The sequence below is a fragment of the Ornithinibacillus sp. 4-3 genome, assembly GCF_040958695.1.
Taxonomy (GTDB): Bacteria; Bacillota; Bacilli; order Bacillales; family Amphibacillaceae; genus CALAMD01.
The window spans coordinates 3,402,612-3,460,282 of sequence record NZ_CP162599.1; the positions used below are offsets into that span (position 1 = coordinate 3,402,612).

44 protein-coding genes (1 of these 44 only partly in view) are annotated in these 57,671 nt (G+C 35.6%); 13 read left to right on the forward strand and 31 right to left on the reverse strand.

The window, feature by feature from the left end; genetic code table 11:
* Nucleotides 1-65: 65 nt before the first annotated feature.
* The 3 genes from AB4Y30_RS16385 to AB4Y30_RS16395 are packed head-to-tail and all read right to left on the reverse strand — an operon-like array spanning nt 66 to nt 3,956.
* A complete protein-coding gene (locus tag AB4Y30_RS16385; RefSeq protein ID WP_368653251.1) occupies nt 66-1,202 on the reverse strand; it encodes a 2-methylaconitate cis-trans isomerase PrpF family protein in 1,137 nt (378 codons plus the stop codon).
* A 47-nt stretch (nt 1,203-1,249) separates the two neighbouring features.
* Entirely contained in the window at nt 1,250-2,854 is a 1,605-nt protein-coding gene (locus tag AB4Y30_RS16390) for an ABC transporter substrate-binding protein (RefSeq protein ID WP_368653252.1), read from the reverse strand.
* 25 nt (nt 2,855-2,879) lie between these two features.
* Nucleotides 2,880-3,956 carry a serine hydrolase domain-containing protein gene (locus AB4Y30_RS16395; RefSeq protein ID WP_368653253.1) on the reverse strand — a complete coding sequence of 359 codons (1,077 nt, stop codon included), beginning with the start codon at nt 3,954-3,956 and terminating at the stop codon, nt 2,880-2,882.
* Nucleotides 3,957-4,715: 759 nt separating this feature from the next.
* Here AB4Y30_RS16395 and AB4Y30_RS16400 point away from each other — a divergent pair.
* Complete coding sequence (locus tag AB4Y30_RS16400) at nt 4,716-5,579, forward strand: LysR family transcriptional regulator (protein WP_368653254.1); 864 nt, start codon at nt 4,716-4,718, stop codon at nt 5,577-5,579.
* Between the two features lie 88 nt (nt 5,580-5,667).
* Here the strand turns inward: AB4Y30_RS16400 and tcuA are convergent, their stop codons facing one another.
* Entirely contained in the window at nt 5,668-7,149 is a 1,482-nt protein-coding gene (tcuA, locus tag AB4Y30_RS16405) for an FAD-dependent tricarballylate dehydrogenase TcuA (RefSeq protein ID WP_368653255.1), read from the reverse strand.
* Nucleotides 7,150-7,179: 30 nt separating this feature from the next.
* A complete protein-coding gene (locus tag AB4Y30_RS16410; RefSeq protein WP_368653256.1) occupies nt 7,180-8,367 on the reverse strand; it encodes a M20 family metallopeptidase in 1,188 nt (395 codons plus the stop codon).
* Nucleotides 8,368-8,834: 467 nt separating this feature from the next.
* On the opposite strand from AB4Y30_RS16410, the gene AB4Y30_RS16415 reads away from it, so the two are divergent.
* Both AB4Y30_RS16415 and AB4Y30_RS16420 read left to right on the forward strand, forming a co-directional pair.
* On the forward strand, nt 8,835-8,954 hold the full coding sequence (locus tag AB4Y30_RS16415; RefSeq protein WP_368653257.1) for a hypothetical protein: 120 nt from the start codon (nt 8,835-8,837) through the stop codon (nt 8,952-8,954).
* A 56-nt stretch (nt 8,955-9,010) separates the two neighbouring features.
* Nucleotides 9,011-9,889: a LysR family transcriptional regulator gene (locus tag AB4Y30_RS16420; RefSeq protein ID WP_368653258.1), complete on the forward strand. Its 879-nt coding sequence runs from the start codon at nt 9,011-9,013 to the stop codon at nt 9,887-9,889.
* 45 nt (nt 9,890-9,934) lie between these two features.
* On the opposite strand, the gene AB4Y30_RS16425 is transcribed toward AB4Y30_RS16420, so the two are convergent.
* On the reverse strand, nt 9,935-11,113 hold the full coding sequence (locus AB4Y30_RS16425) for a M20 family metallopeptidase (RefSeq protein ID WP_368653259.1): 1,179 nt from the start codon (nt 11,111-11,113) through the stop codon (nt 9,935-9,937).
* 185 nt (nt 11,114-11,298) lie between these two features.
* On the opposite strand from AB4Y30_RS16425, the gene AB4Y30_RS16430 reads away from it, so the two are divergent.
* Nucleotides 11,299-12,735: an amidohydrolase gene (locus AB4Y30_RS16430; RefSeq protein ID WP_368653260.1), complete on the forward strand. Its 1,437-nt coding sequence runs from the start codon at nt 11,299-11,301 to the stop codon at nt 12,733-12,735.
* Between the two features lie 277 nt (nt 12,736-13,012).
* On the forward strand, nt 13,013-13,861 hold the full coding sequence (locus AB4Y30_RS16435) for a VOC family protein (RefSeq protein WP_368653261.1): 849 nt from the start codon (nt 13,013-13,015) through the stop codon (nt 13,859-13,861).
* A gap of 417 nt (nt 13,862-14,278) precedes the next feature.
* On the opposite strand, the gene AB4Y30_RS16440 is transcribed toward AB4Y30_RS16435, so the two are convergent.
* From AB4Y30_RS16440 to hisD, 7 genes are all read right to left on the reverse strand, one after another.
* Nucleotides 14,279-15,445, reverse strand: a complete 1,167-nt coding sequence (locus tag AB4Y30_RS16440; RefSeq protein ID WP_368653262.1) for an aminotransferase class I/II-fold pyridoxal phosphate-dependent enzyme — start codon at nt 15,443-15,445, stop codon at nt 14,279-14,281.
* A gap of 39 nt (nt 15,446-15,484) precedes the next feature.
* A complete protein-coding gene (locus tag AB4Y30_RS16445) occupies nt 15,485-16,411 on the reverse strand; it encodes an ornithine cyclodeaminase family protein (protein WP_368653263.1) in 927 nt (308 codons plus the stop codon).
* Between the two features lie 111 nt (nt 16,412-16,522).
* Nucleotides 16,523-17,707 carry a M20 family metallopeptidase gene (locus AB4Y30_RS16450; RefSeq protein ID WP_368653264.1) on the reverse strand — a complete coding sequence of 395 codons (1,185 nt, stop codon included), beginning with the start codon at nt 17,705-17,707 and terminating at the stop codon, nt 16,523-16,525.
* Nucleotides 17,708-18,193: 486 nt separating this feature from the next.
* Nucleotides 18,194-19,771 carry an amidohydrolase family protein gene (locus AB4Y30_RS16455; protein ID WP_368653265.1) on the reverse strand — a complete coding sequence of 526 codons (1,578 nt, stop codon included), beginning with the start codon at nt 19,769-19,771 and terminating at the stop codon, nt 18,194-18,196.
* Between the two features lie 290 nt (nt 19,772-20,061).
* Entirely contained in the window at nt 20,062-21,528 is a 1,467-nt protein-coding gene (locus AB4Y30_RS16460; RefSeq protein WP_368653266.1) for a M81 family metallopeptidase, read from the reverse strand.
* A 52-nt stretch (nt 21,529-21,580) separates the two neighbouring features.
* Complete coding sequence (locus tag AB4Y30_RS16465) at nt 21,581-23,176, reverse strand: ABC transporter substrate-binding protein (RefSeq protein WP_368653267.1); 1,596 nt, start codon at nt 23,174-23,176, stop codon at nt 21,581-21,583.
* 108 nt (nt 23,177-23,284) lie between these two features.
* Nucleotides 23,285-24,592, reverse strand: coding sequence for a histidinol dehydrogenase (gene hisD / locus AB4Y30_RS16470; protein ID WP_368653268.1), 1,308 nt, complete (start codon nt 24,590-24,592; stop codon nt 23,285-23,287).
* 327 nt (nt 24,593-24,919) lie between these two features.
* Here hisD and AB4Y30_RS16475 point away from each other — a divergent pair, with 327 nt between their 5' ends.
* Entirely contained in the window at nt 24,920-26,350 is a 1,431-nt protein-coding gene (locus tag AB4Y30_RS16475) for a sigma-54 interaction domain-containing protein (protein ID WP_368653269.1), read from the forward strand.
* Between the two features lie 54 nt (nt 26,351-26,404).
* Here the strand turns inward: AB4Y30_RS16475 and solA are convergent, their stop codons facing one another.
* Nucleotides 26,405-27,538 carry an N-methyl-L-tryptophan oxidase gene (solA, locus tag AB4Y30_RS16480; RefSeq protein ID WP_368653270.1) on the reverse strand — a complete coding sequence of 378 codons (1,134 nt, stop codon included), beginning with the start codon at nt 27,536-27,538 and terminating at the stop codon, nt 26,405-26,407.
* Between the two features lie 196 nt (nt 27,539-27,734).
* Between solA and AB4Y30_RS16485 the strand changes: the two genes are divergently transcribed.
* From AB4Y30_RS16485 to AB4Y30_RS16505, 5 genes are all read left to right on the forward strand, one after another.
* The gene (locus tag AB4Y30_RS16485; protein ID WP_368653271.1) at nt 27,735-28,643 is read left to right on the forward strand and encodes an acetamidase/formamidase family protein; all 909 of its coding nucleotides are present in this window, start codon (nt 27,735-27,737) and stop codon (nt 28,641-28,643) included.
* A 157-nt stretch (nt 28,644-28,800) separates the two neighbouring features.
* On the forward strand, nt 28,801-29,562 hold the full coding sequence (locus tag AB4Y30_RS16490) for a hypothetical protein (RefSeq protein WP_368653272.1): 762 nt from the start codon (nt 28,801-28,803) through the stop codon (nt 29,560-29,562).
* A complete protein-coding gene (locus tag AB4Y30_RS16495) occupies nt 29,559-30,806 on the forward strand; it encodes a glycosyltransferase family 2 protein (RefSeq protein ID WP_368653273.1) in 1,248 nt (415 codons plus the stop codon). Before AB4Y30_RS16490 ends, AB4Y30_RS16495 begins: the two co-directional genes overlap by 4 nt.
* Nucleotides 30,793-31,782 (forward strand): hypothetical protein, encoded by a 990-nt coding sequence (locus tag AB4Y30_RS16500; protein ID WP_368653274.1) that lies wholly within the window; start codon nt 30,793-30,795, stop codon nt 31,780-31,782. Before AB4Y30_RS16495 ends, AB4Y30_RS16500 begins: the two co-directional genes overlap by 14 nt.
* Before the next feature lie 157 nt (nt 31,783-31,939).
* Complete coding sequence (locus tag AB4Y30_RS16505) at nt 31,940-32,656, forward strand: dihydropteridine reductase (RefSeq protein WP_368653275.1); 717 nt, start codon at nt 31,940-31,942, stop codon at nt 32,654-32,656.
* 85 nt (nt 32,657-32,741) lie between these two features.
* Here AB4Y30_RS16505 and AB4Y30_RS16510 read toward each other — a convergent pair whose 3' ends face one another.
* The 4 genes from AB4Y30_RS16510 to AB4Y30_RS16525 form a co-directional block, all read right to left on the reverse strand.
* Entirely contained in the window at nt 32,742-33,119 is a 378-nt protein-coding gene (locus AB4Y30_RS16510; RefSeq protein ID WP_368653276.1) for a DUF4362 domain-containing protein, read from the reverse strand.
* 105 nt (nt 33,120-33,224) lie between these two features.
* The gene (locus AB4Y30_RS16515) at nt 33,225-34,664 is read right to left on the reverse strand and encodes a M20 family metallopeptidase (protein WP_368653277.1); all 1,440 of its coding nucleotides are present in this window, start codon (nt 34,662-34,664) and stop codon (nt 33,225-33,227) included.
* Nucleotides 34,665-34,688: 24 nt separating this feature from the next.
* Complete coding sequence (locus AB4Y30_RS16520; RefSeq protein ID WP_368655246.1) at nt 34,689-36,086, reverse strand: M20 family metallopeptidase; 1,398 nt, start codon at nt 36,084-36,086, stop codon at nt 34,689-34,691.
* A 402-nt stretch (nt 36,087-36,488) separates the two neighbouring features.
* Nucleotides 36,489-37,298, reverse strand: a complete 810-nt coding sequence (locus AB4Y30_RS16525) for a hypothetical protein (protein ID WP_368653278.1) — start codon at nt 37,296-37,298, stop codon at nt 36,489-36,491.
* A gap of 406 nt (nt 37,299-37,704) precedes the next feature.
* Between AB4Y30_RS16525 and AB4Y30_RS16530 the strand changes: the two genes are divergently transcribed.
* Together AB4Y30_RS16530 and cls are read left to right on the forward strand one after the other, a co-directional pair.
* Complete coding sequence (locus AB4Y30_RS16530) at nt 37,705-38,595, forward strand: polysaccharide deacetylase family protein (protein ID WP_368653279.1); 891 nt, start codon at nt 37,705-37,707, stop codon at nt 38,593-38,595.
* A gap of 230 nt (nt 38,596-38,825) precedes the next feature.
* Complete coding sequence (gene cls, locus AB4Y30_RS16535) at nt 38,826-40,274, forward strand: cardiolipin synthase (protein WP_368653280.1); 1,449 nt, start codon at nt 38,826-38,828, stop codon at nt 40,272-40,274.
* A 159-nt stretch (nt 40,275-40,433) separates the two neighbouring features.
* Here the strand turns inward: cls and AB4Y30_RS16540 are convergent, their stop codons facing one another.
* The 13 genes from AB4Y30_RS16540 to AB4Y30_RS16600 form a co-directional block, all read right to left on the reverse strand.
* A complete protein-coding gene (locus tag AB4Y30_RS16540; protein WP_368653281.1) occupies nt 40,434-42,041 on the reverse strand; it encodes an ABC transporter substrate-binding protein in 1,608 nt (535 codons plus the stop codon).
* Nucleotides 42,042-42,431: 390 nt separating this feature from the next.
* Nucleotides 42,432-44,081, reverse strand: coding sequence for an ABC transporter substrate-binding protein (locus AB4Y30_RS16545; RefSeq protein WP_368653282.1), 1,650 nt, complete (start codon nt 44,079-44,081; stop codon nt 42,432-42,434).
* A gap of 364 nt (nt 44,082-44,445) precedes the next feature.
* Nucleotides 44,446-47,067: a YhgE/Pip family protein gene (locus AB4Y30_RS16550; RefSeq protein ID WP_368653283.1), complete on the reverse strand. Its 2,622-nt coding sequence runs from the start codon at nt 47,065-47,067 to the stop codon at nt 44,446-44,448.
* A gap of 212 nt (nt 47,068-47,279) precedes the next feature.
* Complete coding sequence (locus tag AB4Y30_RS16555; RefSeq protein ID WP_368655247.1) at nt 47,280-47,588, reverse strand: tyrosine-protein phosphatase; 309 nt, start codon at nt 47,586-47,588, stop codon at nt 47,280-47,282.
* Nucleotides 47,589-47,769: 181 nt separating this feature from the next.
* Complete coding sequence (locus tag AB4Y30_RS16560; RefSeq protein ID WP_368653284.1) at nt 47,770-49,245, reverse strand: PH domain-containing protein; 1,476 nt, start codon at nt 49,243-49,245, stop codon at nt 47,770-47,772.
* Nucleotides 49,242-49,742 (reverse strand): PH domain-containing protein, encoded by a 501-nt coding sequence (locus tag AB4Y30_RS16565; protein ID WP_368653285.1) that lies wholly within the window; start codon nt 49,740-49,742, stop codon nt 49,242-49,244. Before AB4Y30_RS16565 ends, AB4Y30_RS16560 begins: the two co-directional genes overlap by 4 nt.
* Before the next feature lie 145 nt (nt 49,743-49,887).
* Nucleotides 49,888-51,498 carry a gamma-glutamyltransferase family protein gene (locus tag AB4Y30_RS16570; protein WP_368653286.1) on the reverse strand — a complete coding sequence of 537 codons (1,611 nt, stop codon included), beginning with the start codon at nt 51,496-51,498 and terminating at the stop codon, nt 49,888-49,890.
* 30 nt (nt 51,499-51,528) lie between these two features.
* Nucleotides 51,529-53,115: an ABC transporter substrate-binding protein gene (locus tag AB4Y30_RS16575; protein WP_368653287.1), complete on the reverse strand. Its 1,587-nt coding sequence runs from the start codon at nt 53,113-53,115 to the stop codon at nt 51,529-51,531.
* A gap of 116 nt (nt 53,116-53,231) precedes the next feature.
* Nucleotides 53,232-53,816: an RraA family protein gene (locus AB4Y30_RS16580; RefSeq protein WP_368653288.1), complete on the reverse strand. Its 585-nt coding sequence runs from the start codon at nt 53,814-53,816 to the stop codon at nt 53,232-53,234.
* Between the two features lie 404 nt (nt 53,817-54,220).
* Nucleotides 54,221-55,804 (reverse strand): ABC transporter substrate-binding protein, encoded by a 1,584-nt coding sequence (locus AB4Y30_RS16585; protein WP_368653289.1) that lies wholly within the window; start codon nt 55,802-55,804, stop codon nt 54,221-54,223.
* Nucleotides 55,805-55,842: 38 nt separating this feature from the next.
* Nucleotides 55,843-56,625, reverse strand: a complete 783-nt coding sequence (locus AB4Y30_RS16590) for a creatininase family protein (RefSeq protein WP_368653290.1) — start codon at nt 56,623-56,625, stop codon at nt 55,843-55,845.
* 21 nt (nt 56,626-56,646) lie between these two features.
* The gene (locus AB4Y30_RS16595; protein ID WP_368653291.1) at nt 56,647-57,378 is read right to left on the reverse strand and encodes a GntR family transcriptional regulator; all 732 of its coding nucleotides are present in this window, start codon (nt 57,376-57,378) and stop codon (nt 56,647-56,649) included.
* A 55-nt stretch (nt 57,379-57,433) separates the two neighbouring features.
* Nucleotides 57,434-57,671 carry the end of an RraA family protein gene (locus AB4Y30_RS16600; RefSeq protein WP_368653292.1) on the reverse strand. It continues 470 nt past the right edge of the window, so the window shows 238 of its 708 coding nt (coding positions 471-708); the start codon falls outside the window, past its right edge; it ends in the stop codon at nt 57,434-57,436.

Here is a 57,671-nt window from a genome sequence, read left to right on the forward strand (position 1 = left end):
ATAAATAGGACTGTGGTGCTTCACATGCTAAAAAACATAGAAAATCATATCAATTCAAATTCGCTTTACATTAAAGAGCTTGGCACATGAACAAACCCTTCCATTATTCTTCTAGCTGTTCTAGCTATAGACACATTCTCAAGATGAAACTCTCCCTCTTTATTTTCCATCTTCACATTAAATTCCATTGTTCCAGAGGGATGTCCAATCCTCACATTTCCTGTAATTGTTTTACTATTCGCTAATTGATTTACTATGGTTCCTGGAATTATTGCTGCTGCTGACGTGCAGATACCACCAGTTACTGCAAAAGCTTTATGCATCTTTTGCATAGACATCGTTCTTGCAATAAAACTAATCTCCTCTGACATTATCTCCTCCCCGTTTACATCAACATAATTACTTGATGTTGCTAGGAAAACTATCTTCGGAATTGCTGGGCTTTTTTCTGTTATTTCTTCCTTATTTTCAATAAGCCCAATTTTCTCGCCTACAATTCCTCTTATTTCTTCTAATAGCTCTAGCAACTCAACATTTGAGTTAACTTGATCTGGTAATTCTTTCCCTGTTAATCCAAGATCAGAAGCTCTTACAAAAATAGCTGGTGTAGTAGCGTCTACTATAGAGACTTCGAGATTTTTTCCATTTTTTAATTCAATCCAGTCTGTTACATTTTCAGTAGGTAATAATTTTCCTGTTTTAGAACCAGCTGTATCTTTAAAATTTAAAACTATTTTTGCTCCAGTACCAGGAACGCCAGCAATAGAAAAGTCTCCTTCACTTTTGAATTTCCCATTTTCTACCGGAACCTCTGCCACAATTATTTTTTTCGTATTTGTATTATAAATCCTTACTTTAGTAATAGGTTCGACTGCTGGAACAAGCCCTTCATCTACCGCAAATGGTCCTACTCCTGCCAAAATATTCCCACAATTACTGTTATAATCTATAAACGGTTTATCAATACTTACCTGTCCAAATGTGTATTCTATATCAGCATCTATTCTTGTTGAACGTTTAATCAAAGCCACTTTACTTGATAAAGAATCTGCCCCACCAATACCATCTATCTGACGAATGTCAGGACTTCCATAGATAGACAAAATAACTTTATCTCTTTTTAGCTTATCTTTTGGCAATTCATTATCCAGAATGTATGCCCCTTTACTAGTTCCCCCACGCTGATAAACAATTTTCACCATACAAGATTTTCCCATCAACATCACCATACTTATGACTTTATATTATTTTAATCCTCTTTACTCACATTCCATAAAATAATTCCATCCGCATATTGAACATTTTTAATCGCAGTACGATTAGCATAAATACTATTCACGTCCCCTACTTTGATAATTGGAATATACTCATAGAACCATGTTTGAAAATCTTCATATAATGCTCTCGCTTCTTCCAAGGATGGTACCCCTCTAAATTCATCCACAATTTCATCGTATTTAGAATCATCGGTCCAACCTGGCCAATCTTTACGTAAAAACACATGAGCTGTAGGGTCTGGTTTATCCGTATTTGTTAAAAATAAAATATCGTAACTATTTTCATCTTCCCGTACTTCATTTAAGGTAGCCCAATCGTATACTTGTAGGGTTGCATTTAAGCCTAGTTCTTTTAATTCATGCTGTAATACAACTGCACCATTATATGAACTATCACTATCTCTTGAAGCAATGATGATAATTTCTTCACCATTATAATTTGTTTCACCTAATAACTGTTTTGCTCGTTCTGTATCAAAACTTTCATATAGTTCTTTACCACTTTCACTGAACCACATACCTTGTTGATATGTTGGCATCACGTTATGATTTAAATCATAAAACTCTGGTGACGAATAAGATGCTGTCATTATCGCTTCTTTATCAATTCCTATTAAAGCTGCCTCTCTTGCTTTTTGATCAGTAAATAAACCTTGTCTTTTATTGAATACTACATTGAGAATACCTGAAGGATATACAGCTGTTTCCACATTACCTGCTTTCTCCACAACTTCTACATTTTCAGTTGGAATGCCATAAAACACATCATATTCTCCAGTTGTTAACCCTGCTGTTGCTGTCATAGAATCTGCAATAAATAAGAAATATAGATCATCAACTAATGCTTCTTTTTTTCCGGCTAAACCATCAGCTTCCTCACTTCTAGGGGAGTAGTCATCAAATTTGGTAAAATGTAAATGCTGGTCTTGTCTCCATTCTTCAAACTTAAATGGACCTGTACCAATAAACTCCTTCACACCTTCTGTATCCGCACTTTCTCTTATTTCTTTTGGCATAATAGCAGGTAAATTACCACCACCATATGCTAAAATTAATAGAGCTGTTGATAATGGTTCTGGCATTACTAATTCCACTGTATACTCATCTATTTCTGAAAAAGATGCACCAGTAAAATACTCTTTTCCTAGCCCTGACATCTCAATCCAATCGTTCATAGAAGCGACAACATCTTCTGCTTTCAGCTCTTTACCATTATGAAACTTGACACCTTCTCTTAAGGTAAAAGTAATTATTTTTCCGTCATCACTTTGTTCCCAAGAATCTGCCAACATGGGCTGTACTTGATAATCAGAATCTGTTGTTACTAAAGTTTCAAAAATATGTTTTGCAATATCCGTTGTGGGCCTACTTGTATTTATATAAGTATCTAATGTTGGCGGCTGTTGTGGATATACTACATTCAATTGCCCGCCTGTTTCAGCTGCTTGATTCTCCTCATTTCCTTCTTGAGAACTCTTAGATTTCACTTGTGTTTCTTTTTCATTCGAGGAACAGGCCACTAAAAAAATTGTAATTAACATGACAAATAGAAACAAAATACCTCTTTTTGATTTCATTAAAATACCTCCATTCATATCATCACTACTTATTACGTTTTCCTTTGATGATGGAATCCGCTATCTCAATAACCGTCTCCATATAAACCTTAGATGGATTTGATTTATCTATCCCTAAATTTCTATTGATTGCAAACTCATCTGACACAGCCCTTCTATGAACAATAACCATATCTAGTGCTGGAATTCCTAAAATATATTGTCCATAATTACCAGCTGCTAAAAAAGCACCTTTCCATTCTGGTGATTTCTCTTCTGGTAACCACCAATAATAGCCATAATGAACCCTGTTTCCGCTTCTATCATTCATATCATCACTGTGCACAGAGATTTTTACGCTCTCTTCTATCCACTCTTTTGGAACAATTTGTTTATCATGCCACTTTCCTTTATTTACAACTAACCAGCCGATACGTGCCATATCTCTTCCAGATAAAAACATATGATATGCAAGATGCTTTGAAACTGCATTTGAATCATAACCTAACTTTCTTTGTCTTGATTGATCATAATCTTGGAACTCCAATGGTATTGCTAAATCCTTATTTAATGCTTCAAAAACCGTTTGATTTGTTTGTTGCTCAAAAATTGTACCTGCTACATTAAAATCCCAATTGCTGTACATATAGTATTCTCCAGGTTTTTTCGATCCTCTTTCTGGAACCTTAGCAGTGTCTCCTCCTGGGCTTCCTTGAGGATGGAAAACCCCAGAGCTTGAAATTAATATGTCTCGTACCTTTGCTTGTTTTTCAATTGGCAAAAGACCAGACACATCATCAATTCCTAATTCTTCTAAAGTACTATCCAGATTGATTACACCTGCTTTTACATAATTTCCATACAATAATGACATGATGCTTTTTCTAGAAGAAGCACAATAACTCACTTCAGAGATATCTCCATACGAATAAGCGATTTTTCCTTTTACAACGACCATAAATGAAGAAGTCGGCATTTCTTCTAATCTGTCATTTATTTCTTGAAAAACTTCTGAAGCATAACCAGCTTCTTCAGGTGAATCATAATACTCCCAATCTTCACCTGGAAAAATGCTGTCACCCTTCGATAAAACGTCTAAATTATTTTGTTTAGACATTTTCATTGTTCACCACTCCTTAGTTTCCTGATTTGTCTTTCAATTTCAAATTTAATTATAATTTTAGATATGACAATAAATCAAATTAAAAAATATTATAAAATCACATAAAGAACTTTTATATCCAAAATAAAACAAAAAGCGAAAATCGCGCCCTTACAGACTAAGAACGCAACTTCCTGTAGCAACGCGTAGGGGATACGGATTAAGTACGCCAAGTCACGAGAACAACATCCGTATAGTACATCCTGTACGTCGTAGCACGTCCTATGCGTCGAAAAACGTAGAGATTGCGCCCATTTTTTGGGGGGGGCTTCGATGTTAGTCGAACTTCCTTTACCCTCGAGATAAAGGAAACATGCCCCTTTAGGGGTATCCGACGTTAGGCTTTAGCCTGGTTTTAGCCGGGCTTCCTTATAAAACAAAGCCGATGTTGACTTTCACCCTCAAGGCACGACGGACACGACGAGCTAGTACGGACGTTGGTGCTCGTGACGTGACCGAACTTAGTCGATGAAGTGCGACTTTTCTTCTGTCTGCACCTGCCGGCTTGCCAATCAGTAAGACTTCTTTACCGTAGGAAGTGACGGGAAATCTCATGGTTTTTGGCGCTTGGAGCTAGAAAGTGCTAACTATGAATAAGCATTAATTTGCGTAATTTTTATGTTTTCTTATATATTAAAAGAGATTTAAACCCAATTTTCCGACAATATGTTACTCTTTATAAAGAGGGTTTAAATACTAGAAAAAATATAGGTGAATATGATGGATAAGAAAGATTTTGAATTGCTTTTAACTTTATATAACGAAGGTACAATCACAAAAACCGCACAAAAGCTGTATATGACTCAGCCTGCCGTGACCTACCGGATTATTCAACTTGAACAGAAATTTAACATCAAAATCATTATCCGAGGTAATAAAGGAGTAATATTTACTCCAGAAGGGGAATTTTTAGTTGAGCGTTCTCGAGTAATGTTAAAGGAATTAAATAATATACAGGATTCCTTACAGAACATGAGTGGCATGATTCAGGGAAAGATAAAGTTAGGTGTTTCAAATATCTTTGCATTTTACAAATTACCGCGCATGTTAGAAGGTTTTTTAACGAAGTATCCTAATGTGGAAATAGAATTAACTACTGGATGGAGCTCCGATAATTTAAAGCTGTTTCATAGCGAGGATATTCATATTGCCGTTGTAAGAGGAGAGCATAATTGGCAAGGAGAGAATATTGTTTTAGATAATGAATCTATTTGTATCGCATCTAAAAACGAAATCTCTTTAGATGATCTACCGCATCTAAATTTTATTAGCTATCAAACAGATTTGCAGCTGAAAAATACTTTTGAAAACTGGTGGAAGGATACATTCACTGTCCCACCTAAAATATCCATGCATGTTGACAGAATGGAAACAAGCAAGGAACTAGTCAAAAGAGGACTTGGCTTTTCGATTTTCCCAAGTATTTGTTTACAAGAAAGCGATGCACTAAAAACAATTGATTTAGAAACTAATGGAAAACCCCTTTCACGGACTACATCTTTATTATTTCGAAATGAACATAGAGAATTAAAGGTTTTGAATGCATTTATACAATTTGTTCGGGACTATTACAATATTTCATAGCAAAACATAAATAAAAATAGACTAAGATTTAGAGGAAGTATAAAATTCCATCTGAACCTTAGTCTTACTTATTTTAGAGCATTGGATATTATGCCAAAGTGTACTCTGCAGCCGAATTACCTGCAATTTTTCCAAATACTGCTCCTGACATTAACCCAGAACCTCCTGGGTAATTATCATAAAATATGCCTCCTACCATCTCGCCAGCAGCAAATAAACCTTCAATTGGCTCACCAGAAACATTTAACACTTGCGCCTTTTCATTTACATGTAAGCCACCAAAGGCAAATGTTATTCCACAAATTACTGGAAATGCATAGAATGGGCCTTGGTCTAGCTTTAATGCCCAATTTGATTTAGGCGGCTCTATTCCTTTCGTGCATTTTCCATCCTTTTCACTAGGATGGAACTCTCCTTCTTGCACGGCATCATTATAATTCATGATTGTTTCTAGGAACTGGCTTTTATTAATATCTATCTTCTCTGCAAGTTCTTCTAATGTAGGCGCACTAAATACTGTTGTCTCTTCTATTTTATATTCACTTCTCAAATAAGGATACACTTGAGAATCAAACACTTGATAAGCCATATAATCTGGTTGTTTTAATATCTCTCTTCCATATTTAGCATAAGTATAGTTTCTTAAATCTTCCCCTTCATCCACGAATCGCTTACCATCTTTATTTAAGATTAATCCTAGTGGATAAGAACTTTTCTTGAAAATATCTCCCGGTTTTGTAAAGTCCCCGACTTTAGGTGTATTAAAATCGGTTCCTATGGAATGACAGCCTGACCATTGTCCATATATATTTGCTCCAATATCAATTGCCATCTGCAATCCATCACCAGTATTGTATTCAGTTCCTCTAAGAATGGCATTTCCCCACTCTTCTCCCATATGTTTCATTCGGAGTTCTGTATTAGCCTCGAAGCTTCCGCATGCCAAAATAACACTTTTTGCGCCAATTGAGACGGTTTCTCCATCTTTTTCCACAACTACTCCAGTAACCTTTCCTTTTTCAGTTAATAATTTCTTTGCAGGAGACTCATACCAGACTGTAATCCCTTGTTCCTCAACTCTTTTATTTAGCATATCAATTAACCCTATACCTCGATTTGCTATTTTTACTGGCAGCCCTCCCCAAAAGTGAAATTTACCTTCTTTTTCAAATGACTGATTATCATATATTAAATCAAATTTAATGCCATTATTGCTCATCCATTCGATTGTTTCATAAGATTTGTACACTAATTGGCGAGCTAGGCTTGGTTCACTCTTATTATTTGTAACCCTCATTAAATCTTGATAATAATCTTCTGCATCATATTCCGGCATGACAATTTTACTCGCTTCATCATCCGAAATAGAAGGTATTATTCTTCTAATTGCATCTAAACCTTTATACGCAAAGCGAATAGCTCCATCTGTAAAATAAGAGTTTCCACCCCGCTTATTCGAAGGTCCTTTTTCTAACACTAATACATTTTCATTTTTTTCTCTTGCTGATATTGCTGCACATAATGCTGCATTCCCTGCTCCAACGACTATTACATCATAAAATTGTGACATCTTATTTCCCTCGTTTCTGAATATTTCTATCTAATTATTGGTTTTCCAAAGAGAAAATTCCTCTTTCATCTGTTCTAAAGCTTCTGTATCTGTACATAAGTCATAGGTGGTCATTGCCATAGCTTTTGCCGCTTGTGTCAATCCTTGCATTCCACCTTCTGATTTAGTTGCTTCCGTAAATTCCAATGTATGTGTACCTGCATCACCAATTCTAATATAAGGATGTATTGTTGGTACGATTTGTCCTACATTTCCAATATCTGACGAACCAACTCCTCCTTGCTTTGGTGGGTCATAAACGGTGATTCCTTGTAATTCCAAGTTTCTCTGATATAGATGTGCTAAAGTAACATTATTATTTCTTTCTGCATACAATAAGCCTTCTTCTATTTCACAGGTTGCCCCTACAGCTAAGCTCGATCCTTTCACTGCATTGTATACTTTTTCTTTTACCCCAATTAAATTCTTCCTAGTACTGGCTCTAATAATAAAGCTAGCTTCACTATAACCCGGCACTACATTCGGTGCCTCTCCTCCATTTGTAATAATCCCATGAACCCTAACATCATCGGTAAAATATTCCCTTAAGCCATTAATTGCAACAAAACTATTTATCATTGCATCTAATGCACTAATACCATTTTCTGGTGCTGATGCTGCATGTGATTCTTTACCATAAAATTTAAATACAGCACGAATACATGCAAGCCCACCCCTTAAAACCATTGTTCTATCTTTTGGATGTGTCATCATCGCTGCATCTAAATCATTAAATACGCCATCATCACACATATATATCTTTCCACCTCCCCCTTCCTCAGCAGGAGTACCAATTACTTTTATCTTACCTTTCAAATAAGGGTAAGCGTTTTTTAAAGCCACAGCTGCTCCAACAGCAGATGTACCAATAATGTTATGGCCACATGCATGACCAATTCCTGGTAATGCATCATATTCTGCAAGGATTCCAATTGTTGGACCACCAGGCTCCCCTTCCCAAGTGCCAATAAATGCCGTCTCTAGATTTGCTACATTCTTTTCAATAGTAAATCCCTGTTCCTTCAAGTAACCTGTTAGCCATTCAACCGCCTTATATTCTTCAAATCCCAACTCTGGATTTGCGTGGATTTTCATAGCTATATCTCGTAAATCTTTTTCTATAAGATCAACTGCTTCTTCTATTTTTCGCTTTTCATTTATTTTCACTTCATTGTCCATTCTATTTTCCATCTCCCATTTATTTATATCTGCAATCTATTAGTTAAGTTTCCACCGCTTCATATTTATCCTAGAAAGCTTGAAAACTATTTATTCCTCTATTCCTACATTCCAAAAATAAGGTTGACCATAATAGTTTAAATTTTGAACTTTATCGCTATAGGCTACAACATTATTAAAATCTCCAACTCTAATCATCGGTAATTCTTATAAATTTTAATTTATAATAAATTATAGATAATCCTTTTACTTAATTGAAATAACATTTTTTTATAAACTTGTATAAAAAATTTAAATGTGCAAAAAAATTTTCTTACTAACGGAACAATGTTTAATTGTATATGATCAAGGATTTAACAGACTTTTTATGAAAAGTAATGTTAAAATGGTTTTATACTTATCAGAAAAGGAAATAGCTTCAATACTATCACCAAAGTGAGCTATAAAAGAAATAAAGAATGTTTTATTTGAATAAAGAAATTACATTATTTAAGTCTAATGGGATTGCTATCGAAGATTTGGCAGTAGCCATTTATGTATATAAAACAGCTATGGAGCAAAATTACGGTGAAAAATTAAATATTTAAGCAGTTAAAACTGCCTTTTCGCTATGAATGTTTCTGCAAACATAAGGAGAATGCTAATGACAGAAAAAGATTGGGAATTGCTAATTGCGCTTTTTGAAGAAAAAACGATAACAAAAGCGGCAGAGAAAATGTATATTTCACAGCCTGCATTAACATATAGAATGAAACAAATAGAACAAAAATTTAATACTCAAATTATTCATAGAGGTAGTAAAGGAGTAATCTTTACTTCACAAGGTGAATATTTAGTTCAACATGCAAAGAAAACATTAAAAGAATTGGAATTAGCTAAAAATCATATAAATAACATGAAAAGCACTGTAGAAGGCGTACTAAAAATAGGAGTTTCCAGCACATTTGCCTTACACAAATTTCCTACTTTATTAAAAGGGTTTATCACAAAGTACCCAAATGCTGAAATTAAATTAATAACAGGATGGAGCACTGGAATTTTAAAATCCCTACAAAGTGAAGATATTCATGTTGCTATTATTAGAGGTAAGCATGGCTGGCACGATCACTCTGTATTATTAGATACGGAGGCGTTATCAATTGCATCAAAAACACCGATTAACCTTGAAGAATTACCATATATGAATTTTATTCACTACGACACAGACCCTTATCTTCAAAGTACTTATAGGGATTGGTGGAAGCAAACCTTTGCCACACCACCTAAAATTACAATGAATGTAGATGGAATTGAAACATGTATCAAATTAATTAAAATGGAATTAGGATTTTCTATCCTGCCAAGTATTTGTTTAACAAACAACGAAGAGCTACGACAAATGGATTTGGAAATCAATAACCAAAAACTGATTAGAGAAACGCATCTATTATATCGAAGTGAACTGGAAAATTTAAAAATAGTAGAAGCCTTCATCCAGTTTGTTAAAGATTATTATCATAGCGATTTGGAGGATCATAAATAAAGGGCTATTAGAAAGCACGTTTTTCTAATAGTCCCTTTTATTTAATTACTGACTTTTCTTCCACTCCACAAATTCGTTTTTCACACGTTTTAATGCGGATTCGTCTGTACATAAGTCATATGTAGTCATTGCCATGGACTTAGCCGCATTATTTAATCCAATCATACCTGCTTCAGATTTCGTTGCTTCTGTAAATTCTGGAGTATGTGTTCTAGCATCACCAACATGAATATATGGGTGGATTGCTGGCACAATTTGTCCTACATTTCCAAAGTCTGATGAACCTACTCCACCTTGTTTCTGTGCTTCAAATACTTCTACACCCATTGCCTCTAAATTCTCTGTATGAATTGCTGCAAGAGCTAAGTTATTATTACGTTCTGCATACAATAAACCTTCTTCGATTTCACAGGTAGCTCCAACAGCCATGCTTGATCCTTTGACTGCGTTATATACCTTTTCCTTCACTGCAACTAATGTCTTACTTGTTTTTGCACGTATAATAAATTCTGCTTCACAATAGGCAGGCACAACATTTGGCGCATCTCCACCATTTGTAATAATCCCATGAACTCTTACATCATCTGTAAAATATTCTCTTAAACTATTAATTGCCGCAAAACTATTAAGCATTGCATCTAATGCACTAATCCCATTTTCTGGAGCTGATGCTGCATGTGCAGCTTTTCCATGAAATTTAAATGTCGCGCCAATGCAGGCAAGACCACCACGCAATACAATTGTTTTCTCTTTAGGATGTGTCATCATTGCTGCATCAAGGTCATCAAATATACCTTTATCACACATTAAAATTTTCCCGCCACCATCTTCTTCTGCTGGTGTACCAATTACTTTAATCTTCCCTTTTAAGTTTGGAAAGGCATCTTTTAAAGCAATAGCTGCACCAACAGCTGATGTTCCAATAATATTATGTCCACAAGCATGTCCTAAGCCTGGTAATGCATCATATTCTGCTAAAATCCCGATTGTTGGCCCTCCTGGCTCCCCTTCCCAAGTCGCAATAAAAGCTGTTTCTAAATCAGCAACACCACGTTCAATTTCAAATCCTTCCTTCTCCAAATACGCTGTCAACCACTCTGCTGCCTTAAACTCTTTAAAAGCTAACTCCGGATTTGCATGGATTTTCAAAGCCAATTCTCTCAATTCTTTATCTCTGCTATCTACTGCTTGAATAATTTTCTCTTTTTCTACTGTTACAGCCATTTTTAATTTCTCATCCTTTCTGCTAAATATCCAAACTAATTAAGATCTACTCAATATTATAAAGTAAATAAGAAAGGAAATGAATAAATTGCTAGCTAGACATAAATTTATATTTAGAAAATTGACAATTAAAACATAATAACTTAAGGTGATAATAATGATGTAATACCAAAAGGAGGAACATAATGACGACGAACACAGCTGACTTAGTAAGGGATTATTTAAAAGAGAATTTTGATAAATTTGCACAAGTAAGTACTTATATTTTTAATCATCCAGAAATTCGTTTTACGGAAAACGCTTCTGCAGAGCATCTAGCTCAGGCGTGTGAGAAGGAAGGTTTTTCTGTAGAACGAGCAGTTGCAGGAGTTGACACAGCATTTGTAGCTACTGCTGGAAGTGGATCACCTGTTATTGGCTTTCTAGGAGAATATGATGCACTTTCTGGATTAGGGCAAGTGCCACATCAAACTACTATACAGCCAGATGGAAATGATTCAGGCCATGGCTGTGGACATAATTTACTTGGAACTGGCGCATTTGCAGCAGCATGTGCGATGAAGCAATATTTAGAAGAAAACAGTCTTCCTGGAACAGTAAAATTCTTTGGTTGTCCTGCTGAAGAAGGCGGATCTGGTAAAACTTTTATGGTAAGAGATGGTATCTTTGATGATGTAGATGTTGCTTTAACTTGGCATCCCGGTTCTACAAACTCTATTATGGACACTTCTTCTCTCGCTTGTCTTCAGGCTATCTTTAGATTTGAAGGCATTTCATCTCACGCAGCAGCGTCTCCGCATTTAGGGAGAAGCGCATTAGATGCAGTAGAGCTAATGAGCTCAGGTGTAAACTATCTTCGTGAGCATGTGATTCCAGAAGCAAGAATGCATTACGCAATTTTAAATGCTGGAGGGATTTCTCCAAATGTCGTGCAGCCTGTTGCAGAAGTAGTTCACTTAATTCGTGCGCCAATCATCAAACAAGCAGATGATATTTTCAAACGAGTAGTGAAAATTGCTGAAGGTGCTGCATTAATGACAGAAACAAAAATGGAAATGATTTTTGATGAGGGATGTTCTAACTATATTCCAAACCGTGCCCTTGAGAAAATTTTATACAATAGTTTGCTAGACTCTAGCGTTGAAGAGCCGACAGAGGAAGAAAATCAGTTTGCAAAACAAATTTGGGAATCCTTATCTGAAGTAGAACAAAACAGTTATCTAGAAAAAGCGAAATCTGCTGAAAATGCTAGTGATTATGAAGGAAAGTACTTAGCTGATTTTGTTTCTCCTTATCATCCTAAAGATGATGTTATGCCTGGATCTACAGATGTATCTGATGTAAGCTGGGTGGTTCCTACCGCACAATTACGCGCTGCCACTTCTGCACTAGGTACTCCTGGTCATTCTTGGCAGATGACTTCACAAGGGATCAGTAGCTTTGCGCATAAGGGAATGCTACGTGCCGCTGAAGCCATGGCGAAAACTGCTATCCATTTACTTCATCATGAAGATGACTTAGAAGCAGTGAAACGTGAATTCGAGGAATTTAAAGCGAAAAATCCTTATATCTGCCCAATTCCAAAAGATGCAAAACCATTGATGATTCATGAAAGAGCTTGATAATCTCATTTTAGATTAAGCAGTAAGAAAGGTCTGAACTCGTTATTACATCGAGATCAGGCCTTTTCCCTTTCCATAACTGTTTCTTCATGACATACTTTGATTGCTCTTCTTTTAATACTCGCGACACCTCATAAAAGAGCCTTAATCAGGTCGCGAAGATCAAGTAATTACATTTCTGAGCCTAGATACAGTATTATATGTTATAAGAGATTTAGTAAGTATTTAATGGGTATTATAGTAGATAGTAATTTTCGAAATAGAGAGGGAAATTCAAATGGAAAAATTTCACCAAAAACCGAATTTATATACAGATCAAGTGAGTTTAAATGTCTTTAATCTAGAAAAAGCCATTCAATTTTATACAGAGATTATCGGTTTTAAAGTACTGGAGCAAACAGATCAAAAGGCAAATTTAACAACAGATGGGGAAACTACATTATTGGCGTTAAAGCAGCCTAAAGATGTGATATCTAAAGCAGGAAGAACATCTGGTTTATATCATTTTGCGATATTATTACCAACACGAGCTGATTTGTCCGTCTTTTTACATCATATTATTAAAACTGGTTATCCATTAGGAGCTGCAGATCATCATGTGAGTGAAGCATTATACTTAACTGATCCGGATGGAAATGGAATTGAAGTTTATATTGATCGACCAGCAATAGAATGGAAATGGATTGATAATAAGGTACACATGGTTACAGACCCACTTGATGGAGATGGACTTTTAGCAGAAAGTAATGCAGAATGGGCAGGATTGCCAGCTAAAACTATTATAGGGCATATACATTTACATGTGTCTGACTTAAAGAAAGCAGAAGAATTTTATGTGAATGGATTAGGTTTCTCCATTGTTAGTCATTACCCGCAGGCTATCTTTATTTCTACTGGTCATTATCATCACCATATTGCATTAAATACTTGGCAAGGGGTAGGTGCACCAAAAGCCCCACAAAACATGGTTGGTCTTAACTGGTATACGATTGTATTTCCTGACGAGAATATAAGAGAACAAACAATGGAACGATTACAGAAAATAGGCGCTGCCGTTTCTGAAGAAGATGGATTATTTATTACCAAAGACCCGGCAGGAAATCATATTCATTTAGTTGTTAAGTAAGACAAGCAAAAATAAACCGAACTTATTCAGGAGATTTCTGAATGTAAGTTCGGTTTTTGTATGAATTCAATTAAGAACGAAAAGCGCAGAGCGCCCTTACAGGCTAAAAACGTGACGTCACGAGCACAACGTCCTGCACTAGCACGTCCTGTGCGTCGAAAAACGTAGAGATTGGAGTGGCACAACCGAGATAAAGGAAACATGCCCCTTTAGGGGTATCCGACGTTAGGCTTTAGCCTGGTTTTAGTTGGGCTTCCTTATAAAACAAAACCGATGTTGACTTATTGTAGGGCGTGACGCGAAATCTCTTAGTTTTTGGCGCTCGGAGCTGGACATGGCTATCTCTGAATAAGAATAAATTTGGTGCAAAATTTTTATGCTTTCTTATCTCCTGAAAAAACACGAAGCACTTATTAATTATGAAAGCTTCAATTCCTTCAGTTGCTCTATAGCTTGTTTTAATGTTGCTTGGTCCTGCACTAAAGCTATTCGCACATAACCTGCACCTTGAGAGCCAAACTCACTCCCTGGCACCATCACAACGCCAACTTGTTCAATAGCTTTATATGCGAAGGCATCAGCATCCATAGCATATGGATATTTTGCCCAAATAAACATTCCGCCCTTGGACGGTGTAGCACTCCAACCTAGTTCCCCAAGCCCTTCCATCAAGATACGATGGCGCTCTGAAAACTCTGCTCGAAGCTTTTCCGTTATTTCTTCTGCATGGTCTAGAGCCACTATTGCGGCTTCTTGAATCGGCGCAAAAGTACCATAATCTAAGTTCGTCTTTAATTCTCGTAAAATATCAATTGCTTTAGCATTTCCAACAATATAGGCAATTCTCGCACCTGCTAAGCTAAAGCTTTTTGATAAAGAATTAATTTCCATCCCTACTTCTTTTGCTCCTGGTGTTTCTAAAAAGCTATGTGGTGCATCTCCTTCAAAATAATATTCAGAATAAGCGGCATCATGTAATACCATAATATTATACTGTTTTGCAAAGGCAATAACCTTCTCGAAAAACTCTCTATTTGGCATTGCTGGCACTGGATTTCCAGGTAAGTTTAAAATCATTAATTTTGCAGCTTCAGCAATTTCTTCAGGTATCATATCTAAATCTGGCAGAAAATTATTTTCTTCCAACAATGGCATTCCAAACGGCACTGCACCCGCTAATTTAATCCCTGTATCATAAGCAATATAAGCTGGATTTGTTGTTAAAACAACATCTCCCTCATTACAAAATGCCATTGGTAGATGAACAAGGCCTTCCTGTGAACCCATAGTCTGCAAAACTTCTGTTTTCGAATCTAGTTTCACATTAGAACGGCGTTCATAATAGCGAGCTACAGCTTCATTAAAAGCTGCTGTGCCACCAAGCGTATAGCCATAATTTGTTGATAAAAAGCTTTGTTCCGCTAATTTTTTACGAATAATTTCTGCTGGTGGTAGATCTGGACTTCCTAAGCTTAGGTCAATTATATTTCCACCATTTGCTTCTTTCTTTTTTGCAGCTTCCTTTAATTTACCAAAGATGGCTGGTGAAAATATCGACATCTTTTTAGAAGGTATGATCTCCAAAATGAATCCCCCTTTAATAATATATCTCTATCTATTTCTTTAAATTTCATAGATTAGCTTTGCAGCAATAACATCAAAAATTCCCATTCCTACAGATTTAAAAACAGTCTTTCCTTCTTTAATTTTATCTTGTTCCCCATTTTTAATCATCTGTTCCATATCTAAGACTCGGTCTTCTGTAAAACCTAATTCTTTTGCTTGGATTAGCTCGCCACTTTCCTCAAATGCCATATGTGTATCAACATATAGATGGTCGGCTTGTCCAAGGATATAATTTGGAATTTCCTGCATAAACGGCTTAAACGCTCCTGAAGCAGCAAAATGTTTCCCGGATAAATCTATCTGTGTTATTTCTGGAATAACAGGCTCATGTGAAGTTGTTGTTGTAATCACAATATCCGCTTGTTCTAGAATCTCTTTAGGATCTGCCTTTTTAAATTCGATCTGAGGGAAATGTACTTTAGCTTTTTCTATATATTGCTGAAGTCTATCCTCACTCCGGTTATAAATCAATGCTGTTTCTATTGGTCTTACTGCACAAGCAGCCTGTAAATGACTCCAGCCCTGATCACCTGTTCCAATAACACCAACTATTTTGGCATCATCTTTCGCCATATATTTCATACCTAGGCCGCCTATTGCTCCGGTACGCAATGCTGTAATTGTACGTGCATCCATTACCGCTAATGGTTTTAGTGTCTTCCTATCACTCAGCACATAGGTACCATGCAAGGTTGCTTCTCCTATTGCAGCATTACCTGGAGCAACACCAACTAATTTCACACCGTAATAATTATCGTAATAAGCTGGCATTAGCAGCGATGTATTATCCCCATCGCCAATAATCATTCGTTCTGGTATAACGATATCTACTTCTGAATCCTGCAAATAAAAATTCTCTATGATACGAATGACGTCTTCCATTGAAATGATTTTCTCTATATCTTCCGCATTGTAAATTCGCATCTTGTTACCTCCCATTTCCTTCACAGAAAAGCGTCCGTGAAACTCCTGTCAGTTTAATGTAGACAGGAGAAAACGGGCGTTAACTGCCTCATTTACTTTAGCAATTATCAGCTAGTCCTGTTGTGCTCTTAAAATAATAGCACAAAAACCTTTTGCTACTACCGGCATAATGCGCTCATCAAAATCAAAGCGTTCATGGTGATGTGGATATACATCCGCTTCATTTGGCATTTTTGCTCCTGCAAAGAAGAAGGAACCTGGTACTTTCTGTGTATAATAAGAGAAGTCTTCCCCAGGCATTACTGGTGGTGTCTCAATTACTTCGTTTACACCTTCAACATTTACTAAGGTATCACGTACAATTTCTGTTTCTCTTGTATGGTTAAATAATGCGTCATAGCCTCTTTCATAATTAACATCGGCTTCTGCACCATGTGCTTCTGCCACAGATGTTGCAATACGTTTCATGCTTTCTTCTGCTAAATCACGAATCTCTGGATCATAAGTACGCACTGTACCGATTAATGTAGCTGTTTCCGGAATAACATTAAAGGCATCTCCTGATTTAAAAGAACCAATAGAAAGAACAATTTGCTTCAATGGATCTACTTGACGACTTGCAATAGATTGTAAGTTAATAGCAACATGAGAACCGATAATAATTGGATCTACTGTTTCTTGTGGAACTGCACCATGTCCACCTTTTCCTTTTATTGTAATGATAAATTTATCCGCTGCCGCTTGAATATATCCATCACGATAATAAAAATTACCAAGTGGTAAAGTGCTTTGTAAGTGGCATCCATAAATCTCATCTACTCCGTCTAAGCATCCATCTTCAATCATTGGTTTTGCCCCACCTGGCGCAACTTCCTCTGCAAATTGGTGAATAAATACAACTTTTCCTGGGATACGATCTCTATGCTTTGCTAGTACTTTTGCAGTTCCTAATAATGCAGTAGTGTGTCCATCATGTCCACAAGCATGCATTACTCCTGGTACGGTTGACTTATAAGGAACATCTTTTTTATCATCGATTGGTAACGCATCAAAATCGGCACGTAAAGCGATTGTCTTACCTGGCTTACCTCCAACTAATGTACCTACAACACCTCGTCCTCCAACATTACGGCGCACTTCTATTCCTAATTCTTCTAAAAATGCTGCAACTTTCTCTGGAGTTCTCTCTTCATGGAAGGAAAGCTCTGGATGCATATGAAAATCACGACGTAGCTCGACTAATTCATTGTCTAAACCATCTACTTCTACATATAAATCTTTTAATAAATCTCCCATTTTTTCACCTCATCTAGGGATGAAACAAAAGAATTTTAGATTAGATGTTTTCAAGCATAATTACTAAAAATAGCCGCTTCGGAAATATACTTCGCTTTCCATGGGCGGCTGGAGAGCCTCGACGGACAGGACGTCCTAATGCAGACGTTGCCACAGGATGTGGCGTACTCGTCTGCCTCGTGCTTACGCACTGTGGGGTCTCACCTAGGCCTTGCTCCCATAGGAGTCTACGTATATTTCCTACGCTTTTTTGTACTTTGCTTGGTTCTTTTAAACTTAAATTCTTTTTATTCCAATCTCCTTTCTATTTACTATCATTCTATCGAATTCTCGTAAGCGTTTCCAGCTAATTTTGCATAATGGAATTAGCTAAAGTCTCTCAGCTTGAAATAAGCTGAGAAATTACAGCTAGTAGTGCGTGTTCAAAGAAAAATAAGCAAGAATACTTTCACTAGATTTTTAAATATTCTCTAATAAATTACTTCACTATCTTACAATCACTTGACCATTTCCATCTAAATCACATTCGCCAGAAGCTACACAAATTTTCCCATTTACAATTACATAATCAATACCTTCTGGTTCGTTCAGAGGTTCTTCATATGTTGCTGTATCCGCTACTGCCGCTGGATCAAAAATAACAATATCTGCCCAGTAGTCTGGCTGTAGCACCCCGCGTTTTTCAAGACGCATCATTTGTGCAACAGCACCTGACATGCTATGGACTGCCTCTTCTAAACGCAATACCTTTTGCTCCCTTACATAACGCCCTAAAACTCTTGGCTGAGTTCCAGATAAACGTGGATGTGGTTTTCCACCAAAAACGCTGTCAGAGCCTACTGTAAAATATGGACTCTTCATTGCAAGTATCATATCTTCCTCATTTCCCCAATGAGCAACCATCGTTACATTTCCTTCTTCTTCAATTAGAATGTCAAAGCCTGCATCTGCTGGATCTACACCACGTAATGATGCAATTTCTGCAACGCTTTTCCCTTCAATTTGTTTATTCTTTTCACTTCCTACTGACGCAACAATGACATTATCCCAACCACTGTTATATACAAAATTCTCGTATTCTGTACTTTCTGCAATATCTTGCTTTGCTTTTTGACGAGATACTGGATCCTTAAGACGCTCCAACATCTGAACCGTTCCGCCTTCATGCATCCAAGGTGGTAACATCGCAGCTAACACAGTAGATCCCGCTGTATATGGATATTGATCAAAGGTAACTTCTATGCCTTCTGCACGAGCATCTTCCATCTTCTTAAGTGCTTCTGGATAGTATTCTCGATTACGTACGCCCATTACTTTAAAATGTGAAATATGCAAACGAACTCCTGACTCACGTGCTACATGTAGCATCTCATCAATTGCCTCTAAAATAGAAAAGCTTTCATTACGCATATGAACAACAAAACACCCATCATATTTTGCAACAACCTTACACATTTCTGTTAGCTCTTCTGTAGCCGAAAATAAATTCGGTGGATATACTAAACCAGAAGAAAATCCAATCGCTCCCTGCTCCATACCAATTTCAACAAGCTCACACATTTTAGCAATTTCCTCTGCCGTTGCTTCACGTTTTTCCCAGCCCATCACTAATGTACGCACATTTCCATGAGGCACCATATATGTAACATTTCCTAATAAATTTGCTTTACGGAGTACTTGTAAATATTCCTCGATGCTTGACCAGTTCCAATCACCTATATCTCCATTTAACCCTTTTAACTGTGATTGCCATAAAGGTTTTGTTTCATCACTCACAGGAGCAACAGATATGCCATCTTGTCCTAATAATTCTGTGGTTACTCCTTGTTTTAATTTTATTTGATGCACTTCTGATTTCATACATAATAAATCAGAATGTACATGTGGATCGATAAATCCAGGTGTCACAACACGGCCAGTCGCATCTATAACCTTTTTCGCCTCTGCCTGCATATTTCTTTCCATTTTGGCAATTTTTCCATCTTTAATTGCTACATCTAACTTTGTCCAAGGATTATTCATGCCATCAATGACATGGCCATTTTTTATTAAAATATCATACATTTCTCTATCTCCTTTTTCCAACTTTCTCTTGTTGATTATAACATAGTTCTGATAATTCAGTATTAACAGGCGCTTTTTCAATTTACCATTATAATATAAGGAATATACTTTTATAAGGAGGGCAAAGCGATTGAAGCAGGGAAAAGTAAGTATCTCATTTATATTTATCTTATTGTTAGCTCCGTGTGCGAGTAAGCTAGATAGAGCTAGCTCTGAATAAGCATTAATTTGCATAATTTTATCCATTGAAAAACACACTAGCCGATTTTAATACCAGCTAGTGTGTTGAATTATTCTAGACTATCTAATGGCCAACAAGGTCGAGTTAATTGTTCCCAAGTAAAATTACCGAAGTCACCATTACTCACTCCAAGAGTGTTTAATAAGATAATCTTTGAAGCTATATCACGATAAAAAGCACGGAAATGAAGTGTGGATTTAACCCCAATAATTTTTGCCTTTTGTGGTTCTAGTCCAAGAGCTGAATAGCTATTTGGGTCTAAATGTGAAAAGGATATTTCGCAAATAACGACATAAATATTACCAACTTTTATCACCGCAGTTCTTCCCATGTTTTCCATCACATTGGTTTGTTGTAATAAGAACTTCCCTTCACTTTTATGATGCAATAAACCCGTAATCTCTACTGGGTTTCCCCACCTTTTATCTAGTTTATGCCCAACAGACAATTTGACTTCTGTGCCTTCACTATAATCATAGACCTCTTCTACTGCTTCAGGATCTACAATCGTAACATATGCAGTATCTTGAAATTGATTTTCAAGTAGTGCTTTAAGTAAAAATGCACAATCTCCTGGGGCTCCGGCTAGGGTAGAATCAGAGGATTCTGAGATAACTACCGGTTTATTTAAGCTTGGATTATTTTTCACAAATTCAATTGCTTCTTTTGGTTCTAAACGTTTTGGTATAAATGTATCTCTGATAGACCATGCTTTCTCTAATACCTTATCTGCTGTGCTTTTCGCAATACTTTTATTAGCATTAGCAACAACTAAGGCTACGGTACCAGTATTTGGAATATCTAACCATGGCTGGACCGGAAAGAAGCTTACAACTTCTACATCCTGTGTTTCTTCTAACTCACGGCAATAATCGATAATCTCTTTAATAGGACCTTCCGAATCATCTTGAGCTTCCGGGCTAGTTAGCATAGATATCTTTTTCATTTCCATCACAGGATTCAATTGATTTGAAAGTGTCTGTAGCAGTAGTTCAGCTGCTTTAATTCCTGTTTCAAAATGATCAACATGTGGAAATGTCTTATATCCAACAATAACATCTGCATGCTTCAGCATCTGTTCTGTCATATGGGCATGAGGATCTAATGTAATAGCGATTGGAATTTCTGTTCCAACCACATTGCGAATAGCTGATAATAGATCACCTTCTGGATCATCACATTGCTCAGTAAGCATTGCTCCATGAAGTGCTAAAAGAACTCCTTCTATATCTTGCATCTTAGAAATTCTAGTTAAAAACTCACTTTTAAAATGCTGATATGCATCTTCTGTTACTTTTCCCCCAGCAATTGATTTCGTTGCTATCGTAGGTTGAACGATCTTTTCTGTTTGCTGTAATACATGTAAGAATCCACCAATCTCTGTTCGTGTACCAGTCAACATTGTAAGTACCTCATCTCCATAATAGAGATAATTATTAGAGAATACTTCTAATGTTGTTGGCACAGGAGAAAATGAATTCGTTTCTTGCATCATGGAACCAATTACAATAGTCATAGAATTAAGAACTCCTTCCTTCTATATACTTTCTTATTTCCAGAAAATATAATTATTCTTCTTTCGTCACATTCCAAAGGTGTATACCATAAAATCCATCAAAGCCTTTTATGTTGTCTCGCGAAGCATGGTAACGTAAGAATTCAGCATATTTTATAGTTGGCACATAATCATAAAATTCTGCCTGTAATTCACTAAATAATTCTAAAGCTTCTTCTTGTGATGGTGCTTCTTTAATTCCATCAATTAATGAATCCATTAATTCATTTTGAATCCAACCAGGATATTCATTTTTAGAATACAAAAAGACAAAATTAGATGGAATTGCTTCTGCAGGCCATGTGGTAATGGTTAAATCCCATACCGTAGGATCATTTCGAACTTCTAATAAGGTTGTCCAATCATAAACCTCTAGCTTCACATTAAAGCCAACTTCTTTTAATTGTTGTTCAATAGCAATAGCTGCATTGTAGTGTTCACTATATAGACGAGTAACTAACAGTACAACCTCTTCTCCATTATACCCAGACTCCTCTAATAGCTGCTTAGCCTTTTCTAAATCTGGAGCATTATACTTCTCTTGTCCTGCTTCATTATACCAATCTACTTGACTTTCTACCGCTAGACTATGGTTTACTTCATAAAACTCGTCTGAACCAAATGTCGCCTTCGAAATATCGTCAATATCTAAGCTAGCTAATACAGCTTGACGAGCAGCCTGATCTTGAAACACACCATCAGCCTGATTTAAAATCATCGTTCCAAATGTAGGATCTTTTGCGTAATGTTCAATTCCGTCTACATTTTGTAATGTCTCATAATTATCAATCGGTAATTTTACAGCAATATCATATTGACCTGTTTGAATACCAGCAACTCTTGTCGAAGGATCAGTAACAATTTCTACCTTAATCGTTTCAACAAGCGCCTCTTTCTTCCCACTAAGACCATCTGCTGGTTCTTCTAGAGGCTGATAATCAGCAAATTTCTTGTAAGTTAATGACTGACCATCAATATATTCTTCCAATTTATAAGGTCCTGTACCAATATATTCTTCAATCCCATCTGCTCCGGCATTTTCAATGGTTTCTTTTGGCATAATAACAGCACCTTGAGTTGGATTAGCCAAAATAACAACAGCAAGTGCATTTGGCTCTGTTAACGTAATAGATACTGTATGCGGATCTACTGCTTCAATAGTTGCATCTGAGAAATTCCCTTTCCCTAAAACAGATAATTCTATCCAACGCTCCAATGAAGCAACAACATCTTCTGCGTCAAGCGTTTCACCATTATGAAATTTTATATCTTCTCTTAATTGAAAAACAATTTCTTTTCCATCTTCACTAACTGTCCATGACTCAGCTAACATAGGTTGAGGGACATACTTTGTATCTAATGCAACTAATCCCTCATACACTGGCTTGATTAGCTCTAATGTAGCAAGTGCTGTTGTCATATGAGGATCCATTGTTGGTGGAGTAGCATCATAAGCAACAGTTAATTCTTGATTTCCTCCAGGAGTTCCTTCATTCTCCTCTGTTTCAGAGTTATCACCATTCTGATCTTGGGATTCTTCAGAACATCCAAGAAGTCCAATTAACATTAAAATCATTAAACCAAACAATGAAAATTTAATAAATTTCATTTCTGCACCTCTTCTGTTAGTTTTTCTTATGTCATTAATTACAGGTCACCCTCATTGTAATCCAGATTTTCCAATTATGTTTAGTGGATAAAATCAATGACATGTTTATTAAAACTTCTCAATCTTTTTTAATACATCTAATTTTGGCTCTAGCTGATCCTCTAGTCTAATATTTGCAGATCTTAAATGTCCCATTAATCCCTCCCGATAGGATTGACGTACACAATGCGGTGCTAACGCTTCTACTCCTGCTCTTTCTACTCTCTGGTATGTCACAACTTTTAGGAAAGTTCCAACCCAAACACCACCCGTATATTTAGCTGCATGATTGGTAGGTAAAATATGATTCGTTCCACAAACCTTATCTGCATATACAACTGATGAATTTTCTCCTAGAAATAAAGAGCCATAATTAGTAAGTTGGTCTAAATAGTTTGGAGCATCCTGCATATGCACATGTAAATGCTCTGATGCTAAATCATTTGTTACTGCAATAGCTTCTTCTATATTTTCAGCGATAATAATTTGTCCACGATTTTCCCAGGATTGTCTTGCCACTTCTGCTGTGACTAATGTTTTTAACTGTTTTTCAATTTCCTTTTCAACCTTTGATGCAGTTTCCCAGCTAGTAGTTACTAATATCCCCTGTGCATGAATATCATGCTCTGATTGTGCTAATAAATCTGCTGCAATATAGGATGGATTAGCAGTTTCGTCCGCTAATACTAAAACCTCACTTGGTCCTGCAAGTAAATCAATACCAACTACACCATTCACTTGTCTTTTTGCTTCTGTCACAAATCGATTACCTGGTCCGGTAATTTTATGTACAGCTTTAATTGATTCTGTTCCATAAGCTAATGCAGCAATTGCTTGAGCACCACCTACTGCAAAAATTTCATCTGCACCTGATAAATGTGCTGCATACAATACTGCTGGATGAATTTTCCCACCCTTTGTTGGAGGTGTACAAACTCGAATATTAGATACTCCTGCAACTTTAGCTGGGATGATAGCCATTTGTGCAGAGGATAATAAAGGGTATCTCCCTCCTGGTACATATGCCCCAACAGATTCAATTGGAATAACTTTTTGTCCTAGATGTAAACCAGGTATCATTTCCTTTTCAAATTCTGTTAAAGAACTCCTCTGCGCTTCTGCAAAGCTTTTAATTCTTTCAATAGAAAATGAAATATCCTCTACAATAGATAATGGCAAACTTTGCTTGGCTTTCTCAATTTCTTCTGCTGATACTTTAAGATCTGTTAATTCAACCTGATCAAATTTTTTTGAGTAATTTCTCAGTGCTTGATCCCCATCTTGTTTCACTGTTTCAATTATATTTGAAACAATATTTTGTAGTTCATCTCTTTCATGAGTTGTTGTTGCTTTCTCCTGTTTTAGATATTCAACCATATTTATCCCACCTTTTTATATTTTCTATATTAATAATGCAAGAATCATGCCAATATCGAAAAACTAAAGAAATGTTCATTTATTAAAGTTTTGTATGCTTGCCAAAGAGAGGTCTCTTCTCTCATGAATAGCAACTTGTAAAGGGATTCTGTACTAGATCTCACTAGCTTAAATAAAAATTAAACTGTGCAGAAAGTTTGTACCTTATTACTCCATAAAAGGTTAGAATACATCATTTTTGAATCAAAATTGAATCAAAACCTTTCCAAAATGATTCAGTAATGATACAATGATTCATATTCGAATCGACAAATAGGAGAAATAGAAATGGAAAATAATGTGCAAGAATTAAAAGAGTTAGAATTAATTTTTAATCAGTCCATTAATGAAATATTTGTTACGGATGGAGATGGCGTTTGTATCCAAGCTAATCCTGCGTGCGAGGTTAATTTCGGTATTCCTTTAAAAGACTTAATTGGCATGAATGTACATGAATTAGTTCAACGCGGGGCATTTTTCCCTTCTGCTACTTTAAAAGTTTTAAAGGATGAAAAACCAGTAACATTAATTCAATCAACGGTAACTGGAAAGCGACTATATGTTTCCTCTACTCCTGTTTTTGAAAATGGAAAAATCATCAGAGTCATTTCTACTACAATTGATATTACCGAAATTTTATCCCTAAAAAGAAAAATTAAAGAAATGGAAACTTTGATTGATACCTATAATCAGGAGCTTATCAAGCTGAAAAAGAATTCAACAGATAATAAAGAAGGAATTGTAGTAAATAGTCCTTCCATGAAAAAGATTTTTGAGTTACTACAATTAGTAGCAAGAGTAGATTCTACGGTGTTGCTTTTAGGAGAGTCAGGTGTTGGGAAAACACAAGTAGCTCATTGGATACACCAGGAAAGTCATCGTTCTAGTAAAGAGTTTGTAGAAGTAAACTGTGCTGCGATTCCCGCAACCTTATTCGAATCGGAGTTATTTGGTTATGAACCTGGATCCTTCTCTGGAGCATCTTCTTCCGGCCATAAAGGACTTATAGAATCAGCAAATGGAGGCACCCTTTTTCTAGATGAAATTGGTGAATTGCCTTTAGAATTACAAACGAAGATTCTTCAATTCATGCAAAATAAGACCTTTCGAAAAATAGGTGGACAAAAATTATTAACTTCCGATGTCAGAATAATTTCTGCTACGAATCGTAATCTGAACCAACTAGTGAAGGAGGGTAAATTTAGAGAGGATTTGTATTATCGATTATCTGTAATTCCTGTTGCTATTCCACCGTTAAGGGAGAGAAAAGAGGATTTAGTCGAATTAATCTATACTCTCTTAAATCAATACAATCAAAAATATGATTCGAATAAAATCATGTCTGCTCAAACCATGGAAGAATTGGTTACTTATCATTGGCCAGGTAATGTTCGTGAGCTAAAGAATACGATGGAACGCATATTTGTTACCACGAAAGGCATTCAAATTGATAAAAGTCTTAACTTTTCATTCCAGGATCATACCGTTGAAAGCACTCAAGAAGGCACAAATATGTTAATGCATTCTGATGAAGAAATCCTATCTACTGCTCTTTCTTTACAGGAAAATTATAGTCTATCTGAACGACTTGATATGGTAGAAAAAGAAATCCTTCAACGTTTCCATCATGAATATCAGTCAACTAGAAATATAGCACAACAGCTTGATTCAAGCCAAAGTACAATTAGTCGTAAACTAAGCAAATACGATATTTATTAGACAGTTTTTAAAGACAAAAATTCCGCCCTCTTACCGAGACGGAAATTTTGTCTTTTATAAGAATCTTTGTGGACTGAATTTTTCTAATGGAAATTTAATTTCCTCATCTGTTGCAATGTCCGATAGGATTTTCCCAATAGCAGATGCCATTTTGAATCCATGTCCTGAGAAACCACAGCCTACAATGATATTTTCTTTATCTGGTACTTTCCCTATGATTGGATGACCATCTGTTGTATATCCTTCCATGAAAGTTTGAAGGCGATTTGGTTCACTGTATAAACCTGAGAAGAAATTCTCTATAATATACTTTCCATCCTCAAGATCTTTAAGTGTAACATTCCGTTCTAACGTCTTAGTATTTTCTATTCTATATGCCGGAGTTGCTGAGAAAGACATTTTCACCATTGTTCCATCGATAGATGGGATTCCGTAATAACTATACCCTTCTGAAATTCTTGAAATAACAGGCATATTTTCTGGACTAAATTGCTCCATCTGTTTAGCTGGATACCATGTGCCTACTAAACGGCGAATTTCAATATTTTCTTTGAACAATGGAAAGACTTCATTAATCCATGGTCCTGCTGTTATAATTACTTTTCCAACTGTATATTCTTTGCCATTTGCGGTGATTTTTACGCCTTTTCCATCAGGCTGTTCCTCTAGCTTTTCAACGGTTGTATATGGCAATACTGACGCTCCTAATTCACGGGCACGATCTACTGCTGCTAAAATTGCTAATTGTGAACGGACAAAACCAGCCTGCCCATCCTCAATAATAACTTCATCTGCTCCAGCACGTATCTGGGGATACCTCTCCTGTAGCATCTCTTCAGACAGCACTTCATGTTCTAAACTATAATCCCTCACACTGCGCAAGACATTTTCCAGACCTTCTGAACCTTTTGTCTCTCCCATAAGACCTTTTGTAATTGTTAGTAGTGTTTTTCCAGTTTCTATCTCTAATGCTCTCCATTGCTGATAGGCCTCCAATAAAATTGGAACATAATCAGCTCCTTCTTTATAGGCAGTACGAAAAATTCTCGTGTCTCCACCAGCCGCTCCACGATCATGACCAATCCCAAATTGCTCAAAACCAATTACAGAAACACCTTTTCTTGCTAGCTGCCAAACTGCCATACTCCCCATAGAGCCTACTCCAATTACCCCAACTTCTGCATCCATCATTACCCTCCATTTTGAAATAAGAATTTTTTGAATTATTAATGAGTATAAATTTTTTCTTGCTCATCGTCAATGTATCTCCCTATTCTAATTCATGTATATTTTTTGAAAATTCATAAATATACTTGCAGTCCTAAGATGGGTCTATTACACTAGTAATGATGTACAAAATACACGAGAAGGGAATTGAGAAGTCATGGCAAAGGAAATTCATGTTATTGAAGAATATGTTTATAACTATTCGGCTGCAAACAAACCCTCGAAAAAGGTAAATCTAGGGGATACAGTGATTTTAAAAACAAAAGATTGTTTTACGAACCAAATTACTAGTGAGGAACAACTTGTTACAACAATTGACTTCAATCATGTGAATCCTGCAACTGGGCCTGTCTATGTTAATGGAGCTGAACCTGGTGACTTACTTGTTGTCGATATTGTCGATATTAAAATTGCAGACCAAGGTGTTACTTGTTCTTTACCAGGAGTAGGACCTCTCCATGACCAAGTAGAAACTCGTACAAGAATCCTTCCAATTAAAGATGGAATCGCAACCTTTAATGATATTACTTTCCCTGTTGATCCAATGATCGGAGTTATTGGTGTTGCACCAAAAGAAGGTGAGTTCCCAAGCGGACATCCTGGGGATCATGGAGGAAATTTAGATAATAAGAAGATTACTGCTGGAGCAAGATTATATTTTCCTGTTCATCACCCTGGAGCATTATTCCAATGCGGAGATTTACATGCAAACATGGGAGATGGAGAAATCATTGGAACAGGTATAGAAATCGCGGGCGAAGTAATAGTTACTTTCCAATTAATTAAACAAATACCAAAAGAACGACCTATTTTAGAAACAGATGATTACTGGTACACAATAGCTCCTGCACCAGACTATCCAACTGCTTTAAAAAGAGCATCCGAGGATATGCAGCAATTACTAGTTGATGCATATGGCTGGGATAAAACAGATGCTGGCTTATATATGTCATTACAAGGTGATGTAGAAATTTGTCAAGCATGCACCCCATGTGAACTCGATTTAATAGTTCGTTTCGGTGTTCCAAAAAGAGCAGATAAACCATTATTACCTAGAGTAGAATGATATAAGAATGAAAAGCAGGATGTCGTGATTATGATATCTTGCTTTTTTATATGTACATATACCTATGATTCCAACCAAATATTTAAAAAGAACCTATCCTAAACTTATCGTTTGTACTATAATAATGAATGAAATTTCACTTGAGGGATGGGATATTTTGCAAAAAAATGTTGTAATTGGAATCTTAACATTTTTACTTATCGTCATTGGCTGCGCTACCTTCATGATAAAATTCCCATTTTATTATGAATCTATGGTTGTTGGATTTATATCATTAATCGTTATCCCGCTATTAAGAAAAAGGACGATGTTCCTTTACACCATTACTATTATTATTCTATATGGTGTTTATTTAACTGTTCGCTCATTTATAGATTTAGAAACAACGGATATTCAATTACTATATACATATAATCATTTATTATTTACAGCCTTTCTATTAATGTATTGGATATTGTTAACCTATTTAAAAAGAATGGGTTATGAAAATGAACGTTTAGCTGCTGAGCTTAAGAAGCTTCAGCGATTCTATCCTTCAGGAATTTTATCAAATAATGAATTCTATATTCAATCAGACTGGTTATTAAGATCAATGAAAAGAGATAAGAAGCAGGCTTGGTTTATACGCTTAAACATTATCTATGAAAATAAAAGAGTACAACATAATCTACAATCTACCATAGAAGAAGTTGTGCTAAGATCCATTCGAGATAAATTTGATTTAGTAACATCAAAACCAAATGAAATATTCATTATGTTAAAAGATACAAATGAAGATGGAATAAAAATTGTGCTAGATCGGATTCGTTCTAATGCAAAAGAGAAATTAAATTTTATTGAACCACCATATGAAGTAAGCATTCATGAATTTACAAATATGGAATTATTAAATGACCTCAACAGGGATGAATCAACATGATGACATATCTACTTTATGTTATCATGGCTTTCTTTTGGAGTTTACTTCTATTTTATTCAGTAGTTACAATCGGTGGTGTTTGGTTTCGGGCCCGTTATAAAAATCCATCAAAACTAAAGCATTATCCAAGTGTCGCTGTTCTAATCCCAGCACATAATGAAGATGTTGTAATTGGTGACACCATGCGTGCAATGGCAAACTTAAAATATAAAGGGAAATTAGATATTTATTTATTGGATGATAATTCCTCTGATGATACAGGAAAGATTGTAAAGGAATTTTCTAAAATTTTTTCTAATATTCATTATATTCCCGTACCTCCAGGAGAACCAAAAGGAAAATCACGTGTTTTAAACTATGGTTTGAGTATTTCTGAATCTGAGTACTTTGTTGTATATGATGCCGATAATCAGCCAGAGCCTGACGCGCTAGAAAAATTGGTAGAAACTGCAGAAACAACTGAAAATGCGGCTGGCGCTGTTGGTTATGTGAAAACCAAAAATGCAAACACAAATTTCCTAACTGGAATGATTGCTTTGGAATTCCAGGTATTTCAGTTGCTCATGCAATGTGGCCGTTGGGCATTATTTAAACTCGGTTCATTAGCTGGCACAAATATGCTTTTGAAAAGAGCCGTTATTAATGAAATGGGTGGCTATGATGTATACGCGCTTGCTGAAGATGCGGAATTAACCGTTCGAATTACCGCATCAGGATATTTCCTTCCTGTTGTACCTAGTTCTCGCACTTGGGAGCAAGAACCTGAAAAATTAAAAACATTTATTAAACAAAGAACAAGATGGCTAACTGGTAATATTTATTTACTTGGGAAATCCTTACGTGAGTTTGCTCATTGGAAGGGACGTACATTCTTTCTAACTTTGCAACATGTACTGACCTATGTTGTATTTATTCTGCTATTACTTGTATCTCATACATTTTTTATTCTAAGTATATTTGGTTATGACTTACCAATTATACCAGCTCCATTATTCTTTCTTTGGTATATGAGCTATGTTGTCTATACAGCTCAATTAATTAGTTCTATCGTTGTCGATGAAACGATTACACTGAAAAATATCATCTACACATTGATTATGTACTTCACCTATGCTCAAATCTTCGTTATTCTGCTATTAAGAAGCCTGCCAATGTATATATGGAGCAGAATTACTGGAAAAGTTATTGGTTGGGATAAAACGAAACGATTTAAAGCAAAGGTTGGCGAAAATGAGGAAATTTAAATGGATAATTGGGATAATTTTAATTAGTGGAGGAATCTTTTTCATAGGTTCCCTTTTCCAAGAAAAGAAAGTGACAAATATGTCTATGAAAGAAATAATAGAGAAAAATTATATGAATAAAGAAGGATATATTCACGCACATCCTAACCAAATTGATTCTCAATATTTGTCGGAGAGTATTGGCTTGTATATGGAATATTTAGTACAGGCAAATGATGCGGAGGCATTTCAACAGGAAGTAAAGAAGCTTGAGAAGGAATTTCTGATAGAAACAGACAAACATACCTTTATTCAATGGGCTATCTTTGAAACAGCTCATGTAAATGCTTTAATTGATGATGTGCGAATCATTGCCGCACTCCAACATGCCAGTGAAAAATTTGAACAACCTACTTACGACAAGCTCGCTGCTGAACTTAAACAGGGACTTACTGGGAAAATGCAGCTCGATGGATATTATCCAGATTTCTATGATTGGTCATATGATACAACATCTGCAAGAGTGGTTTTAAGCTATCTAAGCCCTGAATTTTTTCATGTACTAACAAACACAAAACAATCACTTGAATTATTAAAAGAGCTCTCTCATTTAGAACAAGTGTTTTTTCCTGAAATATATGATTTAGAAATTGGAGATTTTCAGCTAGTAGAACATGTGCATATGATCGATCAGTTACTTATTGCTAGTAATCGAGAACATATTGAGGAGTCATCTCCTGCATTCCAAGAATGGCTTATTCAGGAATGGGATACTAAAGGAAAATTATTTGGTCAGTATCATCGAACTACATTAGAACCTGTAGTAAACTATGAATCATTATCTGTATATTATTATTTACATGCTTATTTTGAATTAGTTGGTGAAAATGAGCAAGCTGATAAAGTCATTGAAAGAGCTAAACAAATAGAACATTCAACAGAATTAAAAAATGTTCACTTTTTTGATTTTATACTTGGACAACAGTTAACACATTAGGTATCGGAAATCGGGCGACAATGCTCGATTTTTTTTTTGATACAGATAACACAACTAAGCTTTCTAAAATAATCGGTTCATTTAATTGAGAATTATTATCATTTGTTATAAGATAGATAGTAGTAATAAATATAAAGAAAGAAGGAGAATTAAAAATATGCAAATATACTGGACTAAAATAAATAAAATTATTGAAGAGACTCCTGAAGTTAAAACATATATGCTTGATTGCCCTGAAGGCTTTACATGGGAAGAAGGCGCCCATACTCATATGGCACTAGAAGGCTTTAATGCTGGAGATAAACCAAATCGCAGTCTAATTCGTCATATGTCTATTTCTACTTTACCACATGAAAATTCCATTGGGATCACAACACGTATTAAAGAGCTATGCTCTGAATTCAAGCAGATTTTAAGAACGCTTGAAGTAGGTACTGAAGTTGCATTATTTAAAACACATTCCAATGTACCACTTAAACGAGAAAAGAAAAATGTTTACTTATTATCATCTGGTGTTGGTTTAGCAACTTTCAGACCACTTATACTTGATTATTTCGAACGTGCTGATGATGTTAATCAAATGCATTCCTTAAATATTGATTCAACAAAGGATTTCTTATTCCCTAACCTTGTTGTACCTGCATCTGATCAGAATTTCACATCACAGTTTGTCGATAATCGTCAAGATTATTATAAAGAAGTGAAAAATCTTGCTGCAGACAAGGATGGACTTTTTTATGTTGTTGGTAGTGATGAATTCCTTATTCAAAACATTGAAGCATTACTTGAGGAAGGCATTAAGCCAGAACAGATTATGCTTGATAAGCATAAGTCACAATTACCTGAGTTCTTACCAATTGATGTAGAGGTTTAAGTAATTTTGTTCGAGGTGTAAACAAAGCGGGATAGTATTTTTTATATACTATCCTGTTTCTTAATATCGTGAGAAAATATATATGTTATTTCGGTACAGCTACTAATTCATAATCATGTGGAAGACCCATACATCCTTTCAGTGTATAAGTGGTTAAATCCTCATTTGATTCACTCAACAAATCTTCACAATCATACTCTTCAATAAAATCTCCATCTGAATGGTTGGTGACATTAATTTGGTTTCCATTGTAAGTCAGTGTATTACGCGCTTCCTGAACTTCTACCCCATATTGAATAAAAACTATCTCATCCTCTATACCATTCTTAATATTTTCTACAAATTGGTCCAAACGCTCAATATTCGTAAAATCATTATGTTCATTGATTACTTCATTTTCTTTATTGGACTGACATCCGGCTAATAGGATAATAAATACAATAGCTATAATTACGTAGCGCACTCATTTTCCCACCTTTTGAAATATTAAATATCAGTTAATAAAAACATGGTAGCTTTATCTATTCGTTGATAAAACTACCATGTCTTGTATTACCTATTTATCTATTTACTTTTTCAAAATTGTCGGTTGAACATCATCTGGGATTGGGCAGGTGTACGGATTCTTCGCTCGGAAAGCTGCGAATTCTGCTTGAACCTTTTCTAAAGAAGATTCATTTTCTAACACATGTATCGCTGCTTTTGCCATGGATTCTGCTGCACGAAGCATACCTTTATGTGCAAAGCTGCTTTTCCCTTGTGCTGTCATCTGCCATGAATGTCCAGGTGTGCCAAGTGCTCCTGTTGCTATTGCTACTTGTGCAGTTGGAACTACCCAACTCACATCTGATACGTCTGTTGATCCCGCCATCGCTTTTTCTGATGGATGATAATCAACAATTGAATCTGCTAAGTATTTCCCTTCGAATTCACTACCATCACCAACATATCCAGAGCTAGCCATAGATGAAATATATCCATCCTTCTCATTTGGTGTTAACGATTCCCAAATTTGTTTAGCATATGCTTTTTCTTCTTCTGTAGGTTCCTCCACTAAAGAATCTTGTAATGCTGCAAATAAGATTTCCTCAAGTGCACGGTTTGGAATATAATTAGAACACGCTTTATCGAATTTCATTGTCATTTTTGTTTCTGTCATTAACGCCGCACCTTCAGCGATTTTCACAACACGTTTGAAAATATCATCCACCTGTTGAACACGTGGTGCACGGATTAAATAAAGAACCTCAGCTACAGGCTGAACCACATTTGGCGAAATGCCTCCTGTATTGGTATATGCATAATGCATTCTTGCCTCTGGCACTACATGTTCACGTAAATAGTTTACTCCTGAGCTCATTAATTCAACAGCATCTAATGCACTGCGCCCTAGATGCGGAGAAGCTGCTGCATGGGAAGAAACACCTTCAAATTTAAAATAAACTTGGTAGTTCGCATTACTAGATAGACTCATAATGCTATTTACTTTATTTGGATGCCATGTTAATGCAAAATCAAGATCTTCAAATACTCCTTCGCGGACCATATATGTCTTACCTGATCCACCTTCTTCTGCTGGACAGCCGAAAAATTTCACTGTTCCTGGTAGATTATTTTTTTCCAAATAATCCTTTACCGCACAAGCAGCTGCAAATGCTCCTGTCCCTAGCAAATTATGTCCACAACCATGTCCTGCATCATTTCCATCTGGTTTTTGACATGATTCATTTGCTACTTGTCCTAAACCGGAAAGCGCGTCATACTCACCTAAAAAACCAATAACTGGTTTTCCACTTCCATAAGTTCCCACAAAGGCTGTTTCAATATTTGCAACACCACGTTCTACCTCAAATCCTACTTTTTCACATTCATGCGCTAAAAACTTTGCAGATTCATGTTCTAAAAAACGAATTTCTGGATGTTCAAAAATAAAATCACTAATTCTGATAAATTCATCTCTATTATCTATTAAATATTCTCTTACATGGTCTTCTAATCGAACGGTCATGGTTGAAAATTCCTCCTTGTTTTCTTATCCTTTTAATCTAGTTGGTTGGACATCTTTTGGAATAGGACACTCATACGTACGGTTTTTAAACTTCGCTTCGTGTTCTTGTTTAATTTCTTCCAATAATTCCTTGTTCTCTAATACCTCTATCGCAGTTAAAGCGAGAATTTTACCTGTCTGAAGCATAGCTTTCTTTGCAATAGACGTTGTACCTTGGGAAACAACTTGCCACGAATGACCAGGTGTTCCAATTGCCCAAGTAGCTGTTGTGCATTGTGCTGTCGGTACAACCCAGCTTACATCACCAACGTCGGTAGAAACAGGTTTCACTTTCTCCCCTGGCTGATAAGGTGTAATGAAATCGGCAACATACGTATCTGATACTTCACCAACTTCAGCAATACCATCAAAAGCCTGAATCGCAGCATCCTTCTGTTCCTCTGTTAATGTATTCCAAATATCCTTTGCAAATGCTTTTTCTTCATCTGTATATGTTGATGGACCTACCTCTACCATCTTTTCATATACGACTTTTTCTAATGAGCGATTTGGAATATAGTTTGAGCATGCTTTATCAAATCTCATTGTCATTTTTGTTTCTGTCATCAATGCTGCACCTTCTGCAATTTTCACTACTCGTTCAAATATACTTTTCACTTGTTCTAATTGAGGTGCACGAACAAGATATAATACTTCTGCAACAGGTTGAACAACATTTGGCGAAATTCCTCCCGCATTTGTCACTGCATAATGCATACGTGCATCTTGAATCACATGCTCGCGTAAGTAGTTTACTCCTTTATTCATTAGTTCCACAGCATCTAATGCACTGCGTCCCAAATGAGGAGAACCTGCCGCATGAGAAGAAATTCCTTCAAATTTAAAATAAACTTGATAGTTTGCTAGTGAGCTTTCTACTGTCACTGCATTAGCAAAGCCTGGGTGCCAAGTTAACGCCAGATCAACATCTTTAAAGACACCTTCTCTTACCATATATGTCTTACCTGATCCGCCCTCTTCTCCAGGACAACCAAAGTATTTTACAGTTCCACTTACATTATTTTTCTCTAAATAATCTTTTAAAGCAAAGGCCGCTGCTAAAGATGCAGTTCCTAATAGGTTATGTCCACATCCATGACCATTTGCATTTGGCTCAATTGCTTCCTTTTCTGTAATGCCGCTTTTCTGACTCAAGCCAGCAAGCGCATCATACTCACCTAAGAATCCAATAACAGGACCCCCATTGCCATAAGTACCAACAAAAGCAGTCTCAATTCCTCCAACATTTTTTTCTACAGCAAAACCTTCTTGCTCTAATGCTTCACAAATTTTTTCCATGGATTCATATTCTTCAAATCTTGTTTCTGGGTGAGCCCATACGTAATCGCTTACATCACATAGTAATTTATTCGTACGATTCACCGTTTCTTTGACTTGCTGTAAATGACTTGTTGTTCCCACGTTTTTCCCACCTTTTTATTTTTTAAAAGAGTACTTGCTTAACCATGTCCTAGTAAAAGCTGAATTACTTAGAAGCACTTTCACCTACTAAGCATACTAGAAATATTGCTTGTCATATGCAAACTGCATTGACATCATTTCTTCATTAAAATTTTATATTTTCCTATAGTGTGAAAAATTATTCTATTTCAATTATAAAGCATTGATTAAAAATGGGCAAAAAAATATTCGTTCTCCGAAATAACTAAATATCAAGTTTTTTTACAAGACTTTCCACCAAAAACAAGGCGACAAATAGATGCATTAGCAATGATTACTTCTAATCATCATTTACACATACTATCTTGTCGCCTTGTTTTATATCTATTTCATACTAATTTTCTCAATAACTAGCTGGGTACCATTATCTTTATATTCATATATGACTTCTTCGCCAACAACTAGCTGCTCTACATTATCTCGAGCTTCCATTGTCAATTGAAAAGCAGTTGGTCCTTCCGCTGTTTCAATTTCAATCGTATGGGGATCCTGCTGACCATTATAAATACCTGTTTCCGTAATCAGCTCACCTTCCTGTTCTTCCGTATGTTTAATTGATTCAATAATTAACTGCTCCCCTTCTTGCTTATACGTATAGGTTACTTCCTGACCTTCCTCTAATTGGTCAGCCTGATCGCGTGCTTCCATAGTAAGTTGATAAGCGACTGGACCTGTTTCAGTTTCAATTTCTACTGTGTGAGAATCAGCTCTGCCATTATAAATTCCACTAGCAGTCATCTTCTCGTCCTCTTTCTCATTTGATTCGTTGTCTGTTGTTTCCTCTTCTGGTTCTTCTGTTTCTGTAATCCCTTTTCCAGTAATTTCCTCGATGATAAGCTGAGCTCCATCTTGATAATAGGTGTAGCTTACCTCTTCACCAACCTCCAATTTTTCAACCGTTTCCCGGAGGTTCATTACGATTTGATACGCCACAGTTCCATCTTCCGTTTCGATTTCAATCGTATGCGGATCTTGCTGGCCATTATAAATGCCTGAATTTGTTATTCTTTCCATCTCTTCCTCATCATTCACTTCTTCCTCTGTAGATTGATTCTCTTCCACAGGCTCTTTACCACAAGCAATAAGGAGAAAGACCGGGAGTAACAATACTAACAGAATAAATGTTCGCTTCATTATTAGTCACCTCTTTTGTTTTTTGGAACCATTTTACTGACAATTGTATATTCTAATTTAGCCGATCTACAGTAATAAATTTATTCGTTTGTCTAATTAGACGGAAAGCCATTTACTTCGTTACATATTATTACAAGTTATTTAAGAAACTATTTCATATATCGACACAAATAGAGAATCTTTTTAAAAATGAAGAAATTCTCCTTTCTATTTCTACTATTCTAGTCAATTATCCTGAAAAATAGATTTGTTTTAGTTCTTTTATTAAAATTGCATTACAAAACTATTACAAATATGTTATGCTTTATTAAGATTCCTATCGAAATATGACGAACGATCTGTATACAAAATATGGAAATTTGCGTATGATGTACATAATATTTATATAAGGAGATAGTTAGCTCTTATGAAAGTTGAAAACATAATTAAAAGCGCCCTGTTAGTAATTTTATTATCTTTTTTAGTCTATCAATCTTTTATTGCAAGTGCGGAAAGAAAAGTCGATACTACATCAGAAGACCAAGAAGCAAGTCCCGAAGAAAACAAAGAGGAAACAGAACAAGAAGAACAAAATAATCAACATGATAACAATCAAAGCAGTGAAAACAACCAAGATAATAGTGCAAACGAGAATAATAATGAAGAAAATAATAGCAATAATGAAACAAACACCAATGAATCTAGTAATGAAAAAAAATATGTTGCCTTAACGTTTGATGATGGTCCATTGCCTGAAACAACTCCTAGAGTACTAGAGGAGCTTGCAAAATTCAATGCAAAAGCAACATTCTTTATGCTTGGCAGTCAAGTAGAATATTACCCACAGCTAGCTCAACAAGTAGCTGCTGCAGGGCATGAGGTGGCGAACCACTCACAAACACATCCGGATTTAACAAAACTATCTTTGGAAAAATTAGAATATCAAATGGAGACTCCAAGAAATAATATTGAAAAGGCAACAGGGATTCGCCCACATCTAATGCGTCCTCCTTATGGGGCAGTGAACGATCAGGTGATAGCATATGCTGAAAAGAATAATGATTCCGTTATTCAGTGGTCAGTAGATACACTAGATTGGCAGAGTAAAGATCCAAGAGCAATTAATGATGTTATCAAACGCGATGTTATCTCAGGTTCTATTGTACTGATGCATGATATTCATCCAACAACCGTTGACGCACTTCCTGAAGCGCTACAATACTTATCAGATGAAGGTTATGAATTCTTAACAGTATCTGAATTAATGGAAATAACCAATCAATCTGGTGTTGGTCCAATATATGGTAAAGTAAAATAATCTTAGGTCAATGAAGTGGAATCGGTAATATAATTACTGATTCCATTTTTTTCTAGCATCAAATGATTTTATAACTTAATATGAATAAGTATACATATGACTAAAGTCACAATTAATATCTGCTCTGCTAAATAATGATAAATTCATCATGTAAACACTCTTAAATAGCAACTCATAACACTCAATAAATCAACTATTATTACATATTCTAAAAGGAGGGCGAATCTTAGATGACATTTACTAGTATCTTTACAATCTCTATTTTCGTTATCAATATTTTCTTAGCAATAATCATTGTATTCATTGGCCGAAAAAGCTCTTCTTCCACTTGGGCATGGCTATTTGTACTATTATTCTTACCTGTTGTTGGATTCATATTGTATATGCTATTAGGCAGGAATTTACGTAAGAAAAATTTTGTGCGTTGGCGCATGCTACATGAGGAAGAAGCTTTAGATGTTTTTCTTAAACAAAAGAAGAAAATGCAAGAAGATTCCTTTCGTTTTCCAAATAAGATAACTAATAATCATCAACAGCTTGTTCAAATGAATGTTGATTATAATCATGCTATTTTAACTACACATAATCATGTTGATATGATCATAGATGGAAAAGAGAAATTCCGTCAGGTTATTGCCGATATTGAAAAGGCACAAAACCACATTCATATGCAATATTACATTTTTAAAATGGATGAAACAGGTAAAAGTATTTATGATGCACTTGTGAAGAAGGCTAATGAGGGTGTAGAAGTCAAAGTCATTTATGATGATTTAGGATCTAGAAAATTAAAAAAGAAGCATTTTCAAACGTTAATAAATGCTGGTGGAGAGGTAGAGGCATTTTTTTCAACCCGTTTTGCTTTATTTAATCCTCGTATTAATTTCCGTAATCATAGAAAATTAATTATTATTGATGGGAAATTAGGCTATATTGGTGGTTTCAATATTGGAAATGAATATGCTGGCCTAGATAAGCGCTTTGGATATTGGCGCGATACTCATCTAAGAATTACAGGTCATTCTGTTTATAGTATGCAAACACACTTTTTATTCGATTGGCATCAGGCGGGAAATATTCCCTTCAATAGTAATCGACCCGAATATTTCCCTAAATTTGTAGAATCTTCTGCTATACCAATTCAAATTGTATCTAGTGGCCCAGACACAGCTATAGAATCCATTAAGGACAGTTATATTCGGATGATTTTAACTGCGAAAAAATATGTTTATATTGAATCGCCTTATTTTATTCCAGACCAAGCTTTTCTAAATGCTATTCGAATTGCTGCCGCATCTGGAGTCGATGTTCGAGTGATCACTCCAGCCAAGACAGATCATCCTTTTGTATATGGTGGAAATTCTGCATATGGTGGCGATTTATTACAGTATGGCGGAAGATTATATCGCTATGATAAAGGTTTTTTACATGCAAAAATGATGGTAGTGGATGATGAGATTTGTACAATTGGAACAACAAATATCGATGTAAGAAGCTTTAGCTTAAATTTTGAAATCAATGCAATTATCTATGATGGAGATATCGCAAAAAAATGCCGAGAATTATTTGAGCAAGATTTATCAAATAGCTTTGAGGTTACTAGAGAAATGTATGCACAACGCAGTCTTTGGACGAGAATACGCGAATCTGTTTCAAGGTTACTAGCTCCAATCTTATAAAGTTGAACTTCATAATAAATAGTATAAACCAAAAATAAAATCACCCTTGAGTTCGTGACCGTGACTCAAGGGTGGATTACTCTTAATAGCTTAGCTCCCTACAGGAGGCTAAGCTATTATAAGACTGAAGGTGTTAGTGCACCTTCAGTTCTTTTTAATTTAGTCTAATTTTTTTACATTCCAGAAGATTGGTTGTCCATTATCTGTAATATATCCTTCTACTTTATCGTTTGTTCCAGTTACTTGGTTATAGAACCCTAAAAGAACTACAGGAACATATTCTCCCCAAGCATAAGCTTGTAATTCATCCCAAGCTGCTTGTGCCTCTTCAAGGCTAGCTGTTTGGATAACTTCTTTTAGTTCTTCAATTTTATCATCTTCTGTCCAACCAGCGTATTCTTTATCAAGTGGCAGTAATCCAACCGGCTGAGGTTTCACACTGAAACCAGAAATAAATAGCTCCCATTGTGCTGGGTCACTACGTCTATCTAATAAAGTAGCCCAGTCTACTACTTCAAGCTCTACTTCTACATCAATGTTTTTTAACTGCTCTTGAATTACTACTGCAGCATTATAATATTCTTCATAATCTCTCGTTGTTAAAAAGCGAATTGTTTCACCATTATATCCAGCCTTTTCCAGCCATTCTTTTGCTTTTTCTGGATCATTTTGATTATAAAACTCTTGCCCTGCTTCACTATACCAATCAGGATAGTTCTCATGGATATAGCTATGACTTAATGCATATAAATCCTCTTCTGAATAAGCCGCTTGCATGATTTCTCCAATATCCAATGCCGCACTTACTGCTTGGCGCATGTTTACATCTGCAAATACTCCATCTTTTTTATTAAAATATAATGTAAGATTTCCTGCAGGCTCAATGTACTCTTGTAAGTTTTCAGCATTCTGTATTTGCGCTAAATTTTGATTCGCTATCGATGCATCGATATCATATTCTCCTGTTTGTAAACCAGCCATACGAGTTGAGGTATCTGATACAAAGTATAGATAAATATCATCTACAAGCGCTTCTCTCTTACCTGCTAAACCATCAATTGGTTCATCAAATGGTACATAATCTTCATTTTTCGTTAAATGAATATATTGATCTTGTAACCAATTCTCAAACTTGAATGGACCTGTTCCAATAATTTCACTTACTGGATTTTCTCCAGCCTCTTCAACTAATTCCTTTGGCATAATTGCTGCTAGACGTTCTGTAGCAATTAAAGAAGGTACTAATGAAGATGGCTTTGATAATGTTAACTCAACCGTATAATCATCTACTACAGTAAATTCATCATCACCAATAACTACTTTTGCCCCTGTAGCATTGACTCTCCAACGGTTCATGGAGGCAGCTACATCCTCTGCAGTCATCTCTTGTCCATTATGGAATTTAATACCTTGTCTTAAATGGAATGTGTATGTTTTATTATCATCTGTTACATCAATCTTCTCTGCCAAATAAGGAACTGGTTGTCTGTCTTCATTTGTAACTACTAACGTTTCAAAAACAGGTTTTGTAGATGTTGATGTTACTGTCTCTGTTGTTACGTGCGGATCAATAATCGAAGGCTGTGCCGGTAATGCTACCTTCAATTCTCCTCCAGCACTGTTTTCATCATTTTCATTCGTTTCGTTGTCTGTAGAATCTGAATCTGTGTCATTGTCCTGCTCCGTTGACGAGTTTGAGCTACACCCTACAACAACAAGCATCAAAATAGCGAACAAAGCAAATAGAAAGCGTTTACTAAACTTCATTTCCTCTCTCCTCCTGAATTTAAAATGCGATTTCTAATTTTCTATTCAAAATCGACTCACTATCAACCATTTTAGAGACTAAAAAGGTCTCCGTCAAACTTTTTCACTTTATCAGAGAAAAGAAATTTTGCTTTCTGATTATGTGAGAATTATATTAAAATTTAAGCACAAGTGCCTTTTTACCACATCACAAAACCTTTGCTAGGTGCCGGCTACTGATCACCTCCGACCATGACCCTGTCTACGCCTTACAGCTTGCCAATCGCCAACTCTTCTTTATGGTAGGGCGTAACGTGAAATCTCTTAATTTCGGGCGCAGGGAGCTAGACATCGTTAGCTCAAAATAAAAAGCCAGGTATCTTAAAACGATACCTGACTCCATTATATTGTTTATTCTGTGAACTTCGCATTCCATAATACCAAACCAGTGAATGCAGTGATTCCTTCTAATTTATTTGAAAGACCAAAGAGTGAGTTTACTCCACCTAGATTAACTACAGGAACAACTTCTGTTACTGCATATTCTTGTAATTCATCCCAAATTTGCTGACCTTCTTCTATGGAAGCAGATGTTTCAAGTGCTTTCATCATTTCAGCAACTTTCTCATCCTCTAAACCTCCACCAAAAGTTGGACTTAAATATAATAATTGTGGTGGTGTACTTACTGTAGAAGAACCAATTACAAGTGCATCCCATTCATCTAGTTTACTTTGCATCTTATCATTAAATGTTGGCCAATCTACTACATCAACTACTGCATTTATACCGACATTCTTTAATTGTTCTTGAATTACAATTCCTGCTGTATAATAGTTTGCATAATCACGTGTTAACATGATTTTAAATTCTTCTCCATTATAACCTGCTTCTTCCAAATATTCTTTTGCTTTTTCTGGATCTTTTAAGTTAAAGTTTTCATCACAGCCAGCTGAGCTTGCCCAATTTTTAATATTAATATCCATATAACCACAATCTACCCAGAATAAATCATCATTTGGATGCGCCGCATACATAATTTCATCTACATCCAGTGCTGTATTAACGGCCTGTCTAAAGCTCTGATTTGAGGCAATATCTCCACTCTTATTAAAGTGTAAGAATGCATTCGAAGATGGTGTTAAAAACGCTTCAATGTTTGGATCATTCTGCACTTGATCATATACATCATATGGTAATCCATATGCTAAATCATACTCTCCTGTTTGTAATCCCGCTAAACGTGTAGAGCTATCTGGTACAACATAGTAGAAAATTTCATCAAAGTGAGCAATTCTTTTACCACTTAGACCGCTCGGCTCTTCTTCTACAGGTTGGTAGTCCTCATAACGAGTAAAATGAATATATTGATCTTGTCTCCATTCTGTAAATACATATGGTCCTGTACCAATGTATTCATCAGTAATAAATTCATCTCCTGCACCATCAATAATCTCTTTAGGCATAATTGCTGCACCCATTTTAGCTGATGCCATTGTATCTAAAGTTAAAGAAGACGGCTCTTGAAGCTCTAAAACAACTGTGTAATCATCTGTCGCTGTCCAAGTTGCATCAATGAAAATTGTACCTGTGATTGTTGATTTTTCTAACCAACGCTCCATCGAAGCTACAACATCCTCAGATGTCATTTCTTTTCCATTATGGAATTTAACACCTTCTCTTAATTTAAAGGTATATGTTTTACCATCTTCACTAATGTCAATATTCTCTGCTAACATTGGAACTGCCTTGTATTCCTCATCTGTTGTAACAAGCGTTTCAAAAACCAATCTTGCCCCATCTCTTGCAGATGTTGCTGGAGTAGTCGGCCAATCTAAGTTAGGTGGCTGAGCATCTAGAGCAATTCTTAATGTTCCACCAGCAAATTCACCATCAGATGTGGCTTCCTCCTCCTCACCATCATCAGTATCTGTTGAATCATCTGTTTCCGTATCATTATTGCTACCTTCATTACTTGTTGTATCATCATTGCTACTACAAGCAACAAGAGCAAATACTAACATAAGAATAAAAAATAATAGTCCTAATCTCTTTTGCTTCATTTTCTTTCCTACCTCAATTCTATATTTTTTTAAAGCGGAGCCAAAAGATGGATAATTATAAAGATAAAGTGCTAGAATATCCCCTTTTCCTATTCCTTCACTTATTTGTTAACTCTTTATAACCAACAAACCTTCTATGAATTTGAAAATTCCGACAATTCATATGCAAGAAAGCCTAACTATATATATTGTCTTAATCCATTTGACACCTTTTGAATCTGTCAATTGATTATATTAGCCAATGTGTGAATTGTCAATAAAATTTTCAAGGTAATTTTCTGAAACCGACAAAATTCAAAAAATTACCTTAAATAATTAAAAAATGTATTGGCACAGCTTTATCGTTCTTAGCTGTGCCAATACATTAAATTACAATTTTACTCTTCTTCGCTTTTTCCATAAATTTATCACTAGAACGATTAAAGAATTGCTTCAACAAAAGACCTAGTAACAAAAATATAATCATGTAAATAACTAAGTAAAGGATATGCAGCCAAACAACTCCCCATACTACTCCACCAACAGCTTCTCTGAGCAATGTGATTGCATGTGTAAAGGGTAAAAATCCGTGGATTTTTTGGAAAAAGGCTGGTGCCATTTGGATTGGGAATGTTCCTCCAGATCCACCTAATTGCATCACCATCAAGATAATTGCAATAACCTTCCCAGTATTACCAAATACAGAAACCAATGTGTAGATGATTGTCACAAAGGCTAGGCTAATAAATATTCCTAACAAGATAAATATGATAGGATTAGCGACATATGTTTTCATAATCAATAAATCACCAATTGTCACAATAAATGCCTGGACAAAGGCTATACCACCAAATGTAAATAATCTACCTAAATATGCTTCATGACTACGGAATCTTTGTTTATTCTCAATATCTGCTTTTAAGGAGGAAACTAAAATCAATCCCCCTACCCATAATGCAAGTGTAGTGTAAAATGGATTCATTGCAGATCCATAATTAGGAATAGCATATAAGCGATGTTCATCTAGAACAATGGGATCTGCCAGAAATTCACTTACTTCTGTTGGATCTGTTTTTAATATCTTGATTAATTCATCAAGATCGCCTTTTTCTTCTAGCTCTCTAATTTTATCAGCTAATTGTCTAATGACTTCGCTCGCTTCAGGGAAATGCTCATTTACTAGAGCTAGTTTTTCTTGTCCATCATGTGTCATTTCTTTCCCTTTTTCTAAAGCTTCTCGTACAACAGGGATTTTCTCACTTATGTCATTAAACACAGTTGCTGTTTGTTCAAGGATATTTTTTGCTTGACCTGCTACATCTTTAAACTTTGTACGTAAATCTTGATCAACAAAGTCAATAATTTCATTCAATCCTTGTTCCATCTCCACTGCTTTTTCATTTATTTGAGTAAGCGCATCACCACTTCGATTTTTAGCCGTTTCTATACCTGTAATTACCTCGTCAATCTTTTGATTCGTCTGATCTAATTTCTCCTGGATTTCCGTCATTCTTTTTGCTTCATCTTGAATGACATCTGATTGGATAGCTTCTTGTAATTGATCCATAACAGTTTGGATATCCTGTAATACAGTTATATTTGTTTCTAAGCGCTCAATGATTGTTTTCCATTGTTCCACTGCTTGTTCAGGATTTGCTGCTTGGTTTGCAAAGTTATCAATCGCCTCCTGTACTTGAGTATCTAATTCCTTCTGCGCATTATTAATAGTATCTTGTATCATCTGAAGCTCTTGGGCGGTTTGGTCACTTATTTCTTGATTATTTTCTGCTTGGGTAATCGTATTTTGTATTGCATCACTCGTTTGTTTCATTGCTCCATTTATATCTTGTTGGAGCTTATTTGCTTGATCTTGTAATTCTTTTGCAGCTGTTTGCCCTGGTGATTCTTCTCCTTGGATATTCTCTAACATTTGTTCTAAATCTGTTTTTAATTTATTTAAATCATCTATATTCTGTTGAACAGAATCTTGTATTTCTTTTATTTTAGATGACTCTTTTAAGTTCTGATCCTGCTCTAAAAGGAAATCTTGTATTTCACCGAGACGTATAGAAACATTATCAATACCTTGCTTGCGTTCTTCTAATGTTAGTACAAGCTGGTCAAAGGTTTCTCCTTTATCAGCAATTTCTTGCGTTATCTCAGGTACTTGCTTAAAGAGTTCTTGTGCTCCTTGTAAATAACCAATAATTACATCTAATGTTTCATCAATCTTTTCTTCCTGTGTATTTAGTTTCGTAAGCAATTCCTGATTTACTTCTATTGCTCTTTGATCTATTTCATCTACTTTCTCAAGTGTATCAGTAACTTTTGTAATAGATTCATCTACAAATCCTAATGATTCATCTGCCTTCTTCAACTGTGAAAATATATTTGGTAGCTCATCCTCTAATAGAAAGACTGTCTCTCTAACCTTTTCGATATTCACATAATTCGCTTCTAGTTCTAAGCCAAATTCATTGAATACTTCCAAAACGGATTTATTTACTTCCTCCACAAAATGATTATGGATATTTTCTACAATAGCAGTTGCACCAGAATTAGTTACCTTTGGTGAAATTGCATTTATTTTTTCATTAATGTAATAGTCTAGATTTGGTTTCTCTATTGTATCTGTTGTTACACTAAGTAATTTCTCCGTGAAATTCTCTGGAATAATAATCGCAGCGTAGTAATCTCCATGTTCTACGCCTTTCATTGCCTCTTCTTTTGACACAAACCTCCATCCGAGATTATCATTTTTCTTCAAAGAATTAATTACTTCATCCCCGACATCCATAAATTCCCCTTGTACTTCCGCACCTTTATCCTCACTAACAATTGCTACAGTTACTCCCTCTGTATTTGCATAAGGATCCCATGAGGCAGCAATATTCAGCCATGCATACAAGGATGGCAAAAAGCAAACTGCAGCAATAACAATAATTGCAGCAGGATTTTTAATAATATTTAATATATCGGTTTTTAAAATTTTAAAAGCATTCTTCAATGGTATGACCCCTTCATTTTTTTCAAGAAACTTACTATCCTTTAGTGTAAATCAAAAAGGGTAAAACCACTAGTACAAAGCCTTTCTTTAATTATTTCGAAAATATTTACAAAGGTTTCAATTATAATTTTTTAGTAAAAAACAAAAAACATTCAATCGATAACATGTAATCGAATTGAATGTTTTTAGCGGAATGAAATTTCATTTTATGCTTACTCTAAGCAAAAGTCTTGAATTTCTTTTCTAACTTCTTCCGTAATTTCGTATTCTTTTGCCAAGAATGTCTCGATATCTTCATAATTAGTAAGGATATTTTGTAAAGCCATGTTTAAATAACGTTCTTGTAATAAAAACTGTACCTTAAATGCTTCAAGATATTCCGCAGATACCTTATCTGCTATTTTATCGAAAATATCATTATGGTATTTTTCCAATGTAACATTAGAGTATAGATAATCTTCCAGAACCACTTCCCATTCCACACCAAGCGTTAATAAAAACGGTTTAACACCGGCGTAAATAAAATATTAATTCTTTAAAACTGGAGAAACAGCTTTAGATCAAGGTTTTTAATGGAGATTGTATAAAAATTGTGTATAAACAGGTGATTTATATCTTTATTACGCTTTTTTTATAAAGGAATTGTAAAAACAAAAAAGCTACTAGATGAGTTTAGAATCATCTAATAGCTTTTCACTTTCATTATTCTTCAACCAGTTGTACTTCCCGTTGCTCATACCAATGTAGTACATCCTGTGCAAAAGTAATTGGGACATGTTCTATAGAAATTATTTCTGCTGGCTTAGCACGCATCGATATTTGAATAGTTGCTAAGGAGAATAGACGTTGAAATATATTTTGTGTAACTGATACTTCCATCACATTATTTCTCCGTGTTACATATGCCTCCACTGACCATACTCCCGTTTTATACACAATGAATTCTCCCTCTAATGCATAGCGTGTGAATAAATATTGTAGTATTCGAGCTATCATAGTATAAACAAGTACTGCAATCGCCCACCAAAAACTAAATGACCAAATGAAATACGCGATAACAGCTAGGATAAACAAATATGGCACTTGAATTAAATGAGTATAAAATGCCGCTTTCGGCAGTTTTTGTAAGGAAGGCTCGACAAAATAGCGTGGTAAGATTTGCTTGATTAATCGTTTTCCTTCCTTATTCTCAAGAAATGGATAAAGTGAATTCGTTGCTTCTGATGCTTCCTCTTCATCCTGTTGTGCTATATTTACTAATCGAATTTCGGAAAGCTTTAATAACCGTTTTAGTATATTTTGTTTTATTTTTAATCCTTGTACTTTTTTCTTCTGAATGGTAAAAGATTTCTCTGATAATATACCGCGATGAATATAAATACGTTCTTCATCACTAGAAATAATGAATCGACCGTATTGTAAATAAGTAGTAAGCATTCCGATCACTACACTTAAAAGCAATAAAATTATAATAACGATTGCTAGTAAAATATAACTCGCGATAATCAATTCAAACCATTCTTCAAATACATCCTCCATTTGAAATAATTCCGAGCCTTGATTAATAATAAAGGCTAGAATAGGAAAAATAATAAATATTCTTAAAGAAGTAAAGGATGCTTTAATCATTTGCTTTTTCGTTGCTTCAAAATATATCTTCTGAGTGGGCTTTTGTTTCACAGCATTTTCCTCTAATTCAGACTCCGCTAATTCTTCGGACTGTAAATCACCAATTAAGTCTTTAACAAAGTCCTCTAATTCATCGGCTTCTTGCCTCGAAATTGCTTCAATATCAATCACAGAGGAAGCACTTGATGCAGCTGCCGTACTGAACTGTAGAGAAGTGATTCCAAGTAATTTATGAAAAGCCGATGTTGACCTTTGAATATTTTGAATTCGTCTATAGGTGATAGTCGTTCTAGTTTTTGAAAATATCCCTTTCTTTAATATGAAAGCATCTTCTTCTAAACGATAGGTGGTTGTCCGCCAAATCAGGAATATGCGGATAAGTGAAAATACAATATACGCAACAAAAACATATCGCCCTGCTACCCAGATAAATGATTGATTTCCTAACTGGATAATGAACAAAAGAATAAAGGGAATGAAAGCACCTTTCAGTAGATTTATCATGCTGACTACCATATATAATGGGTGGAAACGGATATCTAGCTTCATGATTCCACTTCCTTCACTTTCGCATATACACTAATTTCCTCACGTAGTTTAAAGGCTACTTCTTCAGATAACCCAGGGATAGTATGATCCGATCCCATTGTACCAATGGATAAATTATATAATCGATACTTCCTTAATATTGGACCTTGATTCGTCTCAACAAATTGAATCTTCGTCATCGGAATTAGCTGGTATGTTCTATTTAGTTTTCCAAATTTTAAACGCACATATTCTTCATCTATATAATATCTCCAATACTGCACTCGAAATTTAGACCCAAAATATACAGTCCAAAGAAAGGAAATGATAAACACACCTATTAAGCCATAAATAATCCATGGAATCCAATGATACCAATTAAAATAATAGCTTAAAGCAAGAACTACACCAAGAATAATTAATTCGATAGCAAGCTCTATGACACTGCCTATTTGTAATACCTTTCGATATTCTCCTGCAATTTTGTTTTCCATTTCTGAACCATCAAACACTTCCATATGATCAAGCCTCTCTTAAAGAATTCTATTGTATACAGGAATAATACCTGAAAAGCCTTAAGAAAAAAAGCAAGAATGATAAAAAAGGAAGTTCGTATTAAAATGCAATACGAACTCCCTCTTATATTTACTCATGGGTTTGAGGTTAGGCAATTACTGCTTCTCCTTTACCCCCTCTTGGGTCTGCTCCTGCAGTAAATGCACCTGAGCTTGGATCTTTCCAAACAGCTTGTACCCTAGACATATAGCTAGAGCGGATTACTTTATAAGTTTTTGATAGTTCCTTTTCAATTTCTTCTGATAATGATGGTTCTAAATAAATAATATCCTTCTCCTCTGAATGAAAACGAGGAGCTTCTACAGCTTCTTTTAGTGACATATCAAAATCAATCACATTTATTAGCACTTGCATAATTGCCGTAAAAATCCTACTTCCTCCTGGTGCTCCAATTGCCATAACTAGTTCCCCATCTTTATAAATCAATAAAGGAGAACCTCCGCCACCTCGTTTTCCAGGAATAATAGAATCCCAATATCCTTGAAGAGGATTAAAATGTCCAACAAAGTTATTATATAAAAATCCTAATTCTTCCGTAATTACCCCTGAACCTGCTAATGACCCCAATGTATGAGTCCAGCTTACTGCATTACCTAACTCATCAATTACAGAGACATGTGTCGTATCAGAGCCTAACCCTGTTGGGTACGAAGTTCCTGAAATAGGATCTTTTTTGATTTTCTCTTGCCAGAACTCTGCTCTTTCCTTAGATGTATATTTTGGTAGTAAATTCATAGCAATTGATAAAGGCGGGTCACCTTTAAGCTTTACATGATCAACGAAGCTAGCTCTCATTGCTCGAGATAATAAATCGATATATGCCGGACTATTATGTTCATATTTATTCAAATCAAACCCTTCCATAATTTGCAGCATAGAAACAATTTGCGGACTACTAGAACAACCACTTACCGCAGCTCTTATTTCATACCCTCGGTAGGTTCCAAGCAATGGCTCTGTTTCAAAGACATCATAATTTGCCAAATCATCTTTTGATATAAACGCTTCATGTAATTCTAAATCCTTTGCTATCTTCTCACCAATTTCTCCTGTGTAAAAATCATTGCCACCATGTTTAGCAAGTTTTTCTAAGGTATTTCCATATTTCCCTTGCACAAACCATTCCCCTGTTTTTCTAGGCGTGCCGTATAGGGAGCTCGCTGCCTTACTTTGGTCCATTTTAAAATCTAAACTTGGATATCCTGGACTTGCAGCGCTACGCCCAGACCAAAATTCGGCAATATAAGGATACACTTTAAACCCATCTTTTGCATATGTGACAGCTGGGTATAATAATTCCTTCCATGTTACTTGCCCACTTCCATATTTCTGAAATGCTTCCCAAGCACCCATTACTACTCCTGGAATCATAATTGATTTATAGCCAATTTGATTTTCTTCATCTTTCAATATATAGCGACCATATGCTTCAGATCTTCCTATATAATTCGCTTCCCATTCCTTAGGGACTTTGCCAGATCCCATTGTACAGGAGCAATCAATTAGCACTGTTTTATTTAATTCTTCTATATGAACAAACATTAGTCCTGTCCCACCAATACCACATAGCATTGGGTTAACAACACCTTGCACAAACATTGCCGCGATAGAAGCATCTATCGCATTTCCACCTTTTTTAAAGATACTTGCACCTGCTTCTGCTGCTAGTGGTTCGGGAGCTACAACCATGCCTTTCATCTATATCGCCTCCAAAGTTTAAATAAATAACTAATCTTGTTTTATTACTTTTACATTCCAATAGATTGGGTGATCAAAAGTTTCTACACCTTCAACATTATTATTTACTGCTGCCACTTTCATACGATGCCCAATTGTTGTTACTGGCAAGTAATCCTCCCAAAGGTATGCTTGTAATTCTTCCCATATTTGCTTCGCTTTTTCCTTATCCATTTCTTGCCTTATTTTATTTTTCAATTCATCGATTTTCTCATCATTTGTCCACCCGGCAAAGGATGGATTAATTGGCAATAACTGTGATGGCACTTCTACAAATCCAGTCCCACCAATATAAATATCAAAATTAGCAGGGTCATTAAATCTTTCATTCACAGTCGGCCAATCAAAAAATTCCGGTGTAACATTCATTCCTATTTCTTGAAGTTGTTGTTGTAAAATAATTGCAGTATCACCACTCCAAGGATAGTCATGAGATGCTAAAATAGTAATTTCCTCGCCATCATAGCTAGATTCTTGTAATAATGCTTTCGCTTTTTCTATATCCTTCTGATTATATGCGCCTTTCCCAGCATCTGTATACCAATCTTCATTTTCTTTATGCATGTAACCATTATCTACCCTATATAATTCTTCACTTGGGTAGAGTCCCATTAACACCTCTTCTGCATCAATTGCTGCATTAACAGCTTGTCTTACCTTTTTATCCGCAAAAGGTCCTTCTGCCTTGTTATAATACAAATCTATTTTTCCATCTAATGTGATTAATAGATTTATATCTTCATTTTGTTTAATCTTCTCAAAATCCTCTACAGGTAATGCATTAACAATATCGTATAAGCCTGTCTGTAATCCCGTTTGTCGGGTATTTGAATCTGGTACAAAATGAAAGTATAAATCTTCAATGAAAACTTCCTTTTTTCCGGAAATTCCGTTAGAAGGCTTATCTAACATTTTATAATCCTCATATTTTTTCAAGTGAAGATAACTATCTGTTTTATATTCTTCAAACATAAACGGGCCTGTTCCAATATATTCTGTAACACCTGTTGTATCCGCTGCCTCCACAATTTCTTTTGGCATAATTGCTGGAAATTGTCCTTGCCCTGCTAAAATATAAAGAACATCAGAGGCTATTTCCGGTAATTCCAATGCCACTGTATATGGCTCTACTTCTTCAAAAGTTGCATCTGTTAATAAAGTCTTTGCCCTTGAAGAATTCCCTAACCAACGATTCATAGATGCAACTACATCCTCTGCTGTCATTTCCTCACCATTATGGAATGTAACACCTTCACGTAGTTTAAAAATATATCTTTTCCCGTCATCTTCTACTTCCACAGAGTCTGCCAACATTAAAACAGGCTCATAATTTGTATCTAAAGTAACAAGTGCTTCATAAATATTGCGTGTCGTAACCACAGTTGAACCTGAAGGACTCATTAATGGATCAAGAGATACAGGCTGTGACTCCATTGCTACATTTAATTCTGTATCTAACTCTACTTCTTCATTACTCTCTTCCTTATTATCTCCTTGTTGTTTTTCCGCACATGCTGCTAAAAAGAAAGGGATCGATAAAACAAAAATGCAAATTGCTAGGTAATTTTTCAATCGCATATCTTATCACTCCCATATATCGAGGATTATTACTCCAGACCACTTTAGAAATGATGTTAAGCAATCTCATATGGAAATTTAGTATCATCCCTATTAGTTATCAGAATAAAGTCCTTCTAAAATAAATTTAAAAGCTCACCAATACTAGAACCTTCTCTTACTTTTTTCGCAATTTCTTCCTCTTTTTTATCAATCGCATCTGCTAATTGAAATATTTCCTCAATTTTATGCTTAGGAATGACTACTACGCCGTCATCATCTCCAATAATCAAGTCACCTTTACAGACTTTTACCCCACCACAAACAGTAGAGTCTCCCATATCTCCCATTATTTTCACCTTTCCAACTCTAGGAGTGACATGTCTTGAAAACACAGGAAAATCTAATGACTTTATCGTAGCTACATCTCTAACTGCTCCATCAACTACTACACCTTTCACACCTTTTTCAATTGCTTCTATACTCATTAAACCTCCCCATACAGCTCCATGAGCATCGCCAAAACCATTAATAACTAAAATGGAGCCTTCTGGCACTTCTTGTAAAGCTTTATGACAGGTAATAATTCCACCAGGATGGCATGTTACAGGATAAGCAGGACCAATTAATTGAATCCCTTCAAATACTGGCTTTATTCCAGCATCCATTGTAGTAGTTTGTTGTAAAGCATCATTTACGGTTGTTGAGGAACGAAATTTCATTACTTATCATCCTTTGCGATTATTGAAATTTTAAGAATGAAGCTGGGACAAAAGAATTTATTACTTGGCTAATTCCAAACATAAATTGTGCAAATAACCACTTCGAGGGATACAGGATGTATGTCAGTTCGGTGTTGCTCTCGTGACGTGGCGTACTCGTCTGCCTCGCGCTACGCACTCCGGGTTCTCACCTAGGCCTTCCTACCACGACGGACACGATGTCCTAGTGTCGGCGTTGGTGCTCGTGACGTGACCGACTTTAGCCGACGAGGAGTCTACGTATATTTCCTACGCTTCATTTGAATATTGTTCGGATTTCAAGTTTAATTTTTGCTTTTGTCCAAGCCTCATATTTTGTACTATTCAGTCTTTTTACTTTAAATTTTGTATCGTTTCATTGTTATTTATTCTTCTGCTAACCTTATGTCCCACCATGTTGGGCCAACAGGATTAGGATATAAATTAAATTCCTGAACTCTATCCGTGCTTGCAAAAATGGAACTAAATCCTCCAACTGGCGTACCTGGAACATATTCTAGCCATAAAAATTCTTGTAGTTCATCCCATAATAGTTTTGCTTCATCTTGATTATCTGATTTTCGGATATTAGATAATAGCTCTGTTATTTTAGGGTCATCTGTCCAACCTGCCCAGCTAGATTGCAGAACTAGTAACTGTGAAGGTGTTGTTTGGTAGCTAGCACCTGAAATGGCAATATCCCAAATATTATCTTCCTCTAGTTTCTCTAAATAGGTTGCCCAATCATAGTTTTCTAAATTAACCTCGATGCCAATTTCTTTTAATTGTTCTTGTAATACTACTGCTGAATCATAATAATACTGATAATCTCTTGATGTAATTACTGTAATTGGATCACCATTATACCCAGCTTCTTCTAGTAGTTGCTTCGCCTTCTCAACATCTCCTTGATTATAGGCTTCAAAACCAGCATCACTTGCCCAATTTTCTATATCTGCACTCATATAACCTGGATCTAAGTTATATAAATCTTCAATATTAAAAGCAGCTTCCATAATTTCTTCATTATCAATAACCGTATTGACTGCTTGTCTCATTTTCGGATCCGATAATAATCCATTTCTCTTGTTATACCAGAACATTAAATCTCCTGTAAGACTCACATATGTGTTTAAAGCTGAATCTGAGTTCAATTGTTCATAGTTCTCATAAGGTACATTATCAATAATATCGTATTCACCAGTTTGTATTCCCGCAGTACGAGTTGATGGATCCGTCACAAAGTAAAAATAAATATCATCAATAGTAGCTTCTTTTTTACCTGCTAATCCATCTGCTGGCTCATCTGACATTACATATTCATCGAATTTTTCTAAATGTACATATTGGTCTGTCTTATGTTCCACAAATTTATACGGTCCCGTACCAATATATTCAGTCACACCTACTGCTTCCTCAGCCTCAACCACTTCTTTCGGCATAATGGCAGCATATTGACTTCTGCCTGCTAATAAATCCCATATATCTAAAGCATACTCTTTGATCACCATTGTTACTGTATAATCATCTTCTGCCTCAAACATAATTTCTCCAAACTGATCTTTTGCCTTTTTATTTTTTTCTGCCCATCTATTCATGGAAGCAACAACATCATCTGCTGTCATTTCTTCACCATTATGAAATTTTACATTTTGTCTCAATTTAAATGTATGTGTTTTGCCATCCTCTGAACTTTCAACTGATTCAGCAAGCATTGGTACTGGTTTACCTTTTGAATCTAAAGTTAGAAGAGTCTCAAAAATATTTCCACTCACATAACCAGCAACCACAGCAGTATTCATCAATGGATCAAAAGTATTTGGCTGTGCACTTAAAGCAACTTTTAATTCCTGTTTTTCACTTTTTTCATTTTCATCCTTACTTTCACTTTCATTTTTACTACCACATGCAATTAACAATAAAGGAATCAACAAAACAGCTATTAATTTAAATCTTTTCGTTAATTTCAATTTAATATTCCTCCTGCACATATGGATTAGTCATGCTCCTAAACACAAGTATTTACTTCAGCAAATTCTTTAACAATCTCACATGAGATATCTATCATTCTATCAACCGTTTTTTCTCCTACTGCTGCACTGGCATTTTTAGCATCACCAATAACACCATTTGGAGCCAACTCATCGTAATCTAAATACATATGCCAAACATTACCATTGGTATATAGATTGGACACTCCATTTACTTTCAGATTATTCCATTTCATTTCATGCCCTTCTTCATATAAGTCCATCTGCACTTCTTCAGGAAATAGATGCATAGCTATAGACAACATAGGGTCAGAACCATGACCAATTGCTACATTATCACTGCCATAGACTTCTTTTTTCCAATCCGCATCAAACCAGCCAAGTGGTTCAATTGTCGCTATTCGCAGCCCATATTTTCTCTTAATTTCCCTACTTACCTGTTCTAGAATAGGAAGATTTCCTTTATGACCACAAACAAACATGATATGATCTAGTCCAAACTTCACTAAGCTTTCTATGTGATCTATTAAAATCATCTTTAGTGTTTCTGGGCGAATCGTTATCGTTCCTGGGAAATTTTTAAATGTTTCTGAATATCCCCAAGGAATCGTCGGGCATGAAATTGCACCCGTTTTATTAGCCACCTCACGGCACACTTCTGTCATATATCTATAATCACCGACTGGAGTTGTAGGACCATGCTGCTCGATACTCCCCATCGGAATTAAAATTACTGGATTTTCTTTATATTTATCTCTTGCCTCTGTCCAAGTTAAACTAGATAACTCAGATTTAGTCATAATAACACTCCCTCATAAGTATCAACGAAATTCCTTCATTTCACTTAAACTAAAAAACGTTTTATATTTTAGCACCTCGGTCAATGCCCAATATCTCGTAAATTCTACAGACTTTTTACTTTCATCCATACCATGTCTTTTAACAAACAATACTGGATCATCTTCTTTAATCTCCAATACATTTGCAACATCTTCCGATGCCTTTTCAGCCGAAATTTCTTCTTGAACAAAAGCTTCTGCTGTATCAAGAATATTTTTCAGCAGGTCTAGTAAGGATTGATTTTCATTACTAATATCAAAATCTCCTTCACTTACCGGATAAGGGAAGTAGTTATGAATGTATGCAATAGGACGCCCTTCCAATAATCTAAGACGCTTAAATCTTAAAACTTTACTGTTTGTATTCATTCCAAAATACGCTGCGACTTCTTCATCTGCATTTACTGTGTCTACCGCTAATGTACGTATAGTTAATTTATCTGGGTTATTGTGATAAAATTCTGAAAAACCAGAAAGCATCGCCCATGGAACTGTTTCAGGATGAACTACTTCAGTACCTCTTCCAGGAGTTCTTTTGATATAACCTTTTGCTTCTAATAGATCCAATGCATAACGTACTGGTGATCTACTAGCATTGTATGTTTCTTGTAATTTCTTCTCCGTTGGCAACATATCTCCTTGAGCAAGCGCTCCATTTTGTATCTTCTCGATTAAATCATTGTATATTTGTTTATAAATTGGTGTTTTCTTCATCAATTTGCTCTCCTAATAAATTATTCGGAGATAGGTGTTGCATTTAGTTAAGAAATTATTTATCTAAATATTCAACATTTCTTTTTGCTAGTAATTCATCTACTACATCTTTTAATATCATTTGTTCTGTCGAATAAATTTTTTCAAGCCATTGTTTTTCTTTTTCCAATCTGAAATTCACGGCATCCCTAACTGAATGAATGTCTTTTTGTGGAACTACCACTACTCCATCTTCATCCGCAACTACTAAATCTCCTGGTTTTATGATAACCTCGCCTATTGTTATTGGCAAA

What these genes read in the sequence shown, in the direction of transcription:
- AB4Y30_RS16560 (WP_368653284.1), bottom strand. Translation starts at nt 49,245, where the DNA reads ATGAAGCTAGATATCCGTTTCCACCCATTATATATGGTAGTCAGCATG.
- AB4Y30_RS16540 (WP_368653281.1), bottom strand. Translation starts at nt 42,041, where the DNA reads ATGAAGTTTAGTAAACGCTTTCTATTTGCTTTGTTCGCTATTTTGATG.
- AB4Y30_RS16395 (WP_368653253.1), bottom strand. Translation starts at nt 3,956, where the DNA reads ATGAAAATGTCTAAACAAAATAATTTAGACGTTTTATCGAAGGGTGAC.
- AB4Y30_RS16570 (WP_368653286.1), bottom strand. Translation starts at nt 51,498, where the DNA reads ATGAAAGGCATGGTTGTAGCTCCCGAACCACTAGCAGCAGAAGCAGGT.
- AB4Y30_RS16425 (WP_368653259.1), bottom strand. Translation starts at nt 11,113, where the DNA reads ATGGCTGTAACAGTAGAAAAAGAGAAAATTATTCAAGCAGTAGATAGC.
- AB4Y30_RS16505 (WP_368653275.1), top strand. Translation starts at nt 31,940, where the DNA reads ATGCAAATATACTGGACTAAAATAAATAAAATTATTGAAGAGACTCCT.
- AB4Y30_RS16450 (WP_368653264.1), bottom strand. Translation starts at nt 17,707, where the DNA reads ATGGGAGATTTATTAAAAGATTTATATGTAGAAGTAGATGGTTTAGAC.
- AB4Y30_RS16565 (WP_368653285.1), bottom strand. Translation starts at nt 49,742, where the DNA reads ATGGAAGTGTTTGATGGTTCAGAAATGGAAAACAAAATTGCAGGAGAA.
- AB4Y30_RS16475 (WP_368653269.1), top strand. Translation starts at nt 24,920, where the DNA reads ATGGAAAATAATGTGCAAGAATTAAAAGAGTTAGAATTAATTTTTAAT.
- AB4Y30_RS16445 (WP_368653263.1), bottom strand. Translation starts at nt 16,411, where the DNA reads ATGCGAATTTACAATGCGGAAGATATAGAGAAAATCATTTCAATGGAA.
- AB4Y30_RS16530 (WP_368653279.1), top strand. Translation starts at nt 37,705, where the DNA reads ATGAAAGTTGAAAACATAATTAAAAGCGCCCTGTTAGTAATTTTATTA.
- AB4Y30_RS16460 (WP_368653266.1), bottom strand. Translation starts at nt 21,528, where the DNA reads ATGACTATTGTAATTGGTTCCATGATGCAAGAAACGAATTCATTTTCT.
- AB4Y30_RS16515 (WP_368653277.1), bottom strand. Translation starts at nt 34,664, where the DNA reads ATGACCGTTCGATTAGAAGACCATGTAAGAGAATATTTAATAGATAAT.
- AB4Y30_RS16420 (WP_368653258.1), top strand. Translation starts at nt 9,011, where the DNA reads ATGACAGAAAAAGATTGGGAATTGCTAATTGCGCTTTTTGAAGAAAAA.
- AB4Y30_RS16545 (WP_368653282.1), bottom strand. Translation starts at nt 44,081, where the DNA reads ATGAAGCAAAAGAGATTAGGACTATTATTTTTTATTCTTATGTTAGTA.
- cls (WP_368653280.1), top strand. Translation starts at nt 38,826, where the DNA reads ATGACATTTACTAGTATCTTTACAATCTCTATTTTCGTTATCAATATT.
- AB4Y30_RS16525 (WP_368653278.1), bottom strand. Translation starts at nt 37,298, where the DNA reads ATGAAGCGAACATTTATTCTGTTAGTATTGTTACTCCCGGTCTTTCTC.
- solA (WP_368653270.1), bottom strand. Translation starts at nt 27,538, where the DNA reads ATGGATGCAGAAGTTGGGGTAATTGGAGTAGGCTCTATGGGGAGTATG.
- hisD (WP_368653268.1), bottom strand. Translation starts at nt 24,592, where the DNA reads ATGGTTGAATATCTAAAACAGGAGAAAGCAACAACAACTCATGAAAGA.
- AB4Y30_RS16595 (WP_368653291.1), bottom strand. Translation starts at nt 57,378, where the DNA reads ATGAAGAAAACACCAATTTATAAACAAATATACAATGATTTAATCGAG.
- AB4Y30_RS16410 (WP_368653256.1), bottom strand. Translation starts at nt 8,367, where the DNA reads ATGGACAATGAAGTGAAAATAAATGAAAAGCGAAAAATAGAAGAAGCA.
- AB4Y30_RS16495 (WP_368653273.1), top strand. Translation starts at nt 29,559, where the DNA reads ATGATGACATATCTACTTTATGTTATCATGGCTTTCTTTTGGAGTTTA.
- AB4Y30_RS16390 (WP_368653252.1), bottom strand. Translation starts at nt 2,854, where the DNA reads ATGAAATCAAAAAGAGGTATTTTGTTTCTATTTGTCATGTTAATTACA.
- AB4Y30_RS16435 (WP_368653261.1), top strand. Translation starts at nt 13,013, where the DNA reads ATGGAAAAATTTCACCAAAAACCGAATTTATATACAGATCAAGTGAGT.
- AB4Y30_RS16580 (WP_368653288.1), bottom strand. Translation starts at nt 53,816, where the DNA reads ATGAAATTTCGTTCCTCAACAACCGTAAATGATGCTTTACAACAAACT.
- AB4Y30_RS16385 (WP_368653251.1), bottom strand. Translation starts at nt 1,202, where the DNA reads ATGGTGAAAATTGTTTATCAGCGTGGGGGAACTAGTAAAGGGGCATAC.
- AB4Y30_RS16485 (WP_368653271.1), top strand. Translation starts at nt 27,735, where the DNA reads ATGGCAAAGGAAATTCATGTTATTGAAGAATATGTTTATAACTATTCG.
- AB4Y30_RS16500 (WP_368653274.1), top strand. Translation starts at nt 30,793, where the DNA reads ATGAGGAAATTTAAATGGATAATTGGGATAATTTTAATTAGTGGAGGA.
- AB4Y30_RS16400 (WP_368653254.1), top strand. Translation starts at nt 4,716, where the DNA reads ATGGATAAGAAAGATTTTGAATTGCTTTTAACTTTATATAACGAAGGT.
- AB4Y30_RS16575 (WP_368653287.1), bottom strand. Translation starts at nt 53,115, where the DNA reads ATGCGATTGAAAAATTACCTAGCAATTTGCATTTTTGTTTTATCGATC.
- AB4Y30_RS16455 (WP_368653265.1), bottom strand. Translation starts at nt 19,771, where the DNA reads ATGTATGATATTTTAATAAAAAATGGCCATGTCATTGATGGCATGAAT.
- tcuA (WP_368653255.1), bottom strand. Translation starts at nt 7,149, where the DNA reads ATGTCACAATTTTATGATGTAATAGTCGTTGGAGCAGGGAATGCAGCA.
- AB4Y30_RS16590 (WP_368653290.1), bottom strand. Translation starts at nt 56,625, where the DNA reads ATGACTAAATCTGAGTTATCTAGTTTAACTTGGACAGAGGCAAGAGAT.
- AB4Y30_RS16465 (WP_368653267.1), bottom strand. Translation starts at nt 23,176, where the DNA reads ATGAAATTTATTAAATTTTCATTGTTTGGTTTAATGATTTTAATGTTA.
- AB4Y30_RS16430 (WP_368653260.1), top strand. Translation starts at nt 11,299, where the DNA reads ATGACGACGAACACAGCTGACTTAGTAAGGGATTATTTAAAAGAGAAT.